The sequence below is a fragment of the Streptomyces sp. NPDC046862 genome (assembly GCF_040704615.1).
Taxonomy (GTDB): Bacteria; Actinomycetota; Actinomycetes; order Streptomycetales; family Streptomycetaceae; genus Streptomyces.
The window spans coordinates 1-52213 of record NZ_JBEYXP010000073.1; the positions used below are offsets into that span (position 1 = coordinate 1).

The 52213-nt window shown below is 71.1% G+C and carries 45 protein-coding genes, 1 pseudogene and 1 riboswitch; of the genes and pseudogenes, 15 read left to right on the forward strand and 31 right to left on the reverse strand.

The window, feature by feature from the left end; genetic code table 11:
* Positions 1-196: 196 nt before the first annotated feature.
* The 8 genes from AB0959_RS47315 to AB0959_RS47350 form a co-directional block, all read right to left on the reverse strand.
* A complete protein-coding gene (locus tag AB0959_RS47315; protein WP_366833140.1) occupies positions 197-916 on the reverse strand; it encodes a DUF3159 domain-containing protein in 720 nt (239 codons plus the stop codon).
* Positions 917-919: 3 nt separating this feature from the next.
* Positions 920-1321, reverse strand: coding sequence for an OB-fold nucleic acid binding domain-containing protein (locus AB0959_RS47320; RefSeq protein WP_152777055.1), 402 nt, complete (start codon positions 1319-1321; stop codon positions 920-922).
* Positions 1322-1435: 114 nt separating this feature from the next.
* Positions 1436-2149, reverse strand: a complete 714-nt coding sequence (locus tag AB0959_RS47325; protein ID WP_366833141.1) for a response regulator — start codon at positions 2147-2149, stop codon at positions 1436-1438.
* Positions 2146-4698, reverse strand: a complete 2553-nt coding sequence (locus AB0959_RS47330; RefSeq protein WP_366833142.1) for a sensor histidine kinase KdpD — start codon at positions 4696-4698, stop codon at positions 2146-2148. Before AB0959_RS47330 ends, AB0959_RS47325 begins: the two co-directional genes overlap by 4 nt.
* A 174-nt stretch (positions 4699-4872) precedes the next feature.
* Entirely contained in the window at positions 4873-5553 is a 681-nt protein-coding gene (locus AB0959_RS47335) for an ABC transporter ATP-binding protein (RefSeq protein WP_366833143.1), read from the reverse strand.
* Positions 5554-5776: 223 nt separating this feature from the next.
* Entirely contained in the window at positions 5777-6538 is a 762-nt protein-coding gene (locus AB0959_RS47340) for a DUF3710 domain-containing protein (protein WP_366833144.1), read from the reverse strand.
* Position 6539: 1 nt separating this feature from the next.
* Complete coding sequence (dut, locus tag AB0959_RS47345; protein ID WP_366833145.1) at positions 6540-7064, reverse strand: dUTP diphosphatase; 525 nt, start codon at positions 7062-7064, stop codon at positions 6540-6542.
* On the reverse strand, positions 7061-7645 hold the full coding sequence (locus AB0959_RS47350) for a PaaI family thioesterase (protein ID WP_366833146.1): 585 nt from the start codon (positions 7643-7645) through the stop codon (positions 7061-7063). The genes dut and AB0959_RS47350 overlap by 4 nt, the downstream gene beginning before the upstream one ends.
* 177 nt (positions 7646-7822) lie before the next feature.
* Here AB0959_RS47350 and AB0959_RS47355 point away from each other — a divergent pair, with 177 nt between their 5' ends.
* Entirely contained in the window at positions 7823-8284 is a 462-nt protein-coding gene (locus tag AB0959_RS47355; protein WP_366833147.1) for a DUF3093 domain-containing protein, read from the forward strand.
* A 127-nt stretch (positions 8285-8411) separates the two neighbouring features.
* Here AB0959_RS47355 and AB0959_RS47360 read toward each other — a convergent pair whose 3' ends face one another.
* The 4 genes from AB0959_RS47360 to AB0959_RS47375 all read right to left on the reverse strand — a co-directional run bounded on the left by AB0959_RS47360 (position 8412) and on the right by AB0959_RS47375 (position 12054).
* Positions 8412-9374, reverse strand: a complete 963-nt coding sequence (locus AB0959_RS47360) for a hypothetical protein (RefSeq protein ID WP_366833148.1) — start codon at positions 9372-9374, stop codon at positions 8412-8414.
* A 13-nt stretch (positions 9375-9387) separates the two neighbouring features.
* A complete protein-coding gene (locus tag AB0959_RS47365) occupies positions 9388-9684 on the reverse strand; it encodes a DUF4193 domain-containing protein (RefSeq protein WP_005481602.1) in 297 nt (98 codons plus the stop codon).
* Between the two features lie 469 nt (positions 9685-10153).
* Positions 10154-11395 (reverse strand): HAMP domain-containing sensor histidine kinase, encoded by a 1242-nt coding sequence (locus AB0959_RS47370; RefSeq protein ID WP_366833149.1) that lies wholly within the window; start codon positions 11393-11395, stop codon positions 10154-10156.
* A 5-nt stretch (positions 11396-11400) separates the two neighbouring features.
* Positions 11401-12054, reverse strand: a complete 654-nt coding sequence (locus AB0959_RS47375; protein ID WP_181662400.1) for a response regulator transcription factor — start codon at positions 12052-12054, stop codon at positions 11401-11403.
* Positions 12055-12469: 415 nt separating this feature from the next.
* Here AB0959_RS47375 and AB0959_RS47380 point away from each other — a divergent pair, with 415 nt between their 5' ends.
* Positions 12470-12643 carry a hypothetical protein gene (locus tag AB0959_RS47380; protein ID WP_366833150.1) on the forward strand — a complete coding sequence of 58 codons (174 nt, stop codon included), beginning with the start codon at positions 12470-12472 and terminating at the stop codon, positions 12641-12643.
* An 82-nt stretch (positions 12644-12725) separates the two neighbouring features.
* Here the strand turns inward: AB0959_RS47380 and AB0959_RS47385 are convergent, their stop codons facing one another.
* Complete coding sequence (locus AB0959_RS47385) at positions 12726-13544, reverse strand: inositol monophosphatase family protein (RefSeq protein ID WP_366833151.1); 819 nt, start codon at positions 13542-13544, stop codon at positions 12726-12728.
* An 8-nt stretch (positions 13545-13552) separates the two neighbouring features.
* Positions 13553-14680 carry a ferrochelatase gene (locus AB0959_RS47390; protein ID WP_366833152.1) on the reverse strand — a complete coding sequence of 376 codons (1128 nt, stop codon included), beginning with the start codon at positions 14678-14680 and terminating at the stop codon, positions 13553-13555.
* Between the two features lie 173 nt (positions 14681-14853).
* Between AB0959_RS47390 and AB0959_RS47395 the strand changes: the two genes are divergently transcribed.
* The 3 genes from AB0959_RS47395 to sepH all read left to right on the forward strand — a co-directional run bounded on the left by AB0959_RS47395 (position 14854) and on the right by sepH (position 18891).
* On the forward strand, positions 14854-16110 hold the full coding sequence (locus AB0959_RS47395; protein ID WP_366833154.1) for an MFS transporter: 1257 nt from the start codon (positions 14854-14856) through the stop codon (positions 16108-16110).
* The gene (locus AB0959_RS47400; protein WP_366833156.1) at positions 16058-17398 is read left to right on the forward strand and encodes a D-arabinono-1,4-lactone oxidase; all 1341 of its coding nucleotides are present in this window, start codon (positions 16058-16060) and stop codon (positions 17396-17398) included. The genes AB0959_RS47395 and AB0959_RS47400 overlap by 53 nt, the downstream gene beginning before the upstream one ends.
* A gap of 461 nt (positions 17399-17859) precedes the next feature.
* Positions 17860-18891 carry a septation protein SepH gene (gene sepH, locus AB0959_RS47405; RefSeq protein ID WP_366833157.1) on the forward strand — a complete coding sequence of 344 codons (1032 nt, stop codon included), beginning with the start codon at positions 17860-17862 and terminating at the stop codon, positions 18889-18891.
* Between the two features lie 171 nt (positions 18892-19062).
* On the opposite strand, the gene AB0959_RS47410 is transcribed toward sepH, so the two are convergent.
* Positions 19063-19890 carry a sulfurtransferase gene (locus AB0959_RS47410; protein WP_366833158.1) on the reverse strand — a complete coding sequence of 276 codons (828 nt, stop codon included), beginning with the start codon at positions 19888-19890 and terminating at the stop codon, positions 19063-19065.
* 337 nt (positions 19891-20227) lie between these two features.
* Here AB0959_RS47410 and AB0959_RS47415 point away from each other — a divergent pair, with 337 nt between their 5' ends.
* Positions 20228-21022 (forward strand): VOC family protein, encoded by a 795-nt coding sequence (locus AB0959_RS47415; RefSeq protein ID WP_366833159.1) that lies wholly within the window; start codon positions 20228-20230, stop codon positions 21020-21022.
* A gap of 50 nt (positions 21023-21072) precedes the next feature.
* Here AB0959_RS47415 and AB0959_RS47420 read toward each other — a convergent pair whose 3' ends face one another.
* From AB0959_RS47420 to AB0959_RS47435, 4 genes are all read right to left on the reverse strand, one after another.
* Complete coding sequence (locus AB0959_RS47420) at positions 21073-21717, reverse strand: thymidine kinase (protein WP_366833160.1); 645 nt, start codon at positions 21715-21717, stop codon at positions 21073-21075.
* 79 nt (positions 21718-21796) lie between these two features.
* Complete coding sequence (locus AB0959_RS47425; RefSeq protein ID WP_366833161.1) at positions 21797-23038, reverse strand: nucleotide pyrophosphatase/phosphodiesterase family protein; 1242 nt, start codon at positions 23036-23038, stop codon at positions 21797-21799.
* A complete protein-coding gene (locus tag AB0959_RS47430) occupies positions 23038-23625 on the reverse strand; it encodes a DUF5998 family protein (protein WP_366833162.1) in 588 nt (195 codons plus the stop codon). The genes AB0959_RS47425 and AB0959_RS47430 overlap by 1 nt, the downstream gene beginning before the upstream one ends.
* Before the next feature lie 86 nt (positions 23626-23711).
* Positions 23712-26513: a GNAT family N-acetyltransferase gene (locus tag AB0959_RS47435; protein WP_366833163.1), complete on the reverse strand. Its 2802-nt coding sequence runs from the start codon at positions 26511-26513 to the stop codon at positions 23712-23714.
* Between the two features lie 239 nt (positions 26514-26752).
* On the opposite strand from AB0959_RS47435, the gene AB0959_RS47440 reads away from it, so the two are divergent.
* Entirely contained in the window at positions 26753-27034 is a 282-nt protein-coding gene (locus tag AB0959_RS47440; RefSeq protein ID WP_028802270.1) for an HPr family phosphocarrier protein, read from the forward strand.
* Between the two features lie 146 nt (positions 27035-27180).
* Here AB0959_RS47440 and AB0959_RS47445 read toward each other — a convergent pair.
* From AB0959_RS47445 to AB0959_RS47460, 4 genes and pseudogenes are all read right to left on the reverse strand, one after another.
* Positions 27181-27896, reverse strand: a pseudogene (locus AB0959_RS47445) (GntR family transcriptional regulator).
* A 237-nt stretch (positions 27897-28133) separates the two neighbouring features.
* The gene (locus AB0959_RS47450; protein WP_366833164.1) at positions 28134-28904 is read right to left on the reverse strand and encodes a M23 family metallopeptidase; all 771 of its coding nucleotides are present in this window, start codon (positions 28902-28904) and stop codon (positions 28134-28136) included.
* A 12-nt stretch (positions 28905-28916) separates the two neighbouring features.
* Positions 28917-29082, reverse strand: a riboswitch (cyclic di-AMP (ydaO/yuaA leader).
* 267 nt (positions 29083-29349) lie between these two features.
* Positions 29350-30738 carry a pitrilysin family protein gene (locus tag AB0959_RS47455; protein ID WP_366833165.1) on the reverse strand — a complete coding sequence of 463 codons (1389 nt, stop codon included), beginning with the start codon at positions 30736-30738 and terminating at the stop codon, positions 29350-29352.
* The gene (locus tag AB0959_RS47460) at positions 30735-32111 is read right to left on the reverse strand and encodes a pitrilysin family protein (protein ID WP_366833180.1); all 1377 of its coding nucleotides are present in this window, start codon (positions 32109-32111) and stop codon (positions 30735-30737) included. The genes AB0959_RS47455 and AB0959_RS47460 overlap by 4 nt, the downstream gene beginning before the upstream one ends.
* An 890-nt stretch (positions 32112-33001) precedes the next feature.
* Here AB0959_RS47460 and AB0959_RS47465 point away from each other — a divergent pair.
* Positions 33002-35452, forward strand: a complete 2451-nt coding sequence (locus AB0959_RS47465; protein ID WP_366833166.1) for a DNA topoisomerase IV subunit A — start codon at positions 33002-33004, stop codon at positions 35450-35452.
* Here AB0959_RS47465 and AB0959_RS47470 read toward each other — a convergent pair.
* Positions 35449-36591 carry a CobW family GTP-binding protein gene (locus tag AB0959_RS47470; RefSeq protein ID WP_366833167.1) on the reverse strand — a complete coding sequence of 381 codons (1143 nt, stop codon included), beginning with the start codon at positions 36589-36591 and terminating at the stop codon, positions 35449-35451. The genes AB0959_RS47465 and AB0959_RS47470 overlap by 4 nt on opposite strands.
* 428 nt (positions 36592-37019) lie before the next feature.
* Here AB0959_RS47470 and AB0959_RS47475 point away from each other — a divergent pair, with 428 nt between their 5' ends.
* Positions 37020-37571, forward strand: a complete 552-nt coding sequence (locus AB0959_RS47475; protein ID WP_366833168.1) for a DUF6082 family protein — start codon at positions 37020-37022, stop codon at positions 37569-37571.
* A 133-nt stretch (positions 37572-37704) separates the two neighbouring features.
* Positions 37705-37941, forward strand: a complete 237-nt coding sequence (locus tag AB0959_RS47480) for a hypothetical protein (protein ID WP_366833169.1) — start codon at positions 37705-37707, stop codon at positions 37939-37941.
* Between the two features lie 232 nt (positions 37942-38173).
* Here the strand turns inward: AB0959_RS47480 and AB0959_RS47485 are convergent, their stop codons facing one another.
* Positions 38174-39340, reverse strand: coding sequence for a citrate synthase/methylcitrate synthase (locus AB0959_RS47485; RefSeq protein WP_366833170.1), 1167 nt, complete (start codon positions 39338-39340; stop codon positions 38174-38176).
* Positions 39341-39437: 97 nt separating this feature from the next.
* Here AB0959_RS47485 and AB0959_RS47490 point away from each other — a divergent pair, with 97 nt between their 5' ends.
* The 4 genes from AB0959_RS47490 (at position 39438) to AB0959_RS47505 (ending at position 44378) form a co-directional block, all read left to right on the forward strand.
* Positions 39438-40724, forward strand: a complete 1287-nt coding sequence (locus AB0959_RS47490; RefSeq protein ID WP_366833171.1) for a citrate synthase — start codon at positions 39438-39440, stop codon at positions 40722-40724.
* Between the two features lie 120 nt (positions 40725-40844).
* On the forward strand, positions 40845-41783 hold the full coding sequence (locus AB0959_RS47495; RefSeq protein WP_366833172.1) for a sucrase/ferredoxin-like family protein: 939 nt from the start codon (positions 40845-40847) through the stop codon (positions 41781-41783).
* 97 nt (positions 41784-41880) lie between these two features.
* Positions 41881-43698 (forward strand): sensor histidine kinase, encoded by a 1818-nt coding sequence (locus AB0959_RS47500; RefSeq protein WP_366833173.1) that lies wholly within the window; start codon positions 41881-41883, stop codon positions 43696-43698.
* Positions 43698-44378, forward strand: a complete 681-nt coding sequence (locus tag AB0959_RS47505) for a response regulator (protein ID WP_366833181.1) — start codon at positions 43698-43700, stop codon at positions 44376-44378. The genes AB0959_RS47500 and AB0959_RS47505 overlap by 1 nt, the downstream gene beginning before the upstream one ends.
* 81 nt (positions 44379-44459) lie before the next feature.
* Here AB0959_RS47505 and AB0959_RS47510 read toward each other — a convergent pair whose 3' ends face one another.
* The 6 genes from AB0959_RS47510 to AB0959_RS47535 all read right to left on the reverse strand — a co-directional run bounded on the left by AB0959_RS47510 (position 44460) and on the right by AB0959_RS47535 (position 51416).
* Positions 44460-46052 carry a cation acetate symporter gene (locus AB0959_RS47510; protein ID WP_366833174.1) on the reverse strand — a complete coding sequence of 531 codons (1593 nt, stop codon included), beginning with the start codon at positions 46050-46052 and terminating at the stop codon, positions 44460-44462.
* On the reverse strand, positions 46049-46618 hold the full coding sequence (locus AB0959_RS47515; RefSeq protein WP_366833175.1) for a DUF485 domain-containing protein: 570 nt from the start codon (positions 46616-46618) through the stop codon (positions 46049-46051). Before AB0959_RS47515 ends, AB0959_RS47510 begins: the two co-directional genes overlap by 4 nt.
* A gap of 68 nt (positions 46619-46686) precedes the next feature.
* Positions 46687-47370, reverse strand: coding sequence for a response regulator transcription factor (locus AB0959_RS47520; protein ID WP_366833176.1), 684 nt, complete (start codon positions 47368-47370; stop codon positions 46687-46689).
* The gene (locus AB0959_RS47525; RefSeq protein WP_366833177.1) at positions 47367-48518 is read right to left on the reverse strand and encodes a histidine kinase; all 1152 of its coding nucleotides are present in this window, start codon (positions 48516-48518) and stop codon (positions 47367-47369) included. The genes AB0959_RS47520 and AB0959_RS47525 overlap by 4 nt, the downstream gene beginning before the upstream one ends.
* Positions 48515-49039, reverse strand: a complete 525-nt coding sequence (locus AB0959_RS47530; RefSeq protein WP_366833178.1) for a DUF1453 domain-containing protein — start codon at positions 49037-49039, stop codon at positions 48515-48517. The genes AB0959_RS47525 and AB0959_RS47530 overlap by 4 nt, the downstream gene beginning before the upstream one ends.
* Positions 49040-49295: 256 nt before the next feature.
* Positions 49296-51416 (reverse strand): DNA topoisomerase IV subunit B, encoded by a 2121-nt coding sequence (locus tag AB0959_RS47535; RefSeq protein ID WP_366833179.1) that lies wholly within the window; start codon positions 51414-51416, stop codon positions 49296-49298.
* Positions 51417-51861: 445 nt separating this feature from the next.
* On the opposite strand from AB0959_RS47535, the gene AB0959_RS47540 reads away from it, so the two are divergent.
* A complete protein-coding gene (locus tag AB0959_RS47540; protein ID WP_134040552.1) occupies positions 51862-52092 on the forward strand; it encodes a hypothetical protein in 231 nt (76 codons plus the stop codon).
* The last annotated feature ends 121 nt before the right edge of the window (positions 52093-52213 follow it).

Below are 52213 nucleotides of genomic sequence, written 5' to 3' on the forward strand. Positions count from 1 at the left end.
TTGTTGGACCTGGTGTCGGTGGGGCGCGTGGACGCGACGTGCTGAGCGGGGGGTATACGAGATGTGGGGGCGCCGGGATATCCCGGGGCGCCCCCTCATTTTTAGCCCGTCCGGCGTTTGAGGACGAGGCCGTTCAGGCCGACAGCGGGGTCTGGGGGCGCAGCCCCCAGGGACGGCGCCCCCACCCGGGGCGCGCCTACTCGCCGGAGGCCGCAGCAGCCTTCCGCTCCTCCGCCGCGCGCTCCTCCGCCTCCATCTCCGCGAACACGTCGATCGGCGCGGGCGCCTTCGCCAGGAACACCCAGGTGAGCCACACGGCCAGCAGGAACGGCGGGATCTTCAACGCGACCAGCACCCAGCCGAGCTGCGTCGTGTCCGCCCACCAGTACAGCGGGAACAGGATCGCGCACTTGGCGAGCAGGATCAGTCCCCAGGCCCAACTGGCCTTCGCGTACGCCTTCTTGCGGCCGGGGTTACGCGTGCGCCAGGAGAGGTTCTCCTTGAAGACCGGGCCGAGGATCAGACCGAGCAGCGGCACACCCGCGAGCGTCGTGATGATGTACGCGAGGGCCAGGCCCAGCGTGTAGAGCATGCCCGGCAGGTAGAAGTCCTTGGCGTTGCCGGTCATCATCGCGAAGACCACGCCGAAGGCGACACCGAAGACGCCGCTGAAGGCGTGCTTCATGGTGTCCCTCTTCACCAGCCGGACCACGACGAGCAACAGGGAGACGGCGAGGGCCGCGATGGCCGCCGAGTGCAGGTCCTTGTTGATCGTGTAGATCGTGACGAAGAGCAGGCCGGGCACGACCGTCTCGACCATGCCACGGACGCCACCGAACGCCTCGAACAGCGCGGCCTCCGTCACCGCCCTCGAATCCTGCTGGGCGTCTTCGGTCGGCTTGTCGAGCGACGTCACCGGCTACTCCCGTCCGAGCGGTCTCAGTTCGTACTTCGGATTGAACAGCACCCTACGGCCCCGGCTCATCGAGATCCGGCCGGATGCGATCAGCTTGCGCCCCGGCTCTATCCCGACGATGGAGCGCCTGCCGAGCCACACCACGTCCAGGGCGGCCGAACCGTCGAACAGCTCGGCCTCCAGGGCCGGGACTCCGGCCCGCGGACGCAGCGTGACCGTGCGCAAGGTACCAGTAACCGTCACTATCTGTCGGTCGTGACAGTCACAGATGCGCGTACAGCCCTCCGTGTCGGCGGCGTCCTCGCGCAGCTCCTCGGACTCCAGGTCCTCCTGGGACGAGGAGAGCCGGTCGAGCATGCGCCGGAAACGGCCCACCGGCTTTTCGGAGCGAGGAACAGCACTCATACCCGAAAGCCTACCGGGGGCCACCGACACGGTATGAACCCGCACGTTCGCGTGTGCGCTTTCGAGTACCGCATCCCCCCGGGGCCAACCCCCGGACCCCCGGCCGACACCCGCTCACTTCTCGAACCGGTACCCCATCCCCGGCTCCGTGACGAAGTGCTTCGGGTGCGAGGGGTCCGCCTCCAGTTTCCGTCTGAGCTGGGCCATGTAGACCCGGAGGTAGTTCGACTCCGTTCCGTACGACGGCCCCCACACCTCCTGCAGGAGCTGCTTCTGGCTCACCAGGCGGCCGGTGTTGCGGACCAGGACCTCCAGCAGATGCCATTCCGTGGGGGTCAGGCGTACGTCCCTGCCGCCTCTGTTGACCTTCTTCGCGGCGAGGTCGACGGTGAACTCCCCCGTGTCCACCAGCACGTCGTCCCCGCCGCCCCCGGTGGGCTCGGCCCGGCGGACGGCGGCGCGGAGGCGGGCGAGGAGCTCGTCCATGCCGAAGGGCTTGGTCACGTAGTCGTCGGCGCCCGCGTCGAGCGCCTCGACCTTCTCGTCGGAGGAGTGACGGGCGGACAGGACCAGGATCGGCACACGGGTCCAGCCGCGCAGCCCCTTGATCACCTCGACGCCGTCCATGTCGGGCAGGCCGAGGTCCAGGACGACGACGTCGGGGTGGCGGGCGGCGGCGATGCGGAGCGCGGTGGCGCCGTCGTGGGCCGCGTCGGCCTCGTATCCGCGTGCCTTCAGGTTGATCACGAGGGCGCGCACGATCTGCGGTTCGTCGTCGACCACGAGCACCCTCGTGGGGCTCTGGGGAGTCCCCTCAGCCGGGCTCATGAAGCCTGCCTTTCCGGTTCTGCGAGTTCTGCGAGTCGGTCGGGGGCGTGGAGCGTGTCCACGGCCCGGAGGGTGAGCACCATGGTGAGTCCGCCGCCGGGGGTGTCCTCGGCGTTCAGCGTGCCGTCCATCGCCTCGGTGAAACCACGCGCCACGGCGAGGCCCAGGCCGACGCCCGCGCCGCGCGGGGCGTCGCCATAGCGCTGGAACGGCTCGAAGATGCGGTCCTTGGCGTCGTCGGGGACGCCCGGCCCGCGGTCGACCACGCGGAGCTCCACGCGGTCCGCGAGCGCGCTCGCGGCCACCAGGACGCGCACACCGGGCGGGCTGTACTTCACGGCGTTCTCGACGAGGTTGGCGACCGCCCGCTCCAGCAGTCCGGCGTCCACGGCGACCATGGGCAGGCTCTCGGGGACGTCCAGCTCCACACTGCCCTCGGGCACCCCGCCGAGCGCCATCGGCACCACCTCGTCGAGGTCGATCTCCCGGATCAGCGGCGTGACGGTGCCGGTCTGCAGGCGGGACATGTCGAGGAGGTTGCCCACGAGGTGGTCGAGCCGGTCGGCACCGTCCTCGATGCCTTCGAGCAGCTCGGCCTGGTCCTCCTCCGACCACGCCACGTCGTCGGAGCGCAGGGAGGACACGGCGGCCTTGATCGCGGCCAGCGGGGTGCGCAGGTCGTGGCTGACGGCGGCCAGCAGCGCGGTGCGGATGCGGTTGCCCTCGGCCAGCGCGCGGGCCTGCTCGGCCTCGTGCCGGAGCCGCTGACGGTCCAGTACGACGGCGGCCTGCGCGGCGAACGCGGCGAGCACCCGGCGGTCGGACGCGGGCAGGACGCGCCCGGACAGCGCGAGCGCCATGTGGTCGCCCACCGGCATGTCCACGTCGGCGTCCTCCGGACGCTCGACCGGCCGTCCACCGCCCACGCTGCCCGCGCAGGTCCACGGCGCGACGTCGCTCTCGCGCTCCAGCAGGGCCACCGAGTCCATCCCGAAGGTCTCCCGGACGCGTTCCAGCAGCGCCTGAAGACTGGTCTCGCCCCGCAGCACGCTGCCCGCGAGGAACGAGAGGATCTCGGACTCGGCGCGCAGCCGGGCGGCCTGATGGGTGCGGCGGGCCGCCAGGTCGACGACGGAGGCGACCGACACGGCGACACCGACGAAGATCGCGAGGGCGACGATGTGCTTGGGGTCGGCGATGGTCAGCCGGTGCAGGGGCGGCGTGTAGTAGTAGTTCAGCAGCAGTGAGCCGAACGCCGCCGAGGCGAGGGCCGGGTAGAGACCGCCGAGGAGCGCGGCCGCCACGGTCAGCGCCAGGAAGAGCAGCATGTCGTTGGCGAGGCCGAGGTCGACGGTGTTGAGCAGCAGCGCGAGGAGCACCGGGCCGAGCACACCGACCAGCCAGCCCGCGAGGATCCTGGCCCGGCCCAGGCGCGCCCCCCGCGAGACGGGGAGCCCGCGTCCCTTGCCCGCCTCGTCGTGCGTGATCAGGTGGACGTCCAGGTCGGGTCCGGAGTCCCGGGCGACGGTGGCTCCCACTCCGGGTCCGAAGACGTACTGCCAGCTCTTGCGCCGCGACACCCCGAGCACTATCTGGGTGGCGTTGACCCCGCGCGCGAAGTCCAGCAGCGCCATCGGGACGTCGTCCCCGACCACGTGGTGGAAGGTGCCGCCGAGGTCCTCGACGAGGGTGCGCTGGACGGCGAGTTCCTTGGGTGAGGCGGAGGTCAGGCCGTCGCTGCTGGCGATGTAGACGGCCATCACCTCACCGCCGGCCCCCTTCTCGGCCAGCCGCGCGGCCCGGCGGATCAGCGTCCGCCCCTCCGGCCCGCCGGTGAGCCCCACCACGATCCGCTCGCGCGAACCCCAGATCGCCGACACCCGGTGCTCGCTGCGGTACTCGGTCAGGTACTCGTCCACCCGGTCGGCCACCCACAGCAGCGCCAGCTCGCGCAGCGCCGTGAGGTTGCCCGGCCGGAAGTAGTTCGACAGGGCAGCGTCGACCTTGTCCGGCTTGTAGATGTTGCCGTGCGCCATGCGACGGCGCAGCGCCTGCGGGGACATGTCGACGAGTTCGATCTGGTCGGCCCGTCGCACCACCTCGTCGGGGAGGGTCTCGCGCTGCCGTACGCCGGTTATCGACTCGACGACGTCACCGAGGGACTCCAGGTGCTGGATGTTGACGGTCGAGACCACGTCGATACCGGCCGCGAGCAGTTCCTCGACGTCCTGCCAGCGCTTGTCGTTGCGGGAGCCGGGGACGTTGGTGTGGGCGAGCTCGTCGACCAGGGCGACGGCCGGGGCGCGCCGCAGGACGGCGTCGACGTCCATCTCGGTGAAGAGGGCGCCCCGGTGGGCCAGCTCCCGTCTCGGCACCTGCTCCAGGCCGTGCAGCATCACCTCGGTGCGGGGCCGGTCGTGGTGCTCCACGAAGGCGACCACGCAGTCGGTGCCGCGCTCCACGCGTCGGTGCGCCTCGGAGAGCATGGCGTACGTCTTGCCTACGCCCGGTGCCGCACCGAGGTAGATCCGAAGCTTGCCGCGTCCCATGGCCTCATTGTCTTCCCGTCACAGCTGTGCACGCAGCGTCGACCTTACGGCCAACAATCACGACAAAGGGGGTCCCCGTCGGGCCGTGAACGGTCTTTGACGCAACTCTGACGCGGCGATGACCAGGAAGTGTGGCGAAGGCGGGGGCTCGTGGTGACCGGAGCCGCCGAGCCCTCAGTGCTCCACGATCTCCCCGTCCCGCAGTTCCATGACCCGGTCGGCGAGGTCGAGCAGCGTCGCGTCGTGCGTGGCGACCAGCGCGGTGACCCGCTCGCTGCGGACGACGGCGCGCAACAGCTCCATGACGGCGTGGCCGGTCTCGGCGTCGAGCTGACCGGTGGGCTCGTCGGCGATGAGGAGCGAGGGGTTGTTGGCGAGCGCGCGGGCGATGGCCACACGCTGCTGCTGGCCGCCCGACAGCTCGCCGGGCCGCTGCTCGGCGTGGTCGGCGAGACCCACGAGGGAGAGCAGCAGTTCGACGCGTTCCTCCCGCTCTGCGGGCTCGGTCCGGCGCAGTCGCAGGGGCACGCCCACGTTCTCGGCGGCCGTGAGGATGGGGATCAGCCCGAAGGACTGGAACACGAAGCCGACGTGGTCCCTGCGCAGCTCCAGCAGCCCGTTCTCGCCCAGTCCGGACAGGTCGAGCCCGTCGACGGTGATCCGCCCGCCGTCGGGCTCGTCGAGCCCGCCGACGAGGTTCAGCAGGGTGGTCTTCCCCGATCCGGAACGGCCCTTGAGCGCGACGAGCTCACCGCGCGGCACGTCGAAGGAGACGCCGCGCAGCGCGTGCACGGCGGCCGCGCCGCTCCCGTACGAGCGGTGCACGTTCTCGACGCGCACCATCGTGTCCCCCATGGCCCCCAGCCCTCCCCGTCGACCGAACGACCAGTATGGTCACCGGCCACGCGTCGATCAATGGTTCGACCCGCGCCTTCCGGCCGCATCCCGCGCTCTCCGGCCCCCTCCCCTGCTCTCCGGCCCCCTCCCACGCGTTCGGTCTCCCGGAGCCATCGAGAGCCCGGACATGACAATGGGCCGTACCTGTCGGGGTACGGCCCAAGCCACTCGGCGTCTGCGGCTAGCGGACCTCTGTGATCTCCGGTCCGCGCTGCAGCTGGCCCATGCCGCCGGCGAAGCGGGAGCCCTGCTCCTCCTGCTGGACGCCCTCGGGGACCATCTGCGCGTCGTTGGGCAGCTTCAGGACGATCGGGTCGCGCGGGGCCATCGGGCCCTCACCGCGGACGACGACCGTGTCCCGGAAGATCTGCTCCAGCAGACCCGCGGTCCCCGGCTCCACCGCGCCCCGGCCGGAGATCACACCCCGCAGGAACCAGCGCGGCCCGTCCACACCGATGAACCGGACGACCTGGAAGCCGCCCGTCCCGTCCGGCAGCTGCACCGGCACCTGGGCCCGCAACTCCCAGCCCAGCGGGCCCTCGACCTCGTCGATGACACCGCCCTGCTGGGTGATACCGGTGGCGATCTCCTCGCGCACCTCGCCCCAGATGCCCTCGCGCTTGGGCGCGGCGAAGGCCTGCAGCTGCACGGCGCTGTCGCGCAGCACGACGGTCGCCGCGACGATCGCGTCGCCCGCGACCTCGACCCGCAGCTCCATGCCGTCGACCCCGGGCACGAAGATGCCGCCCAGGTCGACGCGGCCCTCGCCGGGCTCGCGCACCTCGGAGCCGTCCCAGGGTCCGTCGGGGCGCGGCTCGGGCTCCAGCCGTACGCGCTCGCGCTCGCCTTCCTCGTCCGCCTCAGTGTCGACGCTGTCGACGACCTGCTCGGCCTCGCCGGCCGCGTCCTCGGCGGCACCCTTCTTCTTGCGACGTCCGAACACGTCACTGTCCTTCCCGGTCGGATACGACCGAAGCGTATCGATTCCCACCCGTGGCCGCCCATGGTCCGCCCACTGCGGCATGACCGCCGGTGGACCCGAAGCCCCCCTCGGCCCGAGCCGAGTCGGGAAGCTCCGCCACCTCCTGGAAGCGCACCTTCTCGACCTGCTGGACGACCAGTTGGGCAATCCGGTCGAAGCGCTCGAACCGCACCGGCTCGTGCGGGTCGAGATTCACCACGATCACCTTGATCTCCCCACGGTACCCGGCATCAACCGTCCCCGGGGCATTCACGAGGGCGACACCGCAGCGGGCCGCGAGACCGGAACGGGCGTGCACGAAGGCCGCGTACCCCTCGGGGAGGGCGATCGACACCCCCGTGGGCAGAACAGCCCGCTCTCCGGGCCCCAGTGCGCGGGCCTCGGTGGTGCGCAGATCCGCGCCCGCGTCACCGGGGTGCGCGTACTCCGGAAGCGGAACCTCCGGGTCGATGCGCCGGATCAGCACGTTCACAGGTGTACGGCTCACGGGTTCACCTCGAAGGCGCGGGCACGCCGTACCTGGTCCGGATCGTCCATGGCGGCCCGGATCTCCTCCGGGCGCCCGTTGTCGACGAAGTGGTCGACGTTCACCTCGATGAAGAGCGCGTCGGCGCGGACGGCGACGGGGCCGTCGGGGCCGCCGATGCGCCCGGTGGCGGTCGAGTAGATCTTCCGCCCGGCCACGGCGACGACCCGGGCCCGGAGGTGCAGCGCGGTGCCGACGGGCACGGGCCGCACGAAGTCCGTCTCGAGCCGCCCGGTCACGGCGATGGTGCGCAGCAGCCAGTTGAGCGAGCCGAGGGTCTCGTCGAGCGCGCTCGCCAGCACACCGCCGTGGGCGAGGCCCGGGGCGCCCTGATGGGCGGGCTGCACGGTGAACTCGGCGGTCAGCGAAACGCCCTCGCCGGCCCTGGCCTCCAGGAGCAGCCCGTGCGGCTGCTCGCCCCCGCACCCGAAGCACTGGTCGTAGTGTGCCCCGAGCAGCTCGCCGGGGGCGGGTGCGTCGGGGTGCCGCACGGGCGCCGAAGCGTCGGCCGGCGGCTTCAGGGCTGCGGAACTACCACTCACAGCCGCAGACCTTACCCGCCCGTCCGCCCCGAACCGGCGCCCTGCCCGAGAGCACCCCGCACGGGCCGCGCCCAGCCGCCCGTCTCTCACCATCGCCTTACCCGGCGGCGCTTCATGCGGGCCGCCCGCCCCACCTGGCAGCACCCACGAGTCGGGCACCGTGCCAAGCTTGTCGCCATGCAGCCCTCCGCGTCGCCGTACGAAGAACGTCTCACCGCGCCCCGCACCTGGTGGCTGATCTGTTTCCTGGTCGGCGTGGCCATGGCCCTGATCCTGCTGCCCTTCGGCACGCTTCCGCTGCTGGGCGGGCTGGTCGGGGGCACGGCGGTCGCCGCGGTCGTCGCCAGTTCGTACGGCTCGGTCCGCATCCGCGTGGTCGGCGGCGCCCTCGTCGCGGGCGAGGCGAAGATCCCGGTGAGCGCACTCGGCGACGCCGAGATCCTGGACCCGGAGGAGGCTCGCGCCTGGCGCACGTACAAGGCCGATACGCGCGCCTTCATGCTCCTGCGCGCCTACATCCCCACGGCTCTGCGCATCCCGGTCACCGACCCGGCCGACCCCACGCCGTATGTGTACCTCTCGACAAGGGAGCCCGAACGCCTGTCAGCGGCCCTGGAAACGGCTCGCGCCAGGGCGTAGGGCGCCGAGGGCGGTACGCCCGGGGTTCTCGTGCGGCGGCGCCTCACGCGGGCCTCTGCGCGGGCACAGAGCCGTTCCAGGCAGTCGTGCGTAGTCGTCGTGGTCCGGCCGCGGGGTGGATCCGCCGTCAGGGGCCGAGCTCCTTGGGGATCTCTCCCACCTGCAGCGGATCGGCCGGCTTCTCCAGCGGCGGCAGTTCGGGCAGCGCGCCCCACGGGACCTGGAGTCTGCGCAGGTCCTTGCGGATGCGCTCGGCGAGGTGCTTGGTGTCGCGGCGGTTCATGACGGCCCCGACGGCCGCTCCCACCATGAACGGCATCAGGTTGGGCAGATTGCGCACGGTGCGCTTCATGATCTGCTGGCGCAGCTCCCGCTTCATCTGGCTGCCCAGCGCGGCGTTGATCGTCGCCGGCTTGGCCACGTCGATCCCGCGCTCTCCGGACCAGGAGCTCAGGTAGGCGGTACTGCGCTGCTTCAGGTTCCCCGGCGGTCGTACGCCGTACACCTCGTGGAGCTCGGCGATCAGCTTCAGCTCGATCGCGGCGACCCCGGTGATCTCGGCGGCCAGTTCCGTGGGCATCGCGGGCGGCACCGGCAGCATCGCGGCGGCCCCGATCCCGGCACCCACCGTGGACGAGGCGTTGGCCGCGCCGGCGACGAGCTTGTCCGCGATCTCCTCCGGCCCGAGGCCGGGGAACTGCCTGCGCAGGGTCGCGAGGTCCCGCACGGGAATCCGCGGCGCTATGTCGATGATGCGGTCGGCGAGCTGCGCCAGGGCCGCCCTGGCCCGGCTGCCGCCCTTGCGGGCGCCGGCCTTGACGCCCTGCGCGACCGCGCCCGCGACGACCGCCGTGCGGCGCCTGGCGACCGGCGCCGGAGAGTCCGCCGGGACCGGAAGGCCCGGCTGCGCGTCCGCTGTGTTCGCGTCCTGGGCGCCCCCCGACGCCGTACCAGACGTACCGTCGAGCGAGGCCGCTCCGGGTTCGGAGGAGCCCCGCCCGTCGTCACGCACGCCGTGAGAGCCGTCCTGCGGCCCTTCGTCCGCTCCCTTGCGGAAGCGGCGCTTCCAAGGTGGGGTCGAGCCAGTCACGGCCGACCCGGCCTCAGTCGCAGTCGCGGCAGATCGGCTGGCCGTTCTTCTCGCGGGCCAGCTGGCTGCGGTGGTGCACCAGGAAGCAACTCATGCAGGTGAACTCGTCCTGCTGCTTCGGCAGCACCCGGACGGCCAACTCCTCGTTCGAGAGGTCGGCGCCCGGCAGCTCGAGGCCTTCGGCGGCCTCGAACTCGTCGACGTCCACCGCTGAGGTCGACTTGTCGTTCCTCCGGGCCTTGAGTTCTTCCAAGCTGTCCGAGTCGACGTCGTCGTCGGTCTTGCGTGGGGTGTCGTAATCCGTTGCCATTGTCGCTCTCCCCCTCTGGGTGTCTAGGTGTCTCCAGCGCACGTAACGCGTGAGAGGCCGGACTTGTGCCCGACCCGAGGCGGAGATTTTGCCTCACATCAAGGTCTGTTACTCAATCGACACCCAACCAGACCCCTCAAGAGTGATCGGCTTGGATGGCGAACGGGACCGTACACGGTCCGAAGGGCGCACTTCAAAGGCGTCTCACCGTGTACTTCCCGTGATCAAGACTACCGAAAACCCGGATTTTCCCGGCTTTCCGACAGTCCGCATGATCACGGAGAGTATATGGCTGGAAATTCGCCCCTGTGATCGATCACACACGATCTTCACTGTTGCGCGCAGGGAAAATTCCGCGCAAAGCGAACACGGTCGTGTGTCGGCGGCATGATCTCAGATCCTCACGGTTTCCCGCACCTCAGGTCGGCCGGATTCTCGTGCCTCCTGAGCCCATGCGGCCACACGCCTCTCACGTCGGCAGAGTGACCCGCATCACGAGCCCCCCTCCCTCGCGCGGCCGGGCGGCGATGTGGCCGCCGTGCGCGCGGGCCACCGAGCGGACGATCGACAGGCCGAGGCCAACGCCCTTGTCGCTCCCGGTGCGCTCGGTACGCAGCCGCCGGAAGGGCTCGAAAAGGTTGTCGATCTCGTACGCGGGGACCACGGGCCCGGTGTTCGTGACCACCAGGACCGCCTGACCGTGCTGGAACTCCGTCGTCACCTCCACCCAGCCGCCTTCCTGCACGTTGTACCGGACGGCGTTCTGGACGAGGTTCAGGGCGATCCGCTCCAGCAGGACGCCATTGCCCTGGACGACCGCCGGAGCACGCTCGCCGCGGATCTCCACGCCCTTGGCCTCCGCCTCGGCGTGCACCTGGTCGATGGCCTGTGAGGCGACCTCCGCCAGGTCCACGGGCTTGCGCTCGACGATCTGGTTGTCGCTGCGGGCGAGCAGCAGCAGGCCCTCGACGAGCTGTTCGCTGCGTTCGTTGGTGGCCAGCAGCGTCCTGCCGAGTTGCTGGAGCTCCGCGGGGGCACCCGGATCGGACAGATGCACCTCCAGGAGCGTGCGGTTGATCGCGAGCGGGGTTCTCAGCTCGTGCGAGGCGTTCCCGACGAACCGCTGCTGGGCCGTGAAGGCTCTCTCCAGGCGTTCGAGCATGTCGTCGAGGGTGTCCGCCAGTTCCTTGAGCTCGTCGTCCGGGCCGTCCAGCTCGATCCGCCGCGACAGGTCGGAGCCCGCCACCGCGCGCGCGGTGCGGGTGATCCGGCCGAGCGGTGTGAGCACCCGGCCCGCCATCGCGTAGCCGAAGGCGAAGGCGATCACGGCGAGGCCCAGCAGGGTCAGCAGGGAGCGGCTGAGCAGACCGTCCAGGGCGTGCTGCTTCAGGGCGTCGTTGCACGCCTTGAGCGCGGCGTTGCGCTGGTCGTCGGTCGTCGCGTCGTTCAGTTCCGGGCAGGTGTCGCTGCGGATCTCGACGCCGCTGCCGGAGATCTGGAACGACTGGCCGCTGCCCTCGTGGATGGCCTGGGCCGCCAGCAGATAGATGATCGACAGCAGCAGGATCCCCGCGATCAGGAACATGCCGCCGTACAGCAGCGTGAGCCTTATGCGGATGGTCGGGCGCAGCCAGGGGAACGGCGGCTCCGGCCCTCTCGGGTCCCAGGTGGGCTTCGGGGGCGCCTTGGGCGGAGCGGGTGTCGTGGCCATCGGGATCAGATCCGGTAACCGGAGCCGGGCACGGTGACGATGACCGGGGGCTCGCCGAGCTTGCGGCGCAGGGTCATCACGGTGACGCGCACGACGTTGGTGAACGGGTCCGTGTTCTCGTCCCAGGCCTTCTCCAGGAGCTGCTCGGCGGAGACGACGGCACCCTCGCTGCGCATCAGCACCTCCAGGACGGCGAACTCCTTGGGCGCGAGCTGGATCTCCTTGCCGTCGCGGAAGACCTCACGGCGGTTGGGGTCGAGCTTGATGCCGGCGCGCTCCAGGACGGGTGGCAGTGGCACGCTCGTCCGGCGCCCCAGGGCGCGCACGCGCGCGGTGAGCTCGCTGAACGCGAACGGCTTGGGGAGATAGTCGTCGGCGCCTATCTCCAGGCCCTCGACACGGTCGCTGACGTCGCCGGAGGCGGTGAGCATCAGCACGCGCGTGGGCATGCCGAGCTCGACGATCTTGCGGCAGACGTCGTCGCCGTGCACGAGCGGCAGGTCGCGGTCGAGGACGACCACGTCGTAGTCGTTGACGCCGATGCGTTCCAGGGCGGCCGCACCGTCGTACACGACGTCGACGGCCATGGCCTCCCGGCGCAGTCCGGTGGCCACCGCATCGGCGAGCAGCTGCTCGTCCTCGACGACGAGTACGCGCACGTCGCTTGTCCTTCCTCTGTCCACCCGCGTAGCGGCCTCTCGGCGCACGCGGGCAGGGTCTTCGTGGGTGTGTGACCTCCATCCTGCCCTTTTCGGCCATAAGTCGGCAGTAAGTCACGGGCGGGGCCACCCGTGAGGGGCCGGGGGTCGAGGGAAGCGAGAAAATCTCGTTCGGTTGAGGTTTCCCCGGAACGGCGCGGGGGGAGGACGGCTTTACACCCCGCGATCACACTCTGCTTGTGCCGCACAACCATGTGGTACGTCACGATCCGCTTTCCGCAGAGCGGGCGTGGGTGTCCGGCACCGTCGCCGCCCAGCACGGGCAGCGCTGGGCATCCACAGGAGACGTGATCGCCCCTTCCGAACGGCACACCCCCGTGCCATCGACCCACGACCCAGGACGAGGGGGCGCAGCATGGACGCTTTCACCGCAGGACTTCTGCAGCGCATAAGGGCAACCGAGTCCGACCTGACGCGGGCTCGCGAGACGGGCGACGACTTCCTCGTGGAGGTCGAGCAGGGCGAGCTCGACGACCTGCACCGCCTCGCTGCCGAACACGGTGTGGAGGTCGGCGCGTCACGCGTCTGATCAGCTCGCCCGAGCGGGGCCCCGGCATCGATCCAGTGCCGGGGCCCCGCTTGGTGTTGCCGCGCGCCGCGCCGTGGGCCCGTCAGTCGTGCCAGGCTCCCAGTGCGTCCAGGCGGGCCTGGAGGGGCTCGAAGAGACCGGGCGGGGCGACGACGGTCAGGTCCGGCGAGAGGGGCTCTCCCGGCCGGCCACCGGTCAGGGCGCCCGCCTCCCGGGCGATGAGGTCGCCCGCCGCGTAGTCCCAGGGGTTCAGTCCGCGCTCGAAGAACCCGTCCATGCGGCCCACGGCCACGTCGCACAGGTCGATCGCGGCCGAGCCCCCGCGCCGGATGTCGCGCACCTGCGGGAGCAGCTCGCGGAGCACCTCGGCCTGCCTGGCCCGGCGGTCGGCCCGGTAGCCGAAGCCGGTGCCCAGGAGGGCCGCCTCCAGGGCGGCGGCGGGCCGCACGCGCGCGGGGCGGTCGTTCAGGTACGCCCCCTCCCCCAGGACGGCCCGGAAGGTCTCGCCCCGCAGCGGGGCGTGGACCACGCCGACGACCGTCTCGCCGTGCAGGCGGGCCGCGATGGACACCGCCCAGCTGGGCAGGCCGTACAGGTAGTTGACGGTGCCGTCGAGCGGGTCGATCACCCACTGGACGCCGCTGCTGCCCTCGGAACTGGCCCCCTCCTCGCCCACCACGCCGTCGTCCGGCCTGCGCTCGGCCAGCAGGCCGGTGATCAGCTTCTCGGAGGCGATGTCCATCTCGGTGACGACGTCGGTGGCGCTGCTCTTGGTGGCGGTCACGCCGAGGTCCTCGGGTCGGCCGTCGCGCAGGAAGGCGCCCGCGCGGGTGGCCGCGTCGAGCGCGACCTCCAGCAGCTCCGTCCGGAGGGGGTCCCGCTGCTCTGACTGGTCGGTCACGATGCTCCTCACGCGTACGGGCTGTCGGCGCCCGCGGCGGCGGGACGGGGGGCGCGGGCCGGGCAGCAGCCCACCGGGCAGAGATGGTGGCTCGGGCCGAGGGCCCCGAGGGCACACGGGGTCACGTCCGTGCCCCGCTCGGTCGCGGCGCGCTCCAGGACGAGGTCGCGGACCGCGGCGGCGAACCGCGGGTCCGCGCCCACGGTGGCCGAGCGGCGCACGGGCAGGCCCAGCTCCTCGGCCTTGGCCCTGGCCTCCGTGTCGAGGTCGTACAGGACCTCCATGTGGTCCGAGACGAACCCGATGGGGGCCATCACGACGGCCGGCACCCCGGCGCCGTGCAGCTCCTCCAGGTGGTCGCAGATGTCGGGCTCCAGCCACGGGATGTGCGGTGCCCCGGAACGCGACTGGTAGACCAGCTGCCAGGGGTGGTCGACGCCGGTCCGCTCGCGCACGGCGTCGGCGATCAGCCGGGCGGTGTCCAGGTGCTCCTCGACGTACGCGCCGCCGTCCCCGTGGTCCTCGACCGGGCCGGAGGTGTCCGCGGACGCGGTCGGGATGGAGTGCGTCGAGAAGGCGATGTGGGCGCCGTCACGTACGTCCTCGGGGAGATCGGCGAGGGATTCCAGGAGGCCGTCGATCATGGGCTCCAGGAAGCCGGGGTGGTTGAAGTAGTGCCGCAGCTTGTCGACCTTCGGCAGCTCCAGACCCTCGGCCTCCAGGGCGGCGAGCGCGTCGGCGAGGTTCTCGCGGTACTGACGGCAGCCCGAGTACGAGGCGTACGCGCTCGTGGCGAGGACCAGGATGCGGCGGCGGCCGTCGTTGACCATCTCGCGCAGGGTGTCCGTCAGGTACGGCGCCCAGTTGCGGTTGCCCCAGTAGACCGGCAGGTCCAGGCCGTGCTCGGCGAAGTCCTTGCGGAGGGCGTCGAGCAGTGCTCTGTTCTGGTCGTTGATGGGGCTGACCCCACCGAACAGGAAGTAGTGCTGCCCCACTTCCTTGAGGCGCTCCTTGGGGATGCCGCGTCCCCGTGTCACGTTCTCCAGGAAGGGGACCACGTCGTCCGGGCCCTCGGGTCCTCCGAACGAGAGGAGCAACAGGGCGTCGTAGGGGGTGGCGTCGCGTGCGTCGGGCATGTCTCCGATCCTGCCACCCACGGGTGACGGCGGAGATCCCGGCCCATGGTCGGGCCGCATATTCGGGTGCGTGAGGATCACCTCTGCCCGTAAGCTGTGTCGGTTGCGTTCGCGCCTTACCGGATCGTCAGATTCCGACGCCCCGGCCCCACGGCAGAATCCCGGAGACCCCCGTGCCGAGCCCCTACCGCGCCCTGTTCGCCGCCCCGGGCAGCAAGGGCTTCTCCGCCGCGGGGTTCCTCGGGCGGATGACGGTGTCGATGATGGGCATCGGCGTGGTCACGATGATCTCCCAGATCACCGGCCGGTACGGGCTCGCGGGCGCGCTGTCGGCGACCATCGCCCTGTCCGCCGCCGTGGCCGGCCCGCAGGTCTCGCGTCTGGTGGACCAGTACGGGCAGCGCCGGGTGCTGCGCCCGGCGGCACTCCTCACGCTGACCGCGGCGGCCGGGCTGCTGTTCGCCACCCATTACGGGTGGCCGGACTGGGTGCTGTACGTCTGCTCGGCGGGCGTCGGCTGCACGCCGAGCGTGGGTGCGATGGTCCGCGCGCGCTGGGCGGCCCTGTACCGGGGCACCCCGCATCTGCACACCGCGTACTCCTTCGAGTCCGTGGTGGACGAGATCTGCTTCATCTTCGGGCCGATCATCTCCATCGGACTGTCCACGGCCTGGTTCCCGGAGGCCGGGCCGCTGCTCGCCGCCGTCTTCCTCGGGGTCGGCGTCTTCTCGCTGACGGCGCAGCGCGCCACCGAGCCCGCACCGCACCCGCGCGAGCATCACGGCGGCGGCGGACGGTCGGCGCTGCGCTCGCCCGGGCTGAGGGTCATGGTGGGCACCTTCGTGGCGACCGGGGCGATCTTCGGAGCCGTCGACGTGGTCACCGTGGCCTTCGCCGAGGAACAGGGCCACAAGGCCGCCGCGAGCCTCGTCCTCGCCGTGTACGCGGCGGGATCCTGCGTCGCGGGGGTCGTCTTCGGGCTCATGCGCTTCGCGGGAGCCCCGGAACGCCGGTGGCTGCTGGGCGTATGCGCCATGGCCGTGAGTATGATCCCCCTCCTACTGGTCGGAAACTTGCCGTTTCTGGCCGTGGCGCTCTTCGTCGCGGGCCTGTCCATCGCACCCACGATGATCACGACGATGTCCCTCATCGAAGAGCACGTACCACGCGCGCAACTGACCGAGGGCATGACCTGGGTGAGCACCGGCCTCGCGGTCGGGGTCGCGCTGGGCGCCTCCGTGTCCGGCTGGGTGATCGACGCCGCCGGCGCGGACGCCGGGTACGGGGTTCCGGCGGTGTCCGGGGTCGCCGCGGTCACGGTCGGTTTCCTGGGGTACCGCCGGCTGCGCAGGCCGGCTGCGCAGCGGGGAGGAGCCCATGAGCAGCACAGCGAGCGGGACGACGAGCAGGAGGAGCGGAGTGTGGCGTAACTGGGCCGGGAACGTCACCGCCCGGCCGGTCCGGGAGGTCACGCCCGCTTCGGTGGAGGAACTGTCCGCGGCCGTACGCGAGGCCGCCGAGGACGGGCTGAGGGTGAAGGCCGTCGGCACCGGGCACTCCTTCACGGCGGCCGCCGCGACCGACGGCGTGTTGATCCGCCCTCAACTGTTGACCGGCATACGCAAGATCGACCGTGATGTCATGACAGTCACCGTCGAGGCCGGCACCCCGCTCAAGCGACTCAATGTGGCTCTCGCCCGCGAGGGACTGTCGCTCACGAACATGGGCGACATCATGGAGCAGACGGTGTCGGGCGCGACCAGCACCGGCACGCACGGCACCGGCCGCGAGTCGGCCTCCATCGCCGCGCAGATCAAGGGACTTGAGCTGGTCACCGCCGACGGCTCGCTCCTCACCTGCTCGGAGAAGGGGACCGATGAAGAACGCGCGGTCTTCGCAGCCGCCCGAATAGGCATCGGCGCGCTGGGCATCGTCACCGCGATCACGTTCGCGGTGGAGCCCGTCTTCCTGCTGACGGCCCGCGAGGAACCGATGGCCTTCGACAGAGTCCTCGCCGAGTTCGACCAACTCTGGGCCGAGAACGAGCACTTCGAGTTCTACTGGTTCCCGCACACCGGCAACACCAACACCAAGCGCAACAACCGCAGCGCGGGCCCCGAGAAGCCCGTCCCCCAGCTCAACGGCTGGTTCGAGGACGAGTTCCTCTCCAACGGCGTTTTCCAGGTGGCCCAGTGGGTCGGCCGGGCCGCTCCCGCCAGCATCCCCGCGATCGCCCAGATCTCCAGCCGCGCCCTGTCCGCACGCACCTACACCGACATTCCCTACAAGGTCTTCACGTCTCCGCGCCGGGTGCGCTTCGTGGAGATGGAGTACGCGGTGCCGCGCGAGGCGCTGGTGGACACACTGCGTGAACTGAAGGCGATGGTCGACCGCTCGCCGCTGCGCGTCAGCTTCCCCGTGGAGGTCCGCACGGCGCCGGCCGACGACATCACGCTCTCCACGGCGTCGGGCCGCGACAGCGCGTACGTCGCCGTCCACATGTTCAAGGGCACCCCCTATCAGGGGTACTTCACCGCGGCCGAGCGGATCTTCACGGCGCACGAGGGACGCCCGCACTGGGGCAAGGTGCACACGCGCGACGCCGACTACTTCTCCGGCGTCTACCCCCGTTTCGGTGAGTTCACCGCGCTGCGTGACCGGCTCGATCCCGATCGCCGCTTCCAGAACGACTACCTGCGGAGGGTGTTGGGCTCCTAGTCGCCCCTCTCATCCCTCCGCCCGCCCGGCCGTACGAGAACGGGACGCACGAGCGAGGCAATTCGTCCCGTTTCCGCAGATTTCACACGGTACGCCGAGCCCCATGGTCACAAAAACGGCGCTTCGCTCAGCCAACTCCCACCCCCTGTGAGAAGTTGGGCGGCGTGCCGATCCACGCAAGTGGCCCGAATGGAGTACTGTTGCGAGCCCTGGATCCGGACTCCCGCCAGGGTGTCCGGGGCCTTAGAGGACCGCCGGGAGGGGGATCGTTGCACAGGGTGATGAAGTTCGTCACTTAGCGTTGCGAAAAGATAACCGTGCCATAACGGCGACCCAGGGCCCACGCCCGACACGCCGGGCAACTCGGCAAGGTTGTGGCAGGCTGCACCCGGGCAGGCCACACTCGACTAGCGGAAGCAGCGACGCACGTGACGTCGGCAGGCACCACCCGGGAGGTCCCCATGCCCGAACTGCGTGTCGTGGCCGTCTCAAATGACGGCACACGGCTGGTGCTGAAGGCTGCCGACGCAACGGAGTACACGCTCCCGATCGACGAACGACTGCGCGCCGCGGTGCGCGGCGACCGTCCGCGCCTCGGCCAGATCGAGATCGAGGTGGAGAGCCATCTCCGCCCCCGTGACATCCAGGCGCGTATACGTGCGGGTGCGTCGGCCGAGGAGGTCGCGCAGCTCGCGGGCATCCCCGTCGACCGCGTACGCCGCTTCGAGGGTCCCGTGCTCGCCGAGCGCGCCTTCATGGCCGAGCGCGCCAGGAAGACTCCGGTCCGGCGTCCCGGCGAGAACTCGGCGGGCCCCCAGCTCGGCGAGGCCGTCCAGGAACGGCTGCTCCTGCGCGGCGCCGAGAAGGACACCGTCCAGTGGGACTCCTGGCGCCGCGACGACGGCACCTGGGAGGTGCTGCTCGTTTACCGGGTCGCGGGTGAGCCGCACTCGGCGATCTGGACGTACGACCCGCCCCGGCGGCTCGTCCAGGCCGTCGACGACGAGGCGCGCTCGCTGATCGGTGAGTCCGACGACCTCGGGACGGCCGAGCCGAGCTTCCCGTTCGTGCCGCGGATCGCCCGGCTGCCGCGGGACCGCCCCCTGGACCGCCCGGCCGAACGGCCCATGCTGCCCGCCCAGGCGTCCGAGCCCGCCGAGGAGAGCACGGACGAGCGCGACTCGCTCACCAGCATCCTGGAGGCCGTGCCCAGCTACCGGGGCGACCTGGTGGTGCCCGAGCGCCCTGCGGACACGCCGCAGGAGGAGCCCGAGCAGGAACCCGAGGCGGAGGAGCCCCCGGCTCCCGCGGCCTCGGCCGGCTCCGCGTACGCGGACGTGCTCATGCCGCGCGCGGTGGCCAGCCATCGCGAGCGCCTGGTCGGCGCCACCGACCGCCAGGCCGAGGCGGACGGCGTCCGCCCGGGCCGACGCGCGGCGGTGCCGAGCTGGGACGAGATCGTGTTCGGTACGAGGCGCAAGAACAAGGACTAGACGGCTGAACACGGACTAGAGGAAGCAGGACCAGAAGAAGCACGGTGAAGGAAGCAGGACCAGTCGACTGGTCACAGGTACGTCCGTGGGGCCCGCATCGTTCAGATGCGGGCCCCACGCCGTGTCCGGCGTCAGTGGGCGCCGACGGACGTCACCGGACGCTCCCGCACGTCACTGGGGGTCCGCACCCGTCGCCACCGGACGGTTGCCGTCGTGGCTCCACTCCGACCACGAGCCGACGTACAGGGCGGCCGGGATGCCCGCGACGGCCAGCGCGAGGACCTCGTGGGCGCCGGAGACGCCCGACCCGCAGTAGACACCGACCTCGGAGGCACCTGAGGTGCCCAGGGCCTTGAAGCGGTCGGCGAGTTCGGCGGCGGGCACGAAGCGACCGGATTCGGCCACATTTTCCGTGGTGGGTGCCGAGACCGCGCCCGGGATGTGTCCGGCGACCGGATCGATGGGCTCGACGTCACCGCGGTACCGCTCGGCCGCCCGCGCGTCGAGGAGCAGCCCTGTACGGGCGAGCGCGGCGGCACCGTCGGCGTCCAGCAGCGGCAGGGCGCCCGGAGCCGGTGTGAAGGTTCCCCTAACGGGCTCCGTGACCCGATCCGTCAACGGGCCGTCCCAGGCCGCCAGCCCGCCATCGAGGACGCGTACCGACGGGTGTCCCGTGAAGCGCAACAGCCACCACGCGCGGGCCGCCGCCCAGCCGAGTCCGCCGTCGTACACGACGACGTCCCGGTCCGCCGAGACCCCGGCCTCCCGCATCGTCGCGCCGAAGACCTCCGTGTCGGGCAGCGGATGCCGCCCGCTTGCACCCGCGGGACCTGCGAGTTCGGAGTCCAGGTCGACGAAGACGGCGCCCGGGATGTGGGCCCTGTCGTACTCGGGCCGCAGGTTCGGACCACCCAGCTGCCAGCGGACGTCGAGGAGGACCGGCGGGGTCGGGCCCGCGAGCTCACTCGTGAGTTCGGCTGGGGAAATGATGGCGTTCATGCACCCCATCCTCGCGCACGGGGTGGCCGCATCGCCCGGGTCCGGCTACTCTCCTCCGCCGAACGGACCCGATCACGAGGCGTACGGGATCGGGCACATGCTGTACATCCACAGGACACCACACGGCAATGGCACGTAAACGGACGGGAAGCGGTAATTCGGGCATCCTTCCCCGCAGTTCCGTGCGATTCGCCGCATCACGGCGGCGCGGCTGGGCCGTTCGGTGCACGGGTGGTGCGAGCATCAGCACGGGACGTGCACGCGCGTGAACGCGGTACGCACGTACGGTGAGCGGCCGTGACACGGTCGCCGCGAGGGGCCGAGGAGAGAGTGAGTGATGACCGAGGCGCGGGGTTCGGCCGGCCTGAGCGGGCAGGCGTACCCGCCCGGCACACCATGCTGGGTGAGTCTGATGGTGCACGGGTTGACCGCCACCCAGGACTTCTACGGGGCTCTGTTCGGCTGGGAGTTCCGGCCGGGCCCACGGCAACTGGGCCCGTACGTAAGGGCTCTGCTCGACGGACACGACGTGGCGGGGATCGGTGAGCTGCCACCCGACCGCCATCTGCCCATCGCGTGGACGCCCTACCTCGCCTCGACCGACGTGGACCTGACCGCCGAGATGGTGCGGCACTGCGGCGGCACGGTCGGCGTGGGCCCTCTGGACGCCGCCGACGCGGGCCGCCTGGCCGTCGCCTCGGACCCCTCGGGCGCCGTCTTCGGGATCTGGCAGGCCGCGGTCCATCCCGGCACCACCGTCACGGGGGTTCCCGGCACGCCCGCCTGGAACGAACTCTTCACCCGCGACACGGTCGGCGTCGCCAAGTTCTACGAGAGCGTCTTCGGCTACGAGGAGGAACCACTCGCCTCCGGCGACGCCGACTACGTGACCCTGCGTGTCGAGGGCCGGCCGGTCGCCGGCATCCACGGCGTCGGCAGGGCACTCCCCCGCGACCGGGGGGCCCATTGGCTGACCTCCTTCGAGGTCGCCGACACCGACGAGGCGGTCGTCCGCGTCACCGACCTCGGGGGGCATCTCCTCAGACCCGCCCGGGACACACCGCACGGCCGTGTGGCCACGGTCGTGGACCCGGAAGGCGCGGTGTTCTCCATGGTCCACACGGACCGCTGAGCGGTGGCCTGGCCGGGTCGCCGAGGGGAGGCGGATCGATTCGCCGGAGGTCAGGCCGTCTCGACCGGGAGCACGTCCGGTGACAACGCGCTCGCACGCGCCGCCACCGCCGTCATACGACGGCGGTGGTGGCGGCGGCAGAGGACCTCGTAGCCGATGTCCGGCTGGTTGACGTCACCGACGACGACCTGGGCGCCCTCGACGACCATGTGGCCGCCAATGGTGCGGGCGTTGTGGGTTGCGCGGGCGCCGCACCAGCACAGGGCCTCGACCTGGAGGACCTCCACCCGGTCGGCGAGCTCCACGAGGCGCTGGGAGCCGGGGAAGAGCTTGGAGCGGAAGTCCGTGGTGATGCCGAAGGCGTAGACGTCGATGTCCAGGTCGTCCACCACTCGTGCCAGCTGGTCGATCTGCTCGGGCGCGAGGAACTGCGCCTCGTCCGCGATCACGTAGTCCGCGCGGCGGCCCTGGGAGAGGTGGTCGACGAGGTGGACGTACAGGTCCTGGCCGTCCGCGACCTCCACCGCGTCCGTGACCAGGCCGAGCCGCGACGACAGCTTGCCCTCGCCGGCGCGGTCGTCCCTGGTGAAGATCATGCCCGTCAGGCCGCGTGCCGAGCGGTTGTGCTCGATCTGGAGAGCCAGCGTCGACTTCCCGCAGTCCATCGTTCCGGAGAAGAACACCAGCTCGGGCATGGGGAGTTGAGGACCTTTCAGATGGGTTCGGGGCGTGTGTGTGCGCGGGGCGGAGGTGCCGGGCGGAGCACGGCGGGATTCAGGTGCGTACTTCCAGGAGCGGGACCAGCTGCTCCACGGGCATCATCGAACCGTGGTTGCCGACCATCGCGGACTCCTTCGGTTCCCGCTCGGACGCGATGATCAGGACGTCGTCGCGGGCCGCCGCCACGACGTCACCGATGCGGGAGTACACCCGCTCGTCCACCGCGGGACCGAACCAGCCCGCGGCGATGGCCTCGTCGCGGGACGCCACCCAGAACTGCTCGCCCAGCACCTCGCGCCAGCAGGTCAGGACGTCCGCCTGGGCACCCGGCACCGCGTACACGTGGCGGGCGCGCCCCTCGCCGCCCAACAGGGCGACCCCGGCGCGCAGTTCCCAGTCCTCGTCGAAGTCGATGCGGTGCTGCTCGTCGAACGGGATGTCGATCATGCCGTGGTCGGCGGTGACGTACAGGGTGGTACGCGGCGGCAGTTGCTCCGCCAGGCGCTGGACCAGCCGGTCGACGTACATCAACTGCCCGCGCCAGGCGTCGGAGTCGATGCCGAAGCGGTGGCCCTTGCCGTCCACCTCGGCGTAGTACGTGTACACCAGGGAGCGGTCTCCGGCGGCCAGTTGCTCGGCGGCCAGGTCCATGCGCTCCTCGCCGGAGAGCCGGCCGTGGAACGTGCCGCCGCTCAGCGCCACCTGGGTGAGCGGCGTGGTCTGGAAGGTCGGGGAGGAGACCTGGGCGGTGTGGACGCCCGCCTCGGCGGCCAGCTGGAAGATCGTGGGGTACGGCTGCCAGGTGCGCGGGGCGGTCCAGGGGATCCAGCGGAGCTGGTTCATCAGCTCGTCGGTCTCCGGGTTGCGCACCGTGTAGCCGGGCAGTCCGTGTGCGCCCGGGGGCAGGCCCGTTCCGACGGAGGTCAGGGAGGTCGCGGTGGTGGCCGGGTAGCCCGCGGTGATCGCGCGGCCGGTGCCGCCCCGTGACGACGCGAGCAGCGAGGTCATGAAGGGGGCCTCGTCCGGGTGCTCCTTCAGCTGCTGCCAGCCCAGCCCGTCGATCAGGAAGACACAGTTCCGGTCGGCCGCGGTCAGTTCCGTTATGGCGGCGGTCGTGCCGGGGACCTCCATTCCTGCCGCGAGGGTCGGCAGGAGGTCGGCCAGCGAGCCGGTGCCATACTCGGGCACGGGGGCCGAGCTCACGGCGAGGGCGTCCGGCTGGTCCCAGTGCGGAGCGGACGGGGCGGGCACCGAGCGCCCTGAGTCCGGGGCGGCGGGCGGGGAGGCGTGGGACATCAGCGGGCGGTGTCCGCGGTCGCCTCGGAGAGGGACTGCGCGAAGGCGAGGGCCTGGCGCACCGTCTCCGGGCCGTCCCCGGCCTCGCTGACGCGCAGGCTGAGGTCGTCCGCCGTCGAGTTGCCCGTGTAGCCGTGGTCCGCCTCGCAGTTGGGGTCGCCGCAGGCCGCGGGCTCCAGGTCGATGCGGGAGACGGCGCCCCAGCCGATGGTCAGGACGACCTCGCGGGGCAGGGTGCCCGGCGCGTACGACTCCGGGTTGGCGACCACCCGGCTGACGACGACCGACGAGATCCGGCCGAGCTTCACGGACTCGGTGGACGTCGTGGCGTACGGCGTCGGCGACGTGCTGTCCGCGGCCTGCTCGTCCGTGTGGCTCACGATGAAGCGGTTGCCGGTGAGGACGAGCACGGTCACATGCCGGCGCACCTCGTTGGCGTCGAACGTCGTCTCCTGATGGACCAGGTACGACCGGATGGGGTCGCCCCCGACGGCGGCCTCCACCGCCTCCGCCACGAGGGCCGGGTAGTAGCCGCTGCGCTCGATCGCCGCACGCAGCCCCTGGGTCGAAGTACTGGTCTTGGCCATGACGTCCATCCTACGGGGGCGCACTGACTGCGAGGGACCGCTCTGCCGGGACTGTCGTGGACTGTCGCGGGACGGGCGGGGACGGATCAGTACACCGGAAGCGTCCGGGGGCCGAGGTCGTCGCGGGCGGGCGGGCGCGCGAGCCGCACGGTGGCGCCGAGGACGCTCAGGCCGCGCGGGGCGACGACGACCGGCTCCAGGGAGACCGCGACGACCTCCGGATGGTCGTCGACCAGCCGGGACACGCGCAGGAGGAGCTCTTCGAGGGCGCCGACGTCGGCAGGCGCCGAGCCCCGCCAGCCGAACAGGAGGGGTGCCGTCCGGATCGACCGGACCAGTGAGGCCGCGTCCCGGTCGGTGACCGGGATCAGCCGGTGCGCGGTGTCACCGAGCAGCTGCGAAGCGGCCCCGGCGAGCCCGAAGGAGACGACCGCTCCGGCGGCCGGGTCGATGACGGCCCGTACGACCGTGTCGACGCCGCGTGGCGCCATGCCCTGCACGACGGGCCGCAGCTCCTCGGGCCTGCCGAAGAGACCGGTCAACTCGGCGTACGCCCGGCGCAGTTGTTCCTCGTCGGTCAGGTCCAGCCGGACGCCGCCGAGGTCGGCGCGGTGACGCAGGTGCGGTGCGGTGGCCTTCAGGGCCACGGGGTAGCCGACGGCGCGCGCCGCCGCCGCGGCCTCGTCGGGTGTGGGCGCGGGCCGGGCCTCGCGCACCGCGATGCCGTACCGGGCGAGGAGCTCGCACGTCTGGTCGGAGCCGAGTGTGAGCCCCTCCCCGCGCGAGAGGAGCGTGTCGATCTGGTCGGCGGCGCCCTTCTCGTCGATGTCCTCGTACTCGGGCACCTTCCCGGGGTCCGCGGCGTCACGGCGCCACTGGGCGTACCTCACGGCTTCGGCGAGGGCCCGGACGGCACGCTCGGCGGCGGGGTAGGCGGGGATGAGGTGGGCGTCCTCCGGGGGTCGGACCTCGTCCACGCGCGCGCGTGCCGGCCGCTCATCGGACGGCGGTACCGCGTGGGGTGCCGTGCTGGTGGCCCGGGAGAGGGCGTCCGCGAGTCCGCCCAGCTCCACGTGGACCACGAGGACCGGTTTGGCCGGGGCGGCGGCCGCCGCGGAGCGGAGCGCCTCGGCCAGGGCCTCGTCGGCGGCGGTCGTCTCGCCCACCGCCGGTATGGCCGTGACGACCACGGCATCGCAGGTGTCGTCCGTGAGCGCCCGCGCCAGGGCCGCGTGGAAGTCCTCCGCCGAGGCCCCGGTCGTGAGGTCCAGCGGGGGCAGGGGGCTGAGCCCCTCGGCGAGACAGGCGTCGTACGTCAGCAGGCCCAGCGACTCCGAGTTCCCGAGGATCGCCACGCGGGGGCCGGTGGGCAGGGGCTGGCGGGCCAGCAGCAGGCCCGTGTCGACGAGCTCGGTGATCGTGTCCACGCGGATCACACCGGCCTGTCGCAGCAGGTCGGACACGGTGGCGTGCGGCAGCCGCGTGGCCCGGACGGCGTGCCCCTGGGGGGCGGCTCCGCCGTGGCGCGCGCCCTGGACCACGACCAGCGGTTTGGCCGCGGCCGTGCGGCGCGCGAGGCGCGTGAACTTGCGCGGGTTGCCGATGGACTCGAGATACATGAGGGCGACGTCGGTGTCCGGGTCGTCGAACCAGTACTGGAGCACGTCGTTGCCGGAGACGTCCGCGCGGTTGCCCGACGACACGAAGGTGGACACGCCCGTGACGCCGGTGACCCCTCCCCCGCGCCGGTGCAGCCGGGACAGCAGGGCGATCCCGATGGCGCCGGACTGGGCGAACAGGCCGATGCGTCCGGGGCGCGGCATCTCGGGGGCGAGGGAGGCGTTGAGCCTGATGTCGGGCGAGGTGTTGATGATCCCGAAGGCGTTGGGTCCGATGATGCGCATGCCGTACGTCCGGGCCTGGCGCACCAGTGCGCGCTGGCGCTCGCGCCCCGCGGGGCCGCTCTCGGCGTACCCGGCGGAGACGACCACGAGGCCCTGCACGCCGTGCTCGCCGCACTCGGCGACGACCTCGGGGACGTGCTCGGCGGCGACGGCGACGACCGCGAGGTCGACGGGCTCGGCGATCTCGCGGATGGAGCGGTACGCCGGGACGTGGTCGAGCTCCTTCTCCTGTACGGCCCTGTTCACCGCGTACAGGCTGCCGGTGAAGCCCGCGTCCCTGAGGTTGGCCAGCAGGCCGCGGCCCACGCCGCCGGGGCTGCGTCCCGCGCCGATGACGGCGACGGAGCCGGGGGTGAGCAGCCGCCGCACGGACCGGGCCTCGGCGCGCTGCTCCCGCGCGCGCTGGACGGCGAGGGAGCGGTCGGTGGGCTCCAGATCGAACTCCAGGCGGACCACGCCGTCTTCGAAGCTGCGCTGCTGCTGGTACCCGGCGTCGGTGAACACCTTGATCATCTTGCTGTTGGCGGGCAGCACCTCGGCGGCGAAGCGGCGGATGTCGCGTTCCCGGGCGACGGCCGCGATGTGTTCGAGGAGGGCGGAGGCGACGCCCCGCCCCTGGTGGGCGTCCTGGACGAGGAAGGCGACCTCGGCCTCGTCGGCCGGGGAGGAGGCGGGCATGCCCTCGGCATCGATCCGGTCGTAGCGTACGGTGGCGATGAACTCGCCGCCGACCGTGGCCGCGAGTCCCACCCGGTCCACAAAGTCGTGGTGCGTGAAGCGGTGGACGTCCTTGGCGGACAGGCGAGGATACGGCGCGAAGAAGCGGTAGTACTTCGACTCGTCGGAGACCTGCTCGTAGAAGCTGACCAGGCGCTCGGCGTCATCAACGGTGATGGGCCTGATGCGCGCGGTGCCGCCGTCGCGCAGCACCACGTCGGCCTCCCAGTGGGCGGGGTACTCGTGCCGGTCCGACGAGGTCTGCATGGGCCCCAGAGTACGGCTCGCGTACGACAACGACGCGGGGCGGTCCCGCGCACGAAAGCGGCGCGGGCGGTCTCGCGTACGGCAACGGCGCGGGGCACTCTGGGACACGACAACCGGATCGCGGTCAGGCCGTGGGCCCGATCCGGACCCGCTTCACAGATTCTGGGACACTGGTCTAGACAACCCGGTCTAGACCAGTGAGACTCGATACATCTGACACACCTGAAGGGCAGCAACACATGGCTGAGCGCCGCGTCAACGTCGGCTGGGCCGAGGGCCTCCACGCCCGCCCCGCTTCCATCTTCGTCCGGGCCGCCACGGCCTCCGGTATCCCCGTGACGATCGCCAAGGCCGACGGCAACCCCGTCAACGCGGCCTCCATGCTGGCGGTGCTGGGCCTCGGCGCCCAGGGCGGCGAGGAGATCGTGCTCGCCTCCGACGCCGAGGGCGCGGACGCCGCGCTCGACCGGCTGGCGAAGCTGGTCGCCGAGGGACTCGAGGAACTTCCCGAGACCGTCTGAGTAACGCGGTAAACCTTCCGGAAGGTAACCCGCGCACACTTCGAAGGGCTCGTCCGAATTATCGGGCGGGCCCTTCTTATTTCCTCTTCACGGGCAGCAGAAATAATCCCCCGCGAATTCCACCTTCTTTGTATACGGCTCTCGTGTTAATGCCGCAGGCTCGCGATGTTTACGGGATGTTGCGAAGTCCTCACACACTCCGAGCCGTCGGCCTGGCCGGGAAACGGTCGGCCTGACCGGGAAATCGCAGCCGGTGCGCGGCGGTCGCGTGTTCGGTGTGCAGGGCCGTGATCGTCCGGGCCCGCTCGCTGTCACCACGCGCGACGGCGTCCACGATGCCGCCGTGCTCGGCCCAGGACTCGACGGGGCTGGAGGGCGCCTCCACCGCGTACATCCAGGCGATCTTGTGGCGCAGCTGGGCGAGCGTCGAGGTCAGCGCGGGGCTGCCGGAGGCCTGGGCGAGCGTCTCGTGGAACCAGCCGCCGAGTGAGCGCAGGTCGTCGCTGCTGCCCCGCCTGGCCCGCTCCTGCCCCAGCCTGACCAGGCCGCGCAGCACCTTCAGGTGGGCCTCGGTACGCCGCTGGGCGGCGCGCGCGGCGCCCAGCGGCTCCAGCAGCATGCGCATCTCCAGCAGGTCGGCGGCCTCCTGCTCGGTCGGCTCCGCGACGCACGCGCCCGCGTGCCGGCGGGTGACCACGAAGCCCTCGGCCTCCAGCGTGCGCAGCGCCTCACGCACGGGGACGCGGCTGACGCCGTACCGGCGGGCGAGGAGTTCCTCGGTGAGCCGGCCGCCGCGCTCGTAGACACCCGCGACGATGTCATCACGGATCGCCGTGCATACCGAGTGTGCCGGAATACGCATGACCCGACCTCCGCCTTAATCCCCGTGAAACGCCTTTGATTGACGTGTGTTCGAGCGACTCTATTGCAGTCGGCCGGAATTTCCGATGCCGGGCCGGAATCCAGGGATATTTTTTGGACAGGAGGTGCGTCACGACAGGAGGTACGTCACGACGGAGGAGGCGTCACGACGACGAAAGCCCCGGCTCGGTGAGCCGGGGCCTCGTGTGACCGTTGTCCGTTGTGCCGTCGCCGTGGGTCAGACGTTCACGCCGTGCGAGCGCAGGTACGCGACGGGGTCGATGTCCGAGCCGTACTCGGGCGACGTGCGGGCCTCGAAGTGCAGGTGCGGGCCCGTGACGTTGCCGGTCGCCCCGGACAGGCCGATCTGCTGGCCGGGGGTGACCGTCTGGCCGACGGAGACACCGATGGACGACAGGTGGCCGTACTGCGTGTACGTGCCGTCGTGCATCTTGATGACGATGTTGTTCCCGTAGGAGCCGCCCCAGCCCGCCTCGACGACGGTGCCGGAGCCGACCGCGTGGACGGCCGTGCCGGAGGATGCGTGGAAGTCGATGCCGGTGTGGCTGCCGGAGGACCAGACGGCTCCGCCGGACTTGTAGCCGGTCGAGACGTACGAGTTGCTGACCGGGGCGACGAAGGTGTTGAGGCGCTTGCGCTCGGCTTCGCGGGCGGCGCGCTCCTTGGCCTCGCGCTCCTTCTTCGCCGCCTCCTCCGCGCGCTGCTTCGCGAGGGCCTCGGCCTTCTTCTGCGCGGCGGCCTCCTGGGCGGCCTGCTGCTGGGCGGCGGCCTGGGCGTCGATCTGCTCGGCCACCGTGTCGCCGATCTCGATCGCCTGGGTGAAGCCGGTCTGTTCGACGGAGTTGTCGGCGGCGAACGCCGGGGCGGACGCGGACAGGGCGCCGAAGACGCCGGTGGTGGTGAGCGCGGCGGCGCCGACGGCCTTCGTGGTCGCGCGCTTCATGCGACTGGGACGACGGTGCTTCCCGGTGGCGCAGGTGTACGCCATGAAGTGGCTGGTCCTTTCCTTCCCTCTCGCCTACCGGGTTAGCTGACGGGTTCGGAGCAAGGAAGGTCTCCTACGGGCCCCCTCCACCTGGTGAAGGGCATCCGATTCACCCCAGGGACTGCGGTGGGTCCCCGGCTCCCCTGGCTCGCGCCGTACGGGGACTCGGCGATGGCTGTCCGGTGCCGCGGGTGCGGCGTAGTGCTGACGAACAGCCGGACCGACGCTAAGTGGGCCCTCTTTGAAATCACAAACGGATCACGGGATTTGTAGCGCATGCCACAGGGCAGACACACAACCTCTCCCGCAATACGGACATCCGGGGGCCCTGGTGACGCTTTCGTCACCAGGGCCCCCGGATGCGGGCGGGCTCCACTCGGTCCGTGTGGCGGTCCGTGAGCCGGCTCGTGGTCGGCCCGTGAATCGGCTCGGGTCGCCCGTCGGCGCTCTACTCGGCGCGTACGACGGAGACTTCGCCGATTCCGAGGGCCCTGACGGGCTCCTCGATCTGCGCCGCGTCGCCGACGAGGACGGTCACCAGGCGGTCCACCGGGAAGGCGTTCACCACGGCCGCGGTGGCCTCCACGGTGCCGGTCGCGGCGAGCTGCCGGTACAGCGTCGCCTGGTAGTCGTCCGGCAGGTGCTGCTCGACCTGGTCGGCGAGGGTGCTCGCGACGGCGGCGGCCGTCTCGTACTTGAGGGGGGCGACCCCGACGAGGTTCTGCACGGCGACGTCGCGCTCGTCGTCCCTCAGGCCCTCGGCGGCGAGGGTCCGCAGCACGGTCCACAGGTCGTCCAGAGCCGGGCCCGTGTTCGGCGTGTCGACGGAGCCGCTGATGGCGAGCATCGCGGCACCCGAGCCGTCGGGCGCCGAGCGCAGCACCTGCCCGAACGCCCGCACACCGTAGGTGTAGCCCTTCTCCTCGCGCAGGACGCGGTCAAGGCGGGAGGTGAGGGTGCCGCCCAGGCAGTAGGTGCCGAGCACCTGGGCCGGCCACACGCGGTCGTGCCGGTCGGCGCCGACGCGGCCGATGAGCAACTGCGTCTGGACGGCGCCGGGACGGTCCACGATGACGACGCGGCCCGTGTCGTCCGCGGTCACCGGAGGCACGGGGCGCGGCTCGGCGGACGAGCCGGTCCAGGCGCCCAGTGTGTCGCCGAGCAGCGTGTCCAGGTCGACGCCGGTGAGGTCTCCGACGACGACCACGGTGGCCGTGGCGGGGCGGACGTGCTTCTCGTAGAAGGCGCGCACGGCAGCCGAGTCGATGCCCTCGACCGTCTCCTCGGTGCCCTGGCGCGGGCGCGACATGCGCGAGGTCGCCGGGAAGAGCTCCTTGGAGAGCTCCTTGGCGGCACGGCGGCCCGGGTTGGCGGTCTCGTGAGGGATCTCGTCGAGCCGGTTGCGCACCAGTCGCTCGACCTCGCTGTCGTCGAACGCGGGGGCCCTCAGGGCGTCGGCGAGCAGACCGAGCCCCTTGGGGAGCCGCGATACGGGAACTTCGAGGCTGAGCCGTACGCCGGGGTGGTCGGCGTGCGCGTCGAGGGTGGCGCCGCAGCGCTCCAGCTCGGCGGCGAACTCCTCGGCGGAGTGCTTGTCGGTGCCTTCGGAGAAGGCCCGGGCCATGATCGTGGCGACGCCGTCGAGGCCCGCGGGCTCGGCCTCCAGGGGCGCGTCGAGGAGCACCTCGACGGCGACGACCTGCTGGCCGGGGCGGTGGCAGCGCAGCACGGTCAGGCCGTTGTCGAGCGTGCCGCGCTCGGGGGCCGGGAACGCCCAGGGCCTTGCGTCGCCGGACTGGGGCTGGGGATGGAAGTCCATGGTCGCGAGCTCGGTCACTTGGCCGACTCCTCGTTCTCGTCGGTCACCGCGGCTTCGGCGGTCTCGGCGGCGATCTCGGCGTCCCCGCCCTCGGCGGTGATCGGCTCGTAGACGAGCACCGCGCGGTTGTCGGGCCGCAGCCGTGCCTGGGCGACCGCCTGGACCTCCTCCGCGCTCACGTCGAGCACGCGCTGGACGGCGGTCAGGGCGAGCTGCGGGTCGCCGAACAGGACGGCGTACCGGCACAGTTCGTCGGCGCGGCCCGCGACCGTGCCGAGCCGGTCCAGCCACTCGCGCTCCAACTGGGCCTGGGCGCGCTCCATTTCCTCGGCCGTCGGGCCCTCGGCGGCGAACCGGGCGAGCTCCTCGTCGACGGCGGCCTCGATGACGGGGACCTCGACGTCACCGGAGGTCTTCACGTCGAGCCAGCCGAGGGAGGGCGCCCCGGCCAGCCGAAGCAGGCCGAACCCGGCGGCGACGGCCGTGCGGTCGCGCCGTACGAGCCGGTTGTAGAGGCGGGACGACTCGCCGCCGCCGAGGACCGTGAGCGCCAGGTCGGCCGCGTCGGCCTCGCGCGTGCCGTCCTCCGGGAGCCGGTAGGCGGCCATCAACGCGCGCGCGGGGACCTCTTCCTCCACGACCTCGCGCAGCTGCTCGCCGATGGTCTGAGGCAGGGAGCCGTCGCGCGGGGCGGGCTTGCCGTCGTGCCCGGGGATGGACCCGAAGTACTTCTCCACCCAGGCGAGCGTCTGCTCCGGGGCGATGTCGCCGACCACGGAGAGCACGGCGTTGTTGGGCGCGTAGTAGGTGCGGAAGAACGCGCGCGCGTCCTCCAGCGTGGCCGCGTCCAGGTCGGCCATCGAACCGATGGGGGTGTGGTGGTAGGGGTGACCGTCCGGGTAGGCGAGGGCGGTCAGCTTCTCGAAGGCGGTGCCGTAGGGGACGTTGTCGTAGCGCTGGCGGCGCTCGTTCTTGACGACGTCCCGCTGGTTCTCCATGGACTCGTCGTCCAGCGCCACCAGCAGCGAGCCCATGCGGTCGGCCTCCAGCCAGAGGGCGAGCTCCAGCTCGTGGGCGGGCATGGTCTCGAAGTAGTTGGTGCGCTCGAAGCTCGTCGTGCCGTTCAGCGAGCCGCCCGCGCCCTGGACCTTCTCGAAGTGGCCGTTGCCCTTCACCTGGCCCGAACCCTGGAACATCAGGTGCTCGAAGAGGTGGGCGAGGCCGGTGCGGCCCTTGACCTCGTGACGGGAGCCGACGTCGTACCAGAGGCACACCGCCGCGACCGGGGTCAGGTGGTCCTCGGAGAGCACCACCCGCAGACCGTTGGCCAGGCGGTGCTCGGTCGCTGTCAGGCCCCCGGAGCCTGCCTCGGCTGTGGCCGTGTGACCCATGGGCATGTACGTCCCTTCAATCGCGGAATCTGTCGTGGAAGCTGTCATGGAAAACCGCGTATGTCCTGCCGGTCCTGCCACTGTATGCAAGCGTGCGGACGGCTGGCGAAGTTCCCGGTTCCCGTCCGCTCAGAGCGAGACTCCCGGACGGCGGAGGGGGACGCGCGCAGGCCCGTGGGCGGGGTGGCGCACGAGGCGGCCGCGCGCCGCGGAGAGACATGGGTCCGTGGCCGTCGCGCGTCCACCGCGGGGACGGCTCGGGGACCCACGGCACGCCGGTCGGCCCGGGCCCGGGGCTGCCGCCGCCGACGCAGGCCCGGGCCCGGGGCTGCCGCCGCCGACGCAGGCCCGGGCCCGGGGCTGCCGCCGCCGACGCCGGGAACAGCGGGGAGACCGCCTCCCGCCAGGACCCGGCGCCCTTCCTCCGAGCAGGCCGGCAGCCCGGGACGGGCGTGTATCCGGGCTCGTCAGAGGCGTGCGGCAGTCCGGATACGCGGCCGCGAGCCCTCGGCCACGGACTCCTCCCCGCGCCGGGGTGCGGGGTCACGGCCGGTACCCGCCCTGCGCGCGGACACAACGGCATGGGCGGGCGCGGGCAGGGCGCACGCGGGCAGGGGGAGCGGGCACGGCGCCATGTTGACGCGGTCGCCCGGCGATGCCCCCGCCTGCCGTGCCGGTGTGCCTCTTTCGGCCATGTCTCCCGACCCTGTCGCCCTCGCGTTTCCCCGACTCGCACATGGGCGCCCGGGGTGTCCCGGCGCCCTGCGGAGGGGCCGGAGGCAGGCCCGTGCGAAGGGGCGTGGTCCGGGTTGTCAGTGGGTCGGGCCACAATGGACCGCGTCAGATCCCGATTCATGCCCCGGCAAGACTGTGAAGGAGCCGCAGCAGCGATGGCCCGCCGCAGCACGAAGACTCCGCCCGACGACGCGTACGAGGAGAAGATCCTCGACATCGACGTCGTCGACGAGATGCAGGGCTCCTTCCTGGAGTACGCGTACTCGGTCATCTACTCCCGAGCCCTGCCGGACGCCCGCGACGGCCTCAAGCCGGTGCACCGCCGGATCGTCTACCAGATGAACGAGATGGGCCTGCGCCCCGACCGCGGCTACGTGAAGTGCGCCCGCGTCGTCGGCGAGGTCATGGGTAAGTTGCACCCGCACGGCGACGCGTCGATCTACGACGCCCTGGTGCGCCTGGCGCAGCCCTTCTCCATGCGCGTGCCGCTGGTCGACGGCCACGGCAACTTCGGCTCGCTGGGCAACGACGACCCGCCGGCCGCCATGCGGTACACCGAGTGCCGTATGGCCGACGCCACCAGCCTGATGACCGAGTCCATCGACGAGAACACGGTGGACTTCGCGCCCAACTACGACGGCCAGGAGCAGGAGCCGATCGCGCTCCCCGCCGCGTTCCCGAACCTGCTGGTGAACGGCGCGTCGGGCATCGCCGTCGGCATGGCCACGAACATGCCGCCGCACAACCTGGGCGAGGTCGTCGCGGCGGCCCGCCACCTGATCCGCCACCCGAACGCCGACCTCGACACGTTGATGAAGCTCGTGCCGGGCCCCGACCTCCCCACAGGCGGCAGGATCGTCGGCCTCTCCGGGATCAGGGACGCGTACGAGACGGGCCGCGGCACGTTCAAGATCCGCGCCACGGTGTCCGTGGAGAGCGTGACGCCACGCCGCAAGGGCCTGGTCGTCACCGAGCTGCCCTTCACCGTCGGCCCGGAGAAGGTGATCGCCAAGATCAAGGACCTGGTCGGCTCTAAGAAGCTGCAGGGCATCGCCGACGTCAAGGACCTCACCGACCGCCAGCACGGGCTGCGCCTGGTCATCGAGATCAAGAACGGCTTCGTGCCGGAGGCGGTTCTGGAGCAGCTCTACAAGCTGACGCCGATGGAGGAGAGCTTCGGCATCAACAACGTGGCGCTGGTCGACGGCCAGCCACTCACGCTGGGCCTGAAGGAGCTCCTGGAGGTCTACCTCGACCACCGCTTCACCGTCGTACGGCGTCGCTCCGAGTTCCGCCGCGGCAAGAAGCGCGACCGTCTGCACCTGGTCGAGGGCCTGCTCACGGCGCTGGTGGACATCGACGAGGTCATCCGTCTGATCCGCTCCAGCGACAACTCGGCGGAGGCGAAGCAGCGCCTGATGGAGCGCTTCTCGCTGAGCGAGATCCAGACGCAGTACATCCTCGACACGCCCCTGCGCCGCCTCACCAGGTTCGACCGCATCGAGCTGGAGTCGGAGCGGGACAGGCTGAAGGCGGAGATCGAGGAACTGACCCGCATCCTGGACTCGGACGCGGAGCTGCGCAAGCTGGTGTCGGGCGAACTGGCCTCGGTGGCCAAGAAGTTCGGCACCCCCCGTCGCACAACGCTCCTCGAGGCCTCCGGCGCGCCCGCGGCCACGGTCTCGCTGCAGGTGGAGGACGCGCCGTGCCGCGTCATGCTCTCCTCGACGGGCCTGCTGGCGCGCACGGCGAACGGCGAGCCCTTCGCGCAGGAGGAGGACGGGCCGCGGGCCAAGCACGACGTGATCGTCTCCGCCGTCCCGGCGACGGCCCGGGGCGAGGTGGGCGCCGTGACGTCGTCGGGCCGCCTGCTGCGGCTGAACGTCATCGACCTGCCCCAGCTCCCGGAGACGACGTCGCCGAACCTCTCGGGCGGCGCACCGCTGTCGGAGTTCCTCTCCCTGGAGGACGGCGAGACGCTGGTCTGCCTGACGACGCTCGACGAGTCCTCGCCGGGCCTGGCGCTCGGCACCGAGCAGGGTGTCGTCAAGCGTGTGGTCCCCGACTACCCGTCCAACAAGGAGGAGTTGGAGGTCATCACGCTCAAGGAGGGCGACCGGATCGTCGGCGGCGTCGAGCTGCGCACGGGCGAGGAGGACCTGGTCTTCATCACGGACGACGCCCAGCTGCTGCGCTACCAGGCCTCGCAGGTCCGCCCGCAGGGCCGTCCGGCGGGCGGCGTGGCCGGCATCAAGCTCACCGACGGCGCGAAGGTCATCTCGTTCACGGCGGTGGACCCGGCATCGGACGCGATCGTCTTCACCGTGGCGGGCTCGCGCGGCACCCTGGACGACTCGGTCCAGACGACCGCCAAGCTCACCCCCTTCGACCAGTACCCGCGTAAGGGCCGCGCCACGGGCGGTGTGCGCTGCCAGCGGTTCCTGAAGGGTGAGGACTGCCTGTCGCTGGCCTGGGCGGGCGCGGTCCCGGCCCGGGCCGCCCAGAAGAACGGCACACCGGCCGAGCTGCCCGAGCCCGACCCGCGCCGCGACGGTTCGGGTGTGTCACTGCAGAAGACGGTGGCGGTCGTCGCGGGGCCGGTCTAGGCCTCACCGGCCTCGTCGGTCCGCTGGTCGGGGTTCTGCTGGTCGGGGTCCTGTACGTAGCGGAGGACGCCCCACATGCTGTGCTCGTCGGCGTGTGGGGCGTCCTCCTCGCATGCCCGGAGCTCCTTGCCGAGTGCCGTGGTGTCGATGCCGGCCCCGATGAGGACGAGCTGGGTGAGGCGGGGGCCGCCGGGCGTCCAGGGCTCGGGGTAGAAGCGCAGGAACCTCCCTACGGCGTGCACGCCGTACCGGTTCCGCCGGTCGTGGGACCCGAAGTCGACGTACCCCTTGATGCGGTAGAGCCCCTCGGGCCGGCTGTCGAGGAACTCCATCAACCGGCGCGGTCCGAGGGGCACTTCGGAGGTGAAGGAGAGGGACTCGTAGGCGGTGTGCAGGTGGCCGTGGTGACCGCCGTGCCCGTGGTCATCGTGTCCCTGGTCCCCGTCGCCTCCCTCGCCCTCGTCCTGCCGGGAGAGGTCGTCGAAGGACAGCTGCCCGACCCGCTCCTGGCTCGGCCTGCAGTCGAAGAGGAACTCCGGGTCGATACGGCCGTACGTGGCGGGCACGACGGCGGCACGGTCGCTCAGGGTACGAACGCGTTCCAGCACCCGTTCACGGTCGCCGTCCGGGGCCCGGTCGAGCTTGTTGACGACGACGAGGTCGGCGAGCGCGAGGTGCCGGTCGATCTCGGGGTGCTTCTGGCGGGTCGCGTCGAACTCGGCGGCGTCGACGACCTCGACGAGCCCGCCGTACACGATTCGCGGGTTCTCGCTGGCCAGGACCATGCGCACGAGTTCCTGGGGTTCCGCGAGCCCGCTGGCCTCGATGACGATGACGTCGATGCGGGCGGAGGGACTGGTCAGCCGCTCCAGATACAGGTCGAGCTCGCTCGCGTCGACGGCGCAGCACAGACAGCCGTTGCCGAGGGACACGGTGGAGTCGCCGAGCGCCCCGGCCACGGCCATCGCGTCGATCTCGATGGCTCCGAAGTCGTTGACGATGGCCCCGATGCGGCTGCCTCCACTGCGGTGCAGCAGGTGATTGAGCAACGTCGTCTTGCCCGAGCCCAGGAACCCGGCGAGGACGACGACCGGGATCTGCGACCCGCCCCGCACCAGACTCCGCGATCCGTCAGGCACCGGATTCAGCGACCCGTCAAGCACCGGATTCCGTGACCGGCCCGGCTCCGGATTCTGTGACCGCTCCGGCTCCGGGATCCGCCGCAGATCCGAACTCGACGACGTGCCCCACTGGCTGGCCCGGCTCGACTGGCTCAACACGTGCCCTTTCTCCCACCACTGATCCACAATGCCGCCCCAGGATACGAGCGGGTCGAATCCCCCCGAGGTGAACGATTGTTCGCGGCGCTCGCGGGGCACACGTTGGGCATGGCGCCGGTTTACGCGACCCGCACTTCCCTCCGTGCGCCTCCTCTCCGCCTCCCAGCCGATCAGAGCCGCTCGGTGACACTGGGAGACGGCAAGCGCACCGCCCACCACTCGCCGGTCCGTTCCCATCGACTCACCTCGCCGACCGGTGGCTGGTCGCCCGAATCCGGGGGGTTGACATGGCCGCTCGCAAGACACGGCTGCGTAAATTGAGTTCCGCCGCGGCGGGGCTGTGTGTGGCCGCGACCACCCTGGTGATCGCCGCACACCAACGACGACTGGAACTGACGCGGCTCCAGACCAGGCAACTGGAGCTCGCGGAACTCGCCCAGCGCCGCCGCGCGCTGGCGCACCAGCAGCGCATGCACTGGGAGTTGCTGGCGAAGGCGATCGACGACCCCTCGCTGGCCGCCGTGATCGACACCTACGACCAGAGCATTCCCGCGGCGAAACGGCGTCAGTTCCTGTACGCGAACGCCTGGTACACCAGCGTCTTCCACCTCTACAGGTCGGGAATCCTCGACCAGCAGGAGCTGTACGGGCACCTTCGAGAACTGTTCCGGAGCCCGCTCATGTGCGAGTACTGGGAGGCGTCGAAGCACCAGCGCGCATCAATGGAAGGCCAGTCCGAGGAGGCCAGGATCGGGCGCATGGTCGACGGTCTGCTGCACGACCTGGACGAGGCGGACACGGAGGAGTGGTGGGTCGTGGGCAACCCCCCGACCGACTAGCCCAAGGCAACGCGCAACCGGCCACACACGCCAGAGTGATCTTTAGGGAGTCAAGCCACACGCGGCGCACCGGTCCCACTATTGTTGCCGCCACCAACCCTTCCCTCAATGATCGCTAAGGACCGGTACCCCATTGAAGATCGTGCGCCGGATCGGTGTGCCTCCGAGTGCCCGCGGCAGTGCCACTGGAGCGACCTGCCCAGACGTGTTCGAACTGAGTGACGGCAACTTCGCCGTCATCGGCACCGACGCCACCGAAACACTGGAGCGTGAGCTTCCGGCCGATGCCGCTCGTGCCGACTACGAGCGCATCGTCATCGTCAGCCGTGAGACGCTCGTCCGCGCGAAGGCCGACATCCCCGACGCTTGAGCCCACCCCGCGGGCAGCGAGTCCACCCATGACTCGTTCCTTGAGACCCCCCGGGCCGCACGCCATCGATGAGCGATACCGGGGCGCACCGACCGAGCAGCGCACCACCTGACACGTCTGCTCGCCCAACGCCTCCCAGGCCCGGCGCCAGAACGACGCCGGGCCTTACGCGCGTCTCGGACCGGGCGTCCGGGACCGCCCGTCTCGGACCGCCGCTCCCAGACCGGCCGTCTCAGACCGCCACCGGCACCGCCACCGGAGGTACCGGTCCGACATACCGGGCCGCCGGGCGAATGATCTTCGTGTCCTGCGCCTGCTCCAGGATGTTGGCGCTCCAGCCGACCACCCGCGCCGCGGCGAAGGTGGGGGTGAACATCTCCCGGGGCAGGCCACACAGCTCCATGACCACGCCCGCGTAGAACTCGACGTTCGTGTGCAGTTCGCGTCCCGGCTTCAGCTCGGCGAGGATCGCCTCCACCTGGCGTTCGACCTCGACCGCGAAGTCGACCCGCGGGCCGCCGAAATTCTGGGCGATACCGCGGAGCATGCGGGAGCGAGGGTCCTCGGTGCGGTAGACGGGGTGCCCGAAGCCCATGATGCGGTCGCCGGACAGCACGCGTTCGCGGATCCAGGGATCGATGCGGTCGGGGGTGCCGATGGCGTCGAGCGTGTCCAGCGCACGGCTCGGAGCCCCGCCGTGGAGCGGGCCCGAGAGCGCTCCGACGGCTCCCACCAGGCACGCCGCCACGTCCGCGCCCGTCGACGCGATCACTCGTGCCGTGAAGGTTGACGCATTGAATCCGTGATCAATGGTTGAGATCAGATACTGCTCGATCGCCCTCGCCCGCGCCGGGTCCGGCTCCGCTCCCGTCAGCATGTAGAGGTAGTTCGCGGCGTACGGCAGATCCTCGCGCGGCTCCACCGGTTCGAGCCCCCGCCCCAGCCGGTGCAGCGCCGTGAGCAGGGTCGGTACGGCCGCCGACGCCGCCAGGGCGTCCGCGCGCCGCCGGCCCGCGTCGATGTCGTACACCGGCCGGAAGCCCTTCGACGCACCGAGCAGCGACAACGCCGTGCGCAGGCCGGACAGGGGTCCCGAGCGGGTACTCGCCATCGCCACCGCGGGCAGTGCGGCCCGGACGTCGCCGGGCAGCCGGCGCAGGGGCCCGACCTCCTCGGCGAATGCGGCGCTCCGGGAGGTGTCGGGCAGTTCGCCGTGGACCATCAGGTGCCAGACGTCCTCGAAGCTGCGGGTCTGCGCGAGCTCGACGGCCGAGTACTGGCGGTAGTGGTAGAAGCCTTCCAGCCCCCTGACGTCACCCAGCGCGGTGTCGGTGACGACGACGCCCGCGAGTCCCCGCGGCACGTCGACGGGGGTGGACGTGGCCCTGTTGATCGGCATGCTTCCTCCTTGAACTTGATTCGACTGTCCATGCTTGACTAGATCTCTGTCAATATTGATTGCATCAATGTTGAGCCCTACGGATACGGTGGTACGCATGAGGGATCAAGAAGCGTCAGGTCCAGCGGATCCGACGACGGGCCCCGGCAGCGAAGGCCGGCGGCTCAGCACCAAGGAGACCGCCGAGCTGCTCGGCGTGAAGCCCGAGACCGTGTACGCGTACGTGAGCCGCGGTCAGCTCAGCAGCCGACGGGAAACCGGTGGGCGCGGCAGCACCTTCGACGCCAGGGAGGTGGCGGCCCTCGCCCGGCGCAACAGGCGTGATGCGGCCGGGAGTTCCGCTCTCGGTGGCGCCGGAGACCTGTCCGTCCGCACCCGCCTCACCTTGATCGACAAGGATCGCTATTACTACCGCGGCGTCGACGCGACCGAACTCGCCACGCGTCACTCCTACGAAGAGGTCGCCGAGTGGCTGTGGACCGGCGAGCTGCGGCCCGGTGTCACCTTCACCGCCCCCGAGGAGCCGGTCGCCGCCGCCCGGAAGGCCGTCGCCGCGTTGCCGGAGCACAGTGGGCCCGTCGACCGGCTGAGGGTCGTGGCGGTCGCCGCGGCAACCGTGGACCCCCTGCGGTTCGACCTCTCCGAGGAGGCCGTCCTCGGCACCGCGCGCACCCTCATCCCGACCCTGGTCGCCGCTCTTCCGCCGGTCCTGCGCACCCACCGCGACTCCGGCGCACTGGCCCAACGCCTCTGGGCGCGGCTCACCGGCCGCAGCCCCGACGAGGCGTCACTGCGCGTACTGGACACGGCGCTCGGTCTGCTGGTGGACCACGACCTGGCGGCCTCGACGCTCGCGGTCCGCGTCGCGGCGTCGGCCCGCGCGCACACCTACGCGGCCGTCTCCGCGGGCCTCGGCGTCCTCGAAGGCCCCTTCCACGGCGCGGCCAGCGAACTCGCCCACCGGCTGCTGCTCGACGTGCTGGACCGGGGCACCGCGGTCCCCGCGATCGCCGACGAACTGCGCGCCGGGCGCCGCGTCCCCGGCCTCGGCCACCGCCTCTACCCCGGCGAGGACCCCCGCGCGCGTACTTTGTTCGCGCTCCTGGAGGATGTTCCCGGGGCGGCTCCGGCGTTGGCGGCGGCCCGCGACATCGAGGCCACCACGGCCCGCCACAGGCCGCTGCACGCCAATGTCGACCTGGCCCTCGCCGTCCTCACGGTCGCCTCCGGCATGCCCGCCTCCGCGGGTGAGACGGTCTTCGCCGTCGCACGGACGGCGGGCTGGATCGCGCACGCCCTGGAGGAGTACGGGGAACGCCCGCTCCGTATGCGTCCGAGCGGGCAGTACGTGGGCGAGCGGCCGCCCCGGCCACTGCCGGAGTGAGACCGGACACTGCTGGACCGCGTGCCGTGCGCGCCCTGTGCGCACCCCGCACGCGCTCTTTTCACGCCCCCTGGGCCGTCCGGAAGTCGCCGAGGCTCAAGTCAGGTTAGGCTCACCTCTGTGAGTACGTGCACGACCGCGTCGCGGCACTTCGACGAACCCCTCGCGGGGACCTCGGCCACCGCGAGGACCTGGCTGCTGCTGGAACAGCCGGGCCCCTGGGGTGCCAAGGCGCTCACTTCCAGCCATCTGGACCCGGCCGTCGGCCGTGCCCTCGAAGCCGCCGTGGAGGGCACCGGCGTGCGCGTGGCGCTCATCCGCCGCCCCGGCCGCCACGCGGACTGCCACGATGCGCGCGAGCGCCATGTGTACGCGGCCCACACCGTTCCCGGAAACGTATGGCTGCACCACACCACGACCACCGATCCGCAGCAGCTGCTCGACCTCGACTTCTCCGCGCTCGGTAGGGGTGACCACCACACGTTCGACGCCCTCCTGCGAGGGCGTCCCCACACAGGCGACCCGCTGGCGCTCGTCTGCACCAACGGCAAGCGCGACCGCTGCTGCGCCCTCCTCGGCCGGCCACTCGCCGCCGAACTGGCCGCGTCCGGAGTCGAGGGCGTCTGGGAGGTCACACACCTGGGCGGTCACCGCTTCTCCCCCACGCTGCTGGTCCTGCCGTCCGGATACGCGTACGGCCGTGCCGAGGCCCACCACGTCAAGGAGGTCCTCCACGGCGTGCGGGAGGGCCGCGTCGTCACCGAGGGGTGCCGCGGAAGCTCCGCCTGGGACCGGCCCGGGCAGGCGGCCGAGCTGGCCGTGCGCAGGGCGACGGGAGAGGACGCGGCGGGCACCCTCACCGTCGTCGCCACGGAGGGCGCGGTTCCACGCTGGAGGGTGACCGTCGCCCACGCCGACGGCCGCCGGTGGCAGGTGACCGTGGCCCAGGGCACCTCGCTGCCGCCCCGCCCGGAGAGCTGCGGCTCGCACCTGGGCTCCCCGGCACGGATGGACGTGGTCTCGATACAGGAACGGTCGGCCACACCGCTGGCGAGCTGAGCAGGGATTCACGGGCGTCGCCCTGCCCGGGCCCTTCCCAAGAGATCCACGCCACACCCCTTCGGCCGGACTCACCCCTCCACGTACCTTCGTGGGTATGAGCCCCACTCCCCCCGCACGTCGCCTGCGCATCGGTCTGCCGCGGCGGGCGTTCTCGCAGGTGCTGCTGATGCAGGTGGCGATCGCCGCCGGCGTCGCCGTGCTCGTGACCGGGCTGTTCCTCGCGCCGCTCAGCCAGCAACTGGACGACCAGGCGATGCGCCGCGCCCTCGCCATCGCGCAGACCACGGCGGCCCAGCCGCAGCTCGCCAAGGACCTGGTGTCGACCAGGCCGTCCGTCGACGGCCCCGTGCAGGCGGAGGCCGAGCGGATCCGCAAGGCCAGCGGAGCCGAGTACGTCGTCGTGATGAACATGGACGGCATCCGCTGGTCCCACACGGACCCGAAGCAGATCGGGGGTCTCGTCTCGACGGATCCGCAGCAGGCCCTGGCCGGTCATGACGTCATGGCGATCGACAACGGCACGCTGGGCCGCTCGGCGCGCGGAAAGGTGCCCCTGCGCAACGCCGAAGGGAAGATCGTCGGCGCGGTGTCGGTCGGTATCGAGTACGACAGTGTGCGCGCTCGACTGGTCCACGCCATCCCGGGGCTCTTCGCCTACGCCGGTGCCGCCCTCGCCATCGGGTCGCTGGTCGCGTACCTGATCTCCCGGAGAGTACAGCGGCAGACCCGGGACCTGGCCTTCTCGGACATCTCGTCGCTGCTCGCGGAGCGCGAGGCGATGCTGCACGGCATCAGGGAGGGCGTGGTCGCCCTCGACCGCGGCGGCCGCGTCCGCCTGCTGAACGACGAGGCGCAGCGCCTGCTGGGCATCGGCGAGGAGGCCGTCGGCCGCTCCCTCGACGAGGCGCTCGGTGAGAGCCGTACGACCGATGTCCTGGCCGGCCGTGTGACCGGCACCGACCTGCTCACCGTCCAGGGCCAGCGCGTGCTGGTCGCCAACCGCATGCCCACCGACGACGGAGGCGCCGTCGCCACCCTGCGCGACCGCACCGAGCTGGAGCAGCTCGGCCGCGAACTCGACTCCACCCGCGGGCTGATCGACGCCCTGCGCGCACAGGACCACGAGCACGCCAACCGCATGCACACCCTCCTGGGGCTGCTCGAACTGGAGATGTTCGACGACGCCGTGGAGTTCGTGGGTGAGGTGGTCGGCGACCACAGGGCGACCTCCGAGCAGATCACGGAGAAGATCCACGACCCGCTGCTCGCCGCGGTTCTCGTCGGCAAGGCCACCGTCGCGGCCGAGCGCGGCGTGGCTCTGTCGCTCTCGAACCGGACCCTGCTGCCGGACCGGCTGATCGACCCCAGGGGGCTGGTCACCATCGTCGGAAACCTGGTCGACAACGCCCTGGACGCCGTCGCCGGTACTGTTCACGCGCGTGTGGAGGTCGAACTGCGGTCCGAGGGGCGCACGGCGGTCCTCCGGGTGCGCGACACCGGACCGGGCGTTCCGGCGGAACAGCGGGAGCTGGTCTTCGCGGACGGCTGGTCCACCAAGAAGCCGCCCGCCCACGGCAAGCGCGGCATCGGTCTCTCCCTGGTGCACCGACTGGCCGAACGGCAGGGTGGCAGCGCCCGCGTCACGGATGCGGACGGTGGGGGCGCGGAGTTCATCGTCGTGCTGCCGGATGCGCTGACGGAGCCGGGACCGGCGGATCCCGGGCCGACAGGTCAGGCGTCCACGAACCATGAGCCCGCGGGTCGGGCATCGGCGGCGCGGACGCCCCCGCATCCGCTCCAGCCGCCCGGCGGGGACCCCGACCGGGGTGACGCGCTAGCGTCGGGCCGCACCAGGGGGCGGGACGCCCCGCAGGAGTCCGAGGCCGCCGCGGCCACCAAGGAGGAGTCGTGATGATCGAGGTCCTGGTCGTGGACGACGACCCCCGAGTCGCGAAGGTCAACGCCGCCTACGTGGACAAGGTGCCCGGCTTCCATGTCGCCGGTCAGGCGCAGAGCGCGGCGGAGGCACTGCACCGGCTGGAGACGCTGCCCCGTCTGGACCTCGTCCTCATGGACCACTACCTGCCGGACCGGACGGGCCTCGAGGTGGTCCAGGAGATGCGCAGACGCGGCCTCCAGGCCGACGTGATCATGGTGACGGCGGCCCGCGACGTCTCGACCGTCCAGGCGGCGATGCGGCAGGGGGCCCTGCAGTACCTGGTCAAACCGTTCGCGTTCGCGGGCCTCCGCGCCAAACTGGAGGCGTACGCGGAGCTCCGTCGCACCCTCGACGGCGGTGGCGAGGCCGAACAGGCCGAGGTGGACCGGATCTTCGGCGCCCTCTCGGCGAGCGGCGAACCCGACCTTCCCAAGGGCCACTCCGCCACGACCACGGAACTCGTACGCCGCGCCCTGATGTCCGCCGACGGCCCGCTGTCGGCCCAGGAGATCGCCGAGCAGACCGGCCTGAGCCGCCAGACCGCCCAGCGCTATCTGAAGCTCCTGGAGCGTACGGGGCGGGCCACGCTGACCCTCAAGTACGGCGACGCGGGCCGCCCCGAGCACCGTTACGTGTGGGCGACCCGCGCCTGAGGACGGTGGAGTGCTGGTCGTGGTCTCGTGCGCCAGGACGGTACGTGGGAGGGGCGCCCCCTCCCGAGACGCTCCGTGCGCTCAGACCGCCCCGGCCCCCGTCAGCGACCGCACCTCGGTCTCCGCGTGCCGTGCCTCGTCCGGCTCCTCGGCCGACATGACCGTGCCGAGCCATCCCGCGAGGAAACCCAGCGGGATGGAGACCAGTCCCGGGTTCTCCAGGGGGAAGTACTGGAAGTCGACGCCGGGGAACAGCGACTCGGGGCTCCCGGACACCACCGGTGAGAGCAGCACGAGCGCCACGGCGGGTACCAGTCCCCCGTACACCGCCCACACCGCACCACGCGTCGTGAATCCGCGCCAGAACAGCGAGTAGAGCAGCACGGGCAGATTGGCCGAGGCGGCGACCGCGAAGGCGAGACCCACGAGAAACGCGACGTTCATGTCCCGGGCGAGCAGTCCCAGCCCGATCGCGACCACGCCGGTCCCGACCGCTGCGGCACGCGCGACGGCCACCTCGCCGCGTGGCTTCCCGCGCCGCCGCCGCAACGACGCGTACAGGTCGTGCGCCACGGAGGCCGACGAGGCGAGCGTGATCCCGGCGACGACCGCGAGGATGGTGGCGAACGCGATCGCGGCGACGACCGCGAACAGGACCGTTCCGCCCGTGGAGCCCGGCCCACCGCCCAGATCGAGCGCCAGCAACGGAACCGCCGTGTTCCCGGCGGCGTTCGACCGCCGTACGGCATCCGGTCCGACGATCGCCGCCGCACCGAAGCCCAGCACGATCGTCATCAGGTAGAAACCGCCGATGAGCCCGATCGACCACACCACCGAGCGACGCGCGGCCCGTGCCGTGGGCACCGTGTAGAAGCGCGACAGAATGTGCGGCAGCCCGGCCGTGCCCAGCACCAGGGCGAGCCCCAGGCTGATGAAGTCCAGCCGCGCGCTCCAGTCCCCGCCGTACTTCAGTCCGGGCGCGAGAAACGCGTCCCTGTGCCCGCTGCGCTCCGCCGCCGAGCGCAGCAACTGGTCGACATCACCGTGGAACCGCATCAGTACGAGCACACTCAGCGCGATCGCCCCACCCATGAGCAGGACCGCCTTGACGATCTGGATCCACGTGGTGGCCCGCATCCCTCCCAGGGACACATAGACGACCATGAGCGCGCCGACTCCGATGACTGTCCAGTCCCGGGCCGCCTCACTCGTGCCGCCCAGCAACAGCGCGACCAGGGTGCCCGCCCCCACCATCTGCGCCACCAGATAGAGAACGGACACGGACACCGAGGAGATTCCCACCGCGATCCGCACCGGCCGCTCGCTCATCCGGGCCGCGACCACGTCGGCAAGGGTGAACCGCCCGCAGTTGCGCACCAGTTCGGCCACCAGGAACAGCACCACGAGCCACGCCACCAGGAAACCGACCGAGTACAGCAGCCCGTCGTACCCGAAGAGCGCGATGAGCCCCGAGATCCCGAGGAACGACGCAGCCGACATGTAGTCGCCCGCGATGGCAAAACCATTCTCCATCGGAGAGAACAGCCGCCCTCCGGCATAGAACTCCTCCGCGGAACCACGCCGGTTGCGGCTGACCCACGTCGTGATCCCCAGCGTGACCGCCACGAACGCGCTGAACAGCAGCAACGCCGGCGCCTGGTAGTTGCCGGTCACCTCTCGCCCCCTCTGAGGCCCCTCGTCAGCTCCTGCGTGTCCCACCGCAGATCCAGTGCCGCCCGGTCCCGGCGCAGCCTCGCATGCCGCACGTACGCCCACGTGAACAGGAACGTGGTCAGGAACTGTCCGAGCCCCGCCAGCATCGCCACGTTCACCGCGCCCGCCACCGGCCTCGCCATCAACCCGGGCGCGGTCGTCGCGGTCACGACGTAGCTCACGTACCAGGTGAAGAACACAGCGACCCCCGGCACCACGAACCTCCGGTACCGGCTGCGCACCTCCTGAAAGGCCGCGCTGCGCTGCACCTCCAGATAGATGTCGACCGCGCCCCCGCTCCGCCCTCCGTCACCCCGGTCGGCGGGTGGTGTGACGAAAGCAGGGGCTCCCGTACCGTCCAACTCGCCCCAGCCGGAGGCCAGCGCGTCGTACCAGGGGTCCTCGAACCTCACCGGCCCCGCCGCCCCCGCGGCGACGGAAGCCTGGTCCGGCTGCCCTTCGCGGTACTCGACCGAGCTCTCGGGCCCGCCCCCGCTTCGGTCGGGCCGGTCATTCCATGACTGCATGCCCAAGGATGGACAGAACGGTAGGATCCCCGACTCTTCTTCCCCTCACCTTCACCCCATCAGGTGACTCATCCCGCAGGTGGCCGCGCCAGCCCCTTCCCGTAGGCGTAACGGACCGCCTGCGCACGGTCCTTGACACCCGTCTTGGCGAAGAGATTGTTGATGTGTGTCTTCACGGTGGCCGTCGACACATGGAGCCTGCGGGCGATCTCCTGATTGCTGAGTCCCTCGGCGATCAGCCCGAGCACCTCGATCTCGCGCGTGGTGAGCCCGTCCGGGGCCTCGGCAGGTCCGGTCTCTCCCGGCTCGGGTTCCGACAGCCGCTCCAGCAGCCTCCGTTGGATGCTCGGAGAGAGCCCAGCGTCCCCGGACAGAACGCTCTCCACCGCGCGCACGATCTCGTCACCACCCGCGTCCTTGGTGAGATAGCCGCGGGCACCCGCCTTGAGCGCGGGGAACAGCGAGTCGTCGTCCGCATAGGTGGTGAGCACGACGACCTGTGTGGCGGGATACCCGGCTCTGATCCGCCGGGTCGCCTCGACGCCGTCACAGCGGGGCATGCGCAGGTCCATCAGCACGACGTCCGGCGCGAGTTCTGCCACGCGCTCCACCGCCTCGTAACCGTCTCCGGCCGCGCCTACGACCTCGATACCGGGCAGCAGCCCCAGCAGCATGACGATGCCCTCACGCACCACCGTCTGGTCGTCCACCACCAGCACCCGGGCCGGCTTCCTGCCCGCCTCCTGGGTCATACGGGCACCTTCAGCGTCACCACGAACCCCTCCTCACCCGGTCCGGCCGCCAGCGAACCGCCCAGCAACTCGGCACGCTCCCGCATACCGAGCAGACCGTACCCGCCTCCCGACCCGGCGAGTTCGCCCGGAGGACCGCCCGAGTCCCTGACGTCCAGCGTCACTTCACCTTCGCCGTAGTCCAGGGATATGCACACCTTGGCGCCCGGAGCATGCTTGCGGGCGTTGGTCAGGGCCTCCTGAGCGACCCTGCGCACCGCCTGCGACGCCTCGGCCGGCAGCGGCCTCTTCTCACCCGTCACGGTGACATCCGCACCGTCCGCCGTGGCGATGAGCTCACTCAGGAAGACCTCCAGCGGAGACATCTCACCGCGCAGCGCCGAGAGCGCCTGCCGGGTCTCGGCGAGGCCGTCCCGGGCCATCCCGCGTGCGGCCACCACGCGTTCCAGGATCTGCTCGCGTCCGGCATCCCGCTCTATGAGCAACCGGGCAGCCTCCAGGTGCACGAGCTGAGCGGAGAGGCTGTGCGCCAGTACGTCGTGGATCTCCCGGGCGATGCGCGCCCGTTCCGCGAGCGCCGCCGACTCCGCCTCGGCCGCCCGGGCCGCCCGCTCCTGCGCGAGCAGCCGCAGTGCGGAGCCCCGGGCCTCGGCGTCGAGCCGCAGCACATACCCGGTCAGGGCGATGCCCACGACCATGACCACCGTGGTCAGCCAGGCATCGTTGTTGATGGTGGCGAACGCGCCCAAGGACACGGCTGCTCCCGGCACCGCCACCATGAGCGGCATGCGTTCCAAGCAGCTGACGGCACAGGCACACCACAGGACAGCGGCCGGGACGTGTACGTCCGCCACGCACCCCATCAGCCCGATCGCGAGCAACAGTGCGAGAAGCGCGAGGGAGGGCAGGAGCCGGTGCTGGAGCGTCGTCCGGAAGAAGGCCCAGGCTGCCGATCCGGTCGCCACGACTCCGAGGACGGCTGTCGCCAGTCCCCATCCCCGCAGATCGTCGTCCGTGAAGGTCGACCACAGGAGCACGGCGAGCGCGACGATCCGCGCGGTCATGGCGAGTGCTCGCCGGGCAGCGCTCACTCCGGCTCGGGAGAGTGCCTCTCGGGTGGGCCAGCGCGTCCACGCGTTCTCCGTCACACGCGCTCCTTCCACGAGGGGCGGGCCACGCCGTCACCGTACGCCGTGCTCGTCCCGGACGTCCGGTGCAGGGACCGCGCCCGCCACACGAGCAGTCCGGAACGGACGAGGAGAGTGGCCGCGAGGGCGAGCAACAGGGCGGAGGATCCCTGGCGGATGCCGAGCAGGGCGCCGACGCCCAGCAGGGCGACCCGCACGGTTATGCCGACCGCCCAGACGACGGCACTGGCCTTGGTGCTCTTGCTCCACACCGTGCCGTCGGGTTCTGCCCATATCCGCGTGGTCCAGGCCCAGCCCGCCCCGATGGCCAGCCCTACGAGGAGTTCGGCTCCGGTGAGGAGGGCCGACTCGGTGGGGTGATCGGGGTCCAGCAGGCCCGGCTCACGCACCGCGAGGAAGACCAGGACCGCGGGCACGATCCACCAGCGCCTGTCCGCGCTGATCCGGCGCACGCGGAACTGGCGCACGACCACCAGAACGACAACGGTGATGATCACCAAGGCATCGACGAGCCCGGACATGACGGCCTCCGTAGGCGCAGAAGCAGCGGATGCCGACGGCGAGTGCCGACGACGCCTTCGACGCTACGGAAGTGCGCAGGTCAGCGAATCGGAGCCGGGGTGGATCATGGGTGGACCCGCGAGCAGAGGCGATGTCCACCCACGGGTGGAGACCCATCAGGCCGCTCCCGCAGCCCGCAATCGCCGCCAGTGGAAACGACCCGACCGCGGGCGAAGCCGAGGGGCGGACGATCCCGCCCCCAAGCCCAGCCCAGCGCTACGCGTCGATGCGTGACCGGTCCAGCGTCGCCGCCGAACTGGAGATGAACTCCTTGCGCGGCGCGACGTCGTTGCCCATGAGGAGGTCGAAGACCTGCTCGGCGCCCTCCAGGTCGGACAGGTTGATCCGGCGCAGGGTGCGGTGACGCGGGTCCATCGTGGTCTCGGCCAGCTGGTCGGCGTCCATCTCGCCGAGGCCCTTGTAGCGCTGGATCGAGTCCTTGTAGCGGATGCCCTTGGCCTGGAACTCCATGAGCTTGTCCCGCAGTTCACGGTCCGAGTACGTGTACACGTACTTGTCCTGGCCCTTCTTGGGCTGGATCAGCTCGACGCGGTGCAGCGGCGGCACCGCGGCGAACACCCGGCCCGCCTCGACCATGGGCCGCATGTAGCGGTGGAACAGCGTCAGGAGCAGGGTCCGGATGTGGGAGCCGTCCACATCGGCGTCGGTCATCATGATGATCTTGCCGTAGCGCGCGGCGTCGATGTCGAAGGTCCGGCCGGATCCGGCTCCTATGACCTGGATGATCGCACCGCACTCGACGTTCTTGAGCATGTCCGTCACGGACGACTTCTGAACGTTGAGGATCTTGCCGCGGATCGGCAGCAGCGCCTGGAACTCGGAGTTCCGGGCGAGCTTGGCCGTGCCGAGGGCGGAGTCGCCCTCGACGATGAACAGTTCGCTGCGTTCCACGTCGTCGCTGCGGCAGTCGGCGAGCTTGGCGGGCAGCGTGGAGGACTCCAGAGCGGTCTTCCGGCGCTGCGCGTCCTTGTGCTGGCGCGCCGCGATGCGTGTACGGGCTGCGGCGACGGCCTTCTCCAGGACGGCGCGCGCCTGCGCGGCGGCGTCACGCTTGGTGGAGGTCAGGAACGCCTTGAGTTCCTTGGAGACCACGTTCGCCACGATGCGGCGGGCCGCCGAGGTGCCGAGAACCTCCTTGGTCTGCCCCTCGAACTGGGGCTCGGCCAGACGCACGGTGACGACGGCGGTGAGGCCCTCGAGGGCGTCGTCCTTGACGATGTCGTCCTCGGCGACACGCAGCATCTTCTTGGTTCGCAGCACCTCATTGAGCGTGGCGGCGACGGACTGCTCGAAGCCCGCGACGTGGGTGCCGCCCTTGGGGGTGGCGATGATGTTCACGAACGACTTGAGCGTGGTGTCGTAGCCGGTGCCCCAGCGCAGGGCGATGTCGACGCCGAGCTCGCGGGTGACCTGGGTGGGCGTCATCTGGCCGTGGTCGTCCAGGACCGGCACCGTTTCCCTGAAGGTGCCCTGCCCGGAGAAACGGACGACGTCGCATACCGGCTTGTCGGTGGCCAGGTACTCGCAGAACTCGCTGATGCCACCGTCGAAGCGGAAGGACTCCTCGCCCTTGCTGCCGTCCTCGCCCAGGCCGTACTCGTCGCGGACGACGATGGTCAGGCCGGGCACCAGGAAGGCGGTCTGGCGGGCGCGCTGGTGCAGATTCTCCAGGGAGAGCTTGGCGTCCTTGAGGAAGATCTGGCGGTCGGCCCAGTACCGCACGCGGGTGCCGGTGCGGGTCTTGGGGATCTTCTTGGCCTTGCGCAGGCCGCCCGTCTCGAACTTGGCGTCCGGGCCCGTGGCCGCGAAGCTGCCCGGCACACCGCGCCGGAAGCTGATGGCGTGGGTGTGGCCACTGCGGTCGACCTCGACGTCCAGCCGGGCCGACAGCGCGTTCACCACGGAGGCGCCCACACCGTGCAGACCACCCGAGGCCGCGTACGAGCCGCCGCCGAACTTGCCGCCGGCGTGCAGCTTGGTCATGACGACCTCGACTCCGGAGAGGCCGGTCTTGGGCTCCACGTCCACGGGGATGCCGCGGCCGTTGTCCCGCACTTCCACGGAGGCGTCGTCGTGGAGGATCACCTCGATGTGGTCGCAGTACCCTCCGAGGGCCTCGTCCACGGAGTTGTCGATGATCTCCCACAGGCAGTGCATCAGCCCGCGGCTGTCGGTCGACCCGATGTACATACCGGGGCGCTTGCGCACGGCCTCGAGCCCCTCGAGGACGAGCAGGTGCCGCGCGGTGTAGTTGGAGCCATCCCGGTCTGCTCCGGTCAGCAGCGCTGTGGACGGCACGGACGTATCGGCGGTCACGCGGTTCGCTCCTCGCTGAATTTCAGGTGGGGCCCTCTGGGGTAAGGACCCCGGCTTCGGTCGCCGTTCAGAGGGTACCGAGGCCTGGTAGAGCCGATGTAACGCCACCCTCGTCTCAACTCAGACTAGTCCAGGCTCGTACGAGCGTTCGATCCCTCGATGGAGTGAAGTACATATCACGTTCCCTTCGAGGCATGAACCATTTAGGCTCCGGGCACGTCCTCATGAACAACCGGCAACCCAGCCGGGAGGACAAGACAACCGACAGACACCGCGCGAAATCCGTAAGACGAAGACAACGCACTACGGCTCATTCGCCGCCAACCGGCAGCAGACAGCTGGCCTGGAAAGATTTTTTCGAGGAAAAGCCGTGAGCGGGAACGTTTTCGGCCTGGTTGGATGTTGACCCTGGTACGACAGCTCGTCGAGCTAGAGAAGAGGCGACGTGACTACTGTTCTGACCCCCGCGAGCCCGCTGACGGCCGCCGACCGATGCGACCGTTGCGGCGCACAGGCCTACCTGCGCGTCGTTCTGCTGAGCGGTGGCGAACTGCTCTTCTGCGCTCACCACGGTCGCAAGTTCGAGCCGGAGCTCAAGAAGATCGCCGCTGAGATACAGGACGAGACGGAGCGGCTGACGTCCGCTCCGGCAAGCGCCGGCGACGAGGAACGCTGACACCTCGCACCAACGACGAGCCAGCGCCGGCACAGGCCGGTGACATGGGCGGGGGGCCCGCCGGCGCGGGCGCGCGGGGGCCCCCCGCGGGGCGGCGGGGCGGGCGCCCCCCCGCGCCCGC

What these genes read in the sequence shown, in the direction of transcription:
- AB0959_RS47415 (WP_366833159.1), top strand. Translation starts at nt 20,228, where the DNA reads ATGACCGAGGCGCGGGGTTCGGCCGGCCTGAGCGGGCAGGCGTACCCG.
- AB0959_RS47490 (WP_366833171.1), top strand. Translation starts at nt 39,438, where the DNA reads ATGAGGGATCAAGAAGCGTCAGGTCCAGCGGATCCGACGACGGGCCCC.
- AB0959_RS47425 (WP_366833161.1), bottom strand. Translation starts at nt 23,038, where the DNA reads ATGTCCCACGCCTCCCCGCCCGCCGCCCCGGACTCAGGGCGCTCGGTG.
- AB0959_RS47485 (WP_366833170.1), bottom strand. Translation starts at nt 39,340, where the DNA reads ATGCCGATCAACAGGGCCACGTCCACCCCCGTCGACGTGCCGCGGGGA.
- AB0959_RS47325 (WP_366833141.1), bottom strand. Translation starts at nt 2,149, where the DNA reads ATGAGCCCGGCTGAGGGGACTCCCCAGAGCCCCACGAGGGTGCTCGTG.
- AB0959_RS47515 (WP_366833175.1), bottom strand. Translation starts at nt 46,618, where the DNA reads ATGCAGTCATGGAATGACCGGCCCGACCGAAGCGGGGGCGGGCCCGAG.
- AB0959_RS47450 (WP_366833164.1), bottom strand. Translation starts at nt 28,904, where the DNA reads ATGGCGTACACCTGCGCCACCGGGAAGCACCGTCGTCCCAGTCGCATG.
- AB0959_RS47390 (WP_366833152.1), bottom strand. Translation starts at nt 14,680, where the DNA reads ATGCCCGACGCACGCGACGCCACCCCCTACGACGCCCTGTTGCTCCTC.
- AB0959_RS47370 (WP_366833149.1), bottom strand. Translation starts at nt 11,395, where the DNA reads ATGGCCACGACACCCGCTCCGCCCAAGGCGCCCCCGAAGCCCACCTGG.
- AB0959_RS47380 (WP_366833150.1), top strand. Translation starts at nt 12,470, where the DNA reads ATGGACGCTTTCACCGCAGGACTTCTGCAGCGCATAAGGGCAACCGAG.
- AB0959_RS47435 (WP_366833163.1), bottom strand. Translation starts at nt 26,513, where the DNA reads ATGCAGACCTCGTCGGACCGGCACGAGTACCCCGCCCACTGGGAGGCC.
- AB0959_RS47530 (WP_366833178.1), bottom strand. Translation starts at nt 49,039, where the DNA reads ATGTCCGGGCTCGTCGATGCCTTGGTGATCATCACCGTTGTCGTTCTG.
- AB0959_RS47320 (WP_152777055.1), bottom strand. Translation starts at nt 1,321, where the DNA reads ATGAGTGCTGTTCCTCGCTCCGAAAAGCCGGTGGGCCGTTTCCGGCGC.
- AB0959_RS47420 (WP_366833160.1), bottom strand. Translation starts at nt 21,717, where the DNA reads ATGCCCGAGCTGGTGTTCTTCTCCGGAACGATGGACTGCGGGAAGTCG.
- AB0959_RS47330 (WP_366833142.1), bottom strand. Translation starts at nt 4,698, where the DNA reads ATGGGACGCGGCAAGCTTCGGATCTACCTCGGTGCGGCACCGGGCGTA.
- AB0959_RS47440 (WP_028802270.1), top strand. Translation starts at nt 26,753, where the DNA reads ATGGCTGAGCGCCGCGTCAACGTCGGCTGGGCCGAGGGCCTCCACGCC.
- AB0959_RS47520 (WP_366833176.1), bottom strand. Translation starts at nt 47,370, where the DNA reads ATGACCCAGGAGGCGGGCAGGAAGCCGGCCCGGGTGCTGGTGGTGGAC.
- AB0959_RS47430 (WP_366833162.1), bottom strand. Translation starts at nt 23,625, where the DNA reads ATGGCCAAGACCAGTACTTCGACCCAGGGGCTGCGTGCGGCGATCGAG.
- AB0959_RS47505 (WP_366833181.1), top strand. Translation starts at nt 43,698, where the DNA reads ATGATCGAGGTCCTGGTCGTGGACGACGACCCCCGAGTCGCGAAGGTC.
- AB0959_RS47355 (WP_366833147.1), top strand. Translation starts at nt 7,823, where the DNA reads ATGCAGCCCTCCGCGTCGCCGTACGAAGAACGTCTCACCGCGCCCCGC.
- AB0959_RS47400 (WP_366833156.1), top strand. Translation starts at nt 16,058, where the DNA reads ATGAGCAGCACAGCGAGCGGGACGACGAGCAGGAGGAGCGGAGTGTGG.
- AB0959_RS47475 (WP_366833168.1), top strand. Translation starts at nt 37,020, where the DNA reads ATGGCCGCTCGCAAGACACGGCTGCGTAAATTGAGTTCCGCCGCGGCG.
- AB0959_RS47460 (WP_366833180.1), bottom strand. Translation starts at nt 32,111, where the DNA reads ATGGGTCACACGGCCACAGCCGAGGCAGGCTCCGGGGGCCTGACAGCG.
- AB0959_RS47410 (WP_366833158.1), bottom strand. Translation starts at nt 19,890, where the DNA reads ATGAACGCCATCATTTCCCCAGCCGAACTCACGAGTGAGCTCGCGGGC.
- AB0959_RS47335 (WP_366833143.1), bottom strand. Translation starts at nt 5,553, where the DNA reads ATGGGGGACACGATGGTGCGCGTCGAGAACGTGCACCGCTCGTACGGG.
- sepH (WP_366833157.1), top strand. Translation starts at nt 17,860, where the DNA reads ATGCCCGAACTGCGTGTCGTGGCCGTCTCAAATGACGGCACACGGCTG.
- AB0959_RS47500 (WP_366833173.1), top strand. Translation starts at nt 41,881, where the DNA reads ATGAGCCCCACTCCCCCCGCACGTCGCCTGCGCATCGGTCTGCCGCGG.
- AB0959_RS47365 (WP_005481602.1), bottom strand. Translation starts at nt 9,684, where the DNA reads ATGGCAACGGATTACGACACCCCACGCAAGACCGACGACGACGTCGAC.
- AB0959_RS47465 (WP_366833166.1), top strand. Translation starts at nt 33,002, where the DNA reads ATGGCCCGCCGCAGCACGAAGACTCCGCCCGACGACGCGTACGAGGAG.